At 42.9% G+C, this 57,671-nt stretch carries 54 protein-coding genes (1 of these 54 running past the window's edge); 23 read left to right on the plus strand and 31 right to left on the minus strand.

Going from position 1 to position 57,671, the window contains the following annotated elements:
* Window positions 1–178 precede the first annotated feature (178 nt).
* Window positions 179–742: a hypothetical protein gene (locus Q0993_RS16255; RefSeq protein WP_299535005.1), complete on the minus strand. Its 564-nt coding sequence runs from the start codon at window positions 740–742 to the stop codon at window positions 179–181.
* Window positions 743–1,093: 351 nt separating this feature from the next.
* On the opposite strand from Q0993_RS16255, the gene Q0993_RS16260 reads away from it, so the two are divergent.
* Window positions 1,094–1,852, plus strand: a complete 759-nt coding sequence (locus Q0993_RS16260; protein ID WP_299535008.1) for a flavodoxin family protein — start codon at window positions 1,094–1,096, stop codon at window positions 1,850–1,852.
* 74 nt (window positions 1,853–1,926) lie between these two features.
* The gene (locus tag Q0993_RS16265) at window positions 1,927–3,879 is read left to right on the plus strand and encodes a thiamine pyrophosphate-binding protein (protein ID WP_299535011.1); all 1,953 of its coding nucleotides are present in this window, start codon (window positions 1,927–1,929) and stop codon (window positions 3,877–3,879) included.
* A 24-nt stretch (window positions 3,880–3,903) separates the two neighbouring features.
* On the opposite strand, the gene Q0993_RS16270 is transcribed toward Q0993_RS16265, so the two are convergent.
* From Q0993_RS16270 to Q0993_RS16285, 4 genes are all read right to left on the minus strand, one after another.
* A complete protein-coding gene (locus Q0993_RS16270; protein ID WP_299535014.1) occupies window positions 3,904–4,659 on the minus strand; it encodes a hypothetical protein in 756 nt (251 codons plus the stop codon).
* A gap of 94 nt (window positions 4,660–4,753) precedes the next feature.
* Window positions 4,754–5,737: a YpdA family putative bacillithiol disulfide reductase gene (locus Q0993_RS16275; RefSeq protein ID WP_299535017.1), complete on the minus strand. Its 984-nt coding sequence runs from the start codon at window positions 5,735–5,737 to the stop codon at window positions 4,754–4,756.
* Entirely contained in the window at window positions 5,737–6,396 is a 660-nt protein-coding gene (gene rpe / locus Q0993_RS16280) for a ribulose-phosphate 3-epimerase (protein ID WP_299535110.1), read from the minus strand. The genes Q0993_RS16275 and rpe overlap by 1 nt, the downstream gene beginning before the upstream one ends.
* Window positions 6,397–6,452: 56 nt before the next feature.
* On the minus strand, window positions 6,453–9,098 hold the full coding sequence (locus Q0993_RS16285; protein ID WP_299535020.1) for a c-type cytochrome: 2,646 nt from the start codon (window positions 9,096–9,098) through the stop codon (window positions 6,453–6,455).
* 112 nt (window positions 9,099–9,210) lie between these two features.
* Between Q0993_RS16285 and Q0993_RS16290 the strand changes: the two genes are divergently transcribed.
* Window positions 9,211–10,161, plus strand: a complete 951-nt coding sequence (locus Q0993_RS16290; protein WP_299535023.1) for a sugar phosphate isomerase/epimerase — start codon at window positions 9,211–9,213, stop codon at window positions 10,159–10,161.
* A 105-nt stretch (window positions 10,162–10,266) separates the two neighbouring features.
* On the opposite strand, the gene Q0993_RS16295 is transcribed toward Q0993_RS16290, so the two are convergent.
* From Q0993_RS16295 to rpsO, 4 genes are all read right to left on the minus strand, one after another.
* Window positions 10,267–10,782 carry a GNAT family N-acetyltransferase gene (locus tag Q0993_RS16295; RefSeq protein WP_299535026.1) on the minus strand — a complete coding sequence of 172 codons (516 nt, stop codon included), beginning with the start codon at window positions 10,780–10,782 and terminating at the stop codon, window positions 10,267–10,269.
* Between the two features lie 229 nt (window positions 10,783–11,011).
* On the minus strand, window positions 11,012–11,875 hold the full coding sequence (locus tag Q0993_RS16300; protein WP_120713364.1) for a sigma-70 family RNA polymerase sigma factor: 864 nt from the start codon (window positions 11,873–11,875) through the stop codon (window positions 11,012–11,014).
* Window positions 11,876–12,050: 175 nt separating this feature from the next.
* Window positions 12,051–14,270, minus strand: a complete 2,220-nt coding sequence (locus Q0993_RS16305; protein WP_299535032.1) for a polyribonucleotide nucleotidyltransferase — start codon at window positions 14,268–14,270, stop codon at window positions 12,051–12,053.
* A gap of 204 nt (window positions 14,271–14,474) precedes the next feature.
* Window positions 14,475–14,744, minus strand: coding sequence for a 30S ribosomal protein S15 (rpsO, locus tag Q0993_RS16310; RefSeq protein ID WP_299535034.1), 270 nt, complete (start codon window positions 14,742–14,744; stop codon window positions 14,475–14,477).
* Window positions 14,745–14,923: 179 nt separating this feature from the next.
* On the opposite strand from rpsO, the gene Q0993_RS16315 reads away from it, so the two are divergent.
* Window positions 14,924–15,793 carry a hypothetical protein gene (locus tag Q0993_RS16315; RefSeq protein ID WP_299535036.1) on the plus strand — a complete coding sequence of 290 codons (870 nt, stop codon included), beginning with the start codon at window positions 14,924–14,926 and terminating at the stop codon, window positions 15,791–15,793.
* A 52-nt stretch (window positions 15,794–15,845) separates the two neighbouring features.
* On the opposite strand, the gene accD is transcribed toward Q0993_RS16315, so the two are convergent.
* The 5 genes from accD to Q0993_RS16340 form a co-directional block, all read right to left on the minus strand.
* Complete coding sequence (gene accD, locus Q0993_RS16320) at window positions 15,846–16,706, minus strand: acetyl-CoA carboxylase, carboxyltransferase subunit beta (RefSeq protein WP_299535111.1); 861 nt, start codon at window positions 16,704–16,706, stop codon at window positions 15,846–15,848.
* A gap of 38 nt (window positions 16,707–16,744) precedes the next feature.
* The gene (gene fbaA, locus Q0993_RS16325) at window positions 16,745–17,812 is read right to left on the minus strand and encodes a class II fructose-bisphosphate aldolase (protein WP_299535038.1); all 1,068 of its coding nucleotides are present in this window, start codon (window positions 17,810–17,812) and stop codon (window positions 16,745–16,747) included.
* An 86-nt stretch (window positions 17,813–17,898) separates the two neighbouring features.
* Window positions 17,899–20,352, minus strand: a complete 2,454-nt coding sequence (locus Q0993_RS16330) for a hypothetical protein (RefSeq protein ID WP_299535041.1) — start codon at window positions 20,350–20,352, stop codon at window positions 17,899–17,901.
* Between the two features lie 207 nt (window positions 20,353–20,559).
* Complete coding sequence (locus Q0993_RS16335; protein WP_299535044.1) at window positions 20,560–22,821, minus strand: hypothetical protein; 2,262 nt, start codon at window positions 22,819–22,821, stop codon at window positions 20,560–20,562.
* Between the two features lie 127 nt (window positions 22,822–22,948).
* Window positions 22,949–25,543, minus strand: a complete 2,595-nt coding sequence (locus Q0993_RS16340) for a BamA/TamA family outer membrane protein (RefSeq protein WP_299535046.1) — start codon at window positions 25,541–25,543, stop codon at window positions 22,949–22,951.
* A gap of 24 nt (window positions 25,544–25,567) precedes the next feature.
* Between Q0993_RS16340 and Q0993_RS16345 the strand changes: the two genes are divergently transcribed.
* Entirely contained in the window at window positions 25,568–26,293 is a 726-nt protein-coding gene (locus tag Q0993_RS16345) for an RNA methyltransferase (RefSeq protein WP_299535048.1), read from the plus strand.
* 58 nt (window positions 26,294–26,351) lie between these two features.
* Here the strand turns inward: Q0993_RS16345 and Q0993_RS16350 are convergent, their stop codons facing one another.
* Both Q0993_RS16350 and ubiE read right to left on the minus strand, forming a co-directional pair.
* Entirely contained in the window at window positions 26,352–27,053 is a 702-nt protein-coding gene (locus tag Q0993_RS16350; RefSeq protein WP_299535050.1) for a porin family protein, read from the minus strand.
* Window positions 27,054–27,057: 4 nt separating this feature from the next.
* Window positions 27,058–27,786: a bifunctional demethylmenaquinone methyltransferase/2-methoxy-6-polyprenyl-1,4-benzoquinol methylase UbiE gene (gene ubiE / locus Q0993_RS16355; protein WP_299535053.1), complete on the minus strand. Its 729-nt coding sequence runs from the start codon at window positions 27,784–27,786 to the stop codon at window positions 27,058–27,060.
* Window positions 27,787–28,039: 253 nt separating this feature from the next.
* Between ubiE and trkA the strand changes: the two genes are divergently transcribed.
* The 5 genes from trkA (at window position 28,040) to Q0993_RS16380 (ending at window position 32,027) form a co-directional block, all read left to right on the plus strand.
* Complete coding sequence (gene trkA / locus Q0993_RS16360; RefSeq protein ID WP_299535055.1) at window positions 28,040–29,389, plus strand: Trk system potassium transporter TrkA; 1,350 nt, start codon at window positions 28,040–28,042, stop codon at window positions 29,387–29,389.
* The gene (locus tag Q0993_RS16365) at window positions 29,389–30,879 is read left to right on the plus strand and encodes a TrkH family potassium uptake protein (RefSeq protein ID WP_299535057.1); all 1,491 of its coding nucleotides are present in this window, start codon (window positions 29,389–29,391) and stop codon (window positions 30,877–30,879) included. Before trkA ends, Q0993_RS16365 begins: the two co-directional genes overlap by 1 nt.
* 102 nt (window positions 30,880–30,981) lie before the next feature.
* Window positions 30,982–31,320 (plus strand): AraC family transcriptional regulator, encoded by a 339-nt coding sequence (locus tag Q0993_RS16370; RefSeq protein ID WP_299535060.1) that lies wholly within the window; start codon window positions 30,982–30,984, stop codon window positions 31,318–31,320.
* A 51-nt stretch (window positions 31,321–31,371) separates the two neighbouring features.
* The gene (locus Q0993_RS16375; RefSeq protein ID WP_299535063.1) at window positions 31,372–31,722 is read left to right on the plus strand and encodes a hypothetical protein; all 351 of its coding nucleotides are present in this window, start codon (window positions 31,372–31,374) and stop codon (window positions 31,720–31,722) included.
* Window positions 31,723–31,724: 2 nt separating this feature from the next.
* Entirely contained in the window at window positions 31,725–32,027 is a 303-nt protein-coding gene (locus Q0993_RS16380) for a hypothetical protein (protein ID WP_299535065.1), read from the plus strand.
* Here the strand turns inward: Q0993_RS16380 and Q0993_RS16385 are convergent.
* Window positions 32,024–33,208, minus strand: a complete 1,185-nt coding sequence (locus Q0993_RS16385) for a pyridoxal phosphate-dependent aminotransferase (protein ID WP_299535067.1) — start codon at window positions 33,206–33,208, stop codon at window positions 32,024–32,026. The two genes, Q0993_RS16380 and Q0993_RS16385, sit on opposite strands and share 4 nt — an antisense overlap.
* Window positions 33,209–33,221: 13 nt before the next feature.
* Window positions 33,222–34,325, minus strand: coding sequence for an acyl-CoA desaturase (locus tag Q0993_RS16390; protein WP_299535069.1), 1,104 nt, complete (start codon window positions 34,323–34,325; stop codon window positions 33,222–33,224).
* 117 nt (window positions 34,326–34,442) lie between these two features.
* Between Q0993_RS16390 and rsmG the strand changes: the two genes are divergently transcribed.
* Entirely contained in the window at window positions 34,443–35,078 is a 636-nt protein-coding gene (gene rsmG, locus Q0993_RS16395) for a 16S rRNA (guanine(527)-N(7))-methyltransferase RsmG (RefSeq protein ID WP_299535071.1), read from the plus strand.
* A gap of 388 nt (window positions 35,079–35,466) precedes the next feature.
* Here the strand turns inward: rsmG and Q0993_RS16400 are convergent, their stop codons facing one another.
* From Q0993_RS16400 to Q0993_RS16425, 6 genes are all read right to left on the minus strand, one after another.
* A complete protein-coding gene (locus Q0993_RS16400) occupies window positions 35,467–35,844 on the minus strand; it encodes a hypothetical protein (RefSeq protein WP_299535073.1) in 378 nt (125 codons plus the stop codon).
* Window positions 35,845–35,951: 107 nt separating this feature from the next.
* Window positions 35,952–36,464 (minus strand): DinB family protein, encoded by a 513-nt coding sequence (locus Q0993_RS16405; RefSeq protein WP_299535075.1) that lies wholly within the window; start codon window positions 36,462–36,464, stop codon window positions 35,952–35,954.
* Window positions 36,465–36,586: 122 nt separating this feature from the next.
* A complete protein-coding gene (gene pruA / locus Q0993_RS16410; RefSeq protein WP_299535078.1) occupies window positions 36,587–38,215 on the minus strand; it encodes an L-glutamate gamma-semialdehyde dehydrogenase in 1,629 nt (542 codons plus the stop codon).
* 86 nt (window positions 38,216–38,301) lie between these two features.
* Entirely contained in the window at window positions 38,302–38,688 is a 387-nt protein-coding gene (apaG, locus tag Q0993_RS16415) for a Co2+/Mg2+ efflux protein ApaG (protein ID WP_299535080.1), read from the minus strand.
* 6 nt (window positions 38,689–38,694) lie between these two features.
* Window positions 38,695–39,819, minus strand: coding sequence for a DUF3667 domain-containing protein (locus Q0993_RS16420; protein ID WP_299535082.1), 1,125 nt, complete (start codon window positions 39,817–39,819; stop codon window positions 38,695–38,697).
* A gap of 30 nt (window positions 39,820–39,849) precedes the next feature.
* Window positions 39,850–41,094, minus strand: a complete 1,245-nt coding sequence (locus Q0993_RS16425) for a DUF5103 domain-containing protein (RefSeq protein ID WP_299535084.1) — start codon at window positions 41,092–41,094, stop codon at window positions 39,850–39,852.
* Between the two features lie 152 nt (window positions 41,095–41,246).
* On the opposite strand from Q0993_RS16425, the gene Q0993_RS16430 reads away from it, so the two are divergent.
* From Q0993_RS16430 to Q0993_RS16475, 10 genes are all read left to right on the plus strand, one after another.
* Window positions 41,247–42,599, plus strand: coding sequence for a Na(+)-translocating NADH-quinone reductase subunit A (locus Q0993_RS16430; RefSeq protein ID WP_299535086.1), 1,353 nt, complete (start codon window positions 41,247–41,249; stop codon window positions 42,597–42,599).
* Between the two features lie 3 nt (window positions 42,600–42,602).
* On the plus strand, window positions 42,603–43,892 hold the full coding sequence (locus Q0993_RS16435; RefSeq protein WP_299535088.1) for an NADH:ubiquinone reductase (Na(+)-transporting) subunit B: 1,290 nt from the start codon (window positions 42,603–42,605) through the stop codon (window positions 43,890–43,892).
* A gap of 2 nt (window positions 43,893–43,894) precedes the next feature.
* Window positions 43,895–44,644, plus strand: a complete 750-nt coding sequence (locus tag Q0993_RS16440) for a Na(+)-translocating NADH-quinone reductase subunit C (RefSeq protein ID WP_299535089.1) — start codon at window positions 43,895–43,897, stop codon at window positions 44,642–44,644.
* Window positions 44,645–44,646: 2 nt separating this feature from the next.
* Complete coding sequence (locus tag Q0993_RS16445) at window positions 44,647–45,294, plus strand: NADH:ubiquinone reductase (Na(+)-transporting) subunit D (protein ID WP_299535090.1); 648 nt, start codon at window positions 44,647–44,649, stop codon at window positions 45,292–45,294.
* Window positions 45,295–45,317: 23 nt separating this feature from the next.
* Window positions 45,318–46,064, plus strand: a complete 747-nt coding sequence (nqrE, locus tag Q0993_RS16450; RefSeq protein WP_299535092.1) for an NADH:ubiquinone reductase (Na(+)-transporting) subunit E — start codon at window positions 45,318–45,320, stop codon at window positions 46,062–46,064.
* Window positions 46,061–47,368 carry an NADH:ubiquinone reductase (Na(+)-transporting) subunit F gene (gene nqrF, locus Q0993_RS16455; protein WP_299535093.1) on the plus strand — a complete coding sequence of 436 codons (1,308 nt, stop codon included), beginning with the start codon at window positions 46,061–46,063 and terminating at the stop codon, window positions 47,366–47,368. The genes nqrE and nqrF overlap by 4 nt, the downstream gene beginning before the upstream one ends.
* A gap of 73 nt (window positions 47,369–47,441) precedes the next feature.
* Window positions 47,442–47,810 (plus strand): Na(+)-translocating NADH-quinone reductase subunit F, encoded by a 369-nt coding sequence (locus Q0993_RS16460; protein WP_299535094.1) that lies wholly within the window; start codon window positions 47,442–47,444, stop codon window positions 47,808–47,810.
* Window positions 47,779–48,822: an FAD:protein FMN transferase gene (locus Q0993_RS16465; RefSeq protein ID WP_299535096.1), complete on the plus strand. Its 1,044-nt coding sequence runs from the start codon at window positions 47,779–47,781 to the stop codon at window positions 48,820–48,822. Before Q0993_RS16460 ends, Q0993_RS16465 begins: the two co-directional genes overlap by 32 nt.
* 528 nt (window positions 48,823–49,350) lie before the next feature.
* Window positions 49,351–49,983: an AraC family transcriptional regulator gene (locus Q0993_RS16470; protein WP_299535097.1), complete on the plus strand. Its 633-nt coding sequence runs from the start codon at window positions 49,351–49,353 to the stop codon at window positions 49,981–49,983.
* Window positions 49,984–50,083: 100 nt separating this feature from the next.
* On the plus strand, window positions 50,084–51,163 hold the full coding sequence (locus Q0993_RS16475) for a TlpA disulfide reductase family protein (RefSeq protein ID WP_299535098.1): 1,080 nt from the start codon (window positions 50,084–50,086) through the stop codon (window positions 51,161–51,163).
* Between the two features lie 35 nt (window positions 51,164–51,198).
* On the opposite strand, the gene Q0993_RS16480 is transcribed toward Q0993_RS16475, so the two are convergent.
* Genes Q0993_RS16480 through gpmI form a run of 4 tightly spaced genes read right to left on the minus strand, consistent with a single transcriptional unit; the run spans window position 51,199 to window position 54,747 of the window.
* Window positions 51,199–51,963, minus strand: coding sequence for a class I SAM-dependent methyltransferase (locus Q0993_RS16480; protein ID WP_299535099.1), 765 nt, complete (start codon window positions 51,961–51,963; stop codon window positions 51,199–51,201).
* Between the two features lie 25 nt (window positions 51,964–51,988).
* Entirely contained in the window at window positions 51,989–52,363 is a 375-nt protein-coding gene (locus Q0993_RS16485; protein WP_299535100.1) for a GxxExxY protein, read from the minus strand.
* 17 nt (window positions 52,364–52,380) lie between these two features.
* A complete protein-coding gene (gene map, locus Q0993_RS16490; RefSeq protein ID WP_299535101.1) occupies window positions 52,381–53,196 on the minus strand; it encodes a type I methionyl aminopeptidase in 816 nt (271 codons plus the stop codon).
* Between the two features lie 33 nt (window positions 53,197–53,229).
* The gene (gpmI, locus tag Q0993_RS16495; RefSeq protein ID WP_299535102.1) at window positions 53,230–54,747 is read right to left on the minus strand and encodes a 2,3-bisphosphoglycerate-independent phosphoglycerate mutase; all 1,518 of its coding nucleotides are present in this window, start codon (window positions 54,745–54,747) and stop codon (window positions 53,230–53,232) included.
* A gap of 134 nt (window positions 54,748–54,881) precedes the next feature.
* On the opposite strand from gpmI, the gene Q0993_RS16500 reads away from it, so the two are divergent.
* Both Q0993_RS16500 and Q0993_RS16505 read left to right on the plus strand, forming a co-directional pair.
* Window positions 54,882–55,727: a methylated-DNA--[protein]-cysteine S-methyltransferase gene (locus tag Q0993_RS16500; RefSeq protein WP_299535103.1), complete on the plus strand. Its 846-nt coding sequence runs from the start codon at window positions 54,882–54,884 to the stop codon at window positions 55,725–55,727.
* 205 nt (window positions 55,728–55,932) lie between these two features.
* On the plus strand, window positions 55,933–56,325 hold the full coding sequence (locus Q0993_RS16505) for an ankyrin repeat domain-containing protein (RefSeq protein ID WP_299535104.1): 393 nt from the start codon (window positions 55,933–55,935) through the stop codon (window positions 56,323–56,325).
* Window positions 56,326–56,442: 117 nt separating this feature from the next.
* Here the strand turns inward: Q0993_RS16505 and Q0993_RS16510 are convergent, their stop codons facing one another.
* From Q0993_RS16510 to Q0993_RS16520, 3 genes are all read right to left on the minus strand, one after another.
* Entirely contained in the window at window positions 56,443–56,610 is a 168-nt protein-coding gene (locus tag Q0993_RS16510; RefSeq protein WP_299535105.1) for a DUF6747 family protein, read from the minus strand.
* A 165-nt stretch (window positions 56,611–56,775) separates the two neighbouring features.
* A complete protein-coding gene (locus tag Q0993_RS16515) occupies window positions 56,776–57,540 on the minus strand; it encodes a M48 family metalloprotease (RefSeq protein ID WP_299535106.1) in 765 nt (254 codons plus the stop codon).
* Window positions 57,541–57,581: 41 nt separating this feature from the next.
* A protein-coding gene (locus tag Q0993_RS16520; RefSeq protein WP_299535107.1) for a M15 family metallopeptidase crosses the window boundary here: on the minus strand, window positions 57,582–57,671 show its final stretch. The gene runs 645 nt beyond the window's last position; the window shows 90 of its 735 coding nt (coding positions 646–735); the start codon falls outside the window, past its right edge; it ends in the stop codon at window positions 57,582–57,584.

Genomic DNA, 57,671 nt, shown 5'->3' on the forward strand with positions numbered 1-57,671 from the left:
GTCTGTTTTAGTCTGTCCATCGCAGTTTATCAGGACAAGTAATAGAATTAAATAACTGAAAATAGTTTTTCTCATTTTGTTTTTTGTATTGTTTACAACGTTTTGGCTATGAGCAGTAGTGTCCCGAAGGGCGCTATTGCTTATAGGTTTTGTTGTAGGTAGTTTTTCTTCCTTTTAATTACGCAGGTTCTGTTTTAAGAATTCCATCCCATGTAGTGTTTGACAGAGCGTGAAGTTCGTACCACCTTTTAAAAAAATGATCAATATTCTTTAAGTCGTGTTGAATGTTTTCACTAAGTGATGTAATTGCTTGATTCGATCCACTGTCTGTAATGCTTTTTCTTAGCTTATGTGCTGATTTCCAATTCTCGATATCAAACAAAGAAATTCCTTTTCTATCATCAACGTGAATTCGCATTTCCGACAAACTACAAGGTGGGAGTCTAAACTTAATCCCATCTATGTCCTTGAGGTCGTTCAGGTTTTTAACTGTCGGTGTTAATTGGAATGCGTTCAACCAGACTTTTATCCATCTGTCACCCTTCACTACGTCAATCCGAACCCTTTCAACGACCGAATTTTCACGTAGTCGACACAATTCATAGAAATACCCTAGACTAGGGTGCCAGCCAAAATCTGCTTCTGAGTAAGGCGATTTTTCGAAGCCATTTTGATAAAGAGCAGGAATTCCAGTTTCCAGAACAATCTCCTTTCGAATTCTCATTATCTCTTTGTCAGTCATCTTTGCGGTGAACTATTTTGTTTCTCTGTTCTAATTACCTACAACAATTGTATATAGATCATGATCTATATATATTTTATGTGCGGAACTAAGATAAGAGATCTTCTAGGGTATCCAGGGAAGTTTCCTGTATAGAGGCATGAATTTCCATTGCCTTTGAAAAATTACCGGCCAAGGCAACAGAACGTAAAACATACCTCTATTGCTCTTTTTTTCATACATTACCGTAATGAACCTTATGGGGGGTCGACCCAAGAATGGAGCATAAGGGGACAGCTTTTAAGAAGAAATCCATGCCGCTAAATGGCACGGGATTTCCTGTACTCCACCTAACCTAATACATATAACACAATGACAGAACAACTCAATGAAATCACTCAAAAACACTGCGTAAATCCGCCCGCCAAATATGATGATCTCAGTGTCCTATTTCTAAACTGTACGCTCAACCGGACCCCGGTGCTTTCCCATACCGAGGGATTGATCCAAGTGGCCCAACGTATCTTTGAGGCCAATGGGGTGGCTACTAAGGTAATTCGACCCGTAGACTATGTAATCCCGGCCGGATTGGGTCTGGATATGGCCCAGACCCCGGAATGGGACCGGGACGATTGGCCTCAGATTCAACAGGAAATTGATGCCTGTGATATTTTGATCATTTGTACCTCCGTATGGCTGGGCGAAAAATCCTCGGTATGCAATCGTACCCTGGAACGGATGTACGGCTATACCCATCAATTCAATGCCAAGGGACAGTATCGGGATTACGGCAAGGTGGGCGCTACCCTGATTACTGGAAATGAGGACGGCGTAAAGCACTGCGCCATGAATATCCTTTTCTCCCTGTCCCATATCGGATATACAGTCCCTCCTCAGGCGGATGCCGGCTGGATGGGCGAGGCCGGGCCCGGACCCTCGTATAGGGATGCAGGTTCCGGTGGTCCCGAGAACGATTTTACAAACCGGAATACTACCTTTTTGGTCTGGAATTGCTTGCATCTGGCCCGAATGTTAAAGGATAATGGCGGCGTACCCGCCTATGGCAATCTCCCCGATGAATGGGATGCCGGCTGTAAAGCCGGATTCGATAGTCCGGAACATAAAAGATAGTGCAAAAACGCCTCGTGATTCCTTGGCCAAATCGTTATATTGGGTAGTGGAAAAACAACTAAATTTTTAACATAGTGGGAAAAGAGAATACAGTCTGGCACAAGGTATTGGATAACAAGCGCGATTTGCCCGAGGGGCGCGTTAAAACGGTTACCGCAGCCCATAAAGGCATATGCCTTACCCATTTTGAGGGGAAGTTTTCGGCATTGGACAACAAATGTCCGCATCAAGGAGGTCCCTTGGGTGAAGGATCCATCGAAAATGGTTTGTTGCGCTGTCCCTGGCATGGGTGGGATTTTCATCCGTGTACCGGGCTGCCCCCGGGAGGTTATGATGACGGGGTGGAGACTTTTGCGGTAAAGGAAGAAGACGGTGCCATCTATGTAGGCCTGGAAGCGGAGGCACCGCATGAGACTACGGTGTCCGACCTTATGGTAGAAACCATGATCAATTGGGGAGTAACCACCGTTTTTGGAATGGTGGGTCATTCCAATTTGGGTTTTGCCGATGCCATGAAACGCCAGGAACAGAAGGGGAATCTCAATTTTTATGGTATCCGCCATGAGGGGGCCGGGGCCTTTGCAGCCTCGGCCTATGGTAAACTTACCGGACAACCGGCCGCTTGTTTTTCCATTGCGGGCCCCGGAGCTACCAATATGTATACAGGTATGTGGGACGCCAAGGTAGATCGTGCCCCCTTATTGGCCTTGACCGGCCAAGTGGCCACGCAAGTGGTGGGGACGGGAAATTTTCAGGAAGTGGATCTGGTACAGGCTTTTGGTAGCGTAGCGGAGTTCAACCATAGGGTACAAAGCGATAGCCGACATGGCGAACTGATGTCCTTGGCGGTTAAGCATGCCCTTCTAAAACGCGACGTTTCCCATTTGACCTTTCCCGATGAGGTACAGGAAAGAAGGGCAAAGCCCAATGCAAGAGCCAAAACCCCAGAGAAACGGATGACCTCCCTGGAAATAGCCCCGCCAATATCAGCAGTGGAGGAGGCTGTTGCGTTGATCAAGAAATCCAAACGTCCGGTAATCATTATGGGCCATGGGGCCCGGGCGCATAAAAAGCGTGTGGTACAATTTGCGGAACGTCTTAATGCGGCCGTGGTCACCACCTTTAAAGGGAAAGGATTAATACCCGATAACCATCCCTTGGGTGGTGGAGTATTGGGCCGCAGTGGAACGCCTATCGCCTCCTGGTTTATGAACGAGTCCGATCTGTTGATTGTCTTTGGAGCCTCATTTTCCAACCATACCGGGATTACCCCCAAAAAGCCGATCATTCAGGTGGATTTCGATCCCTTGGCCCTAAGCAAGTTCCATAAGGTAGAGGTGGCCGTTTGGGGCGAGATATCCCGGACCCTGGAAATATTTGAAGGCGAACTAAAAGGAGAAGTCAATACGGTTGACCAACGGAATGAAATTGCGGAGCGTTGGAAGATTTGGAAAGCAGAGAAGACAAAACGGCTTCAGGAGACCTCTGAGAAGGGGATTAGCTCCATTGCCATTTTTGATGCGATGAACAAATTAACCCCGGAGAATGCGGTCATGTGCGTTGACGTAGGCAATAATGCCTATTCCTTTGGCCGATATTTCGAATCCAAGAACCATGATTTCCTGATGTCCGGTTACCTGGGCTCCATAGGCTTCGCCCTGCCAGCTTCCATTGGTGCATGGACGGCCGTTGGTGATACCAGACCCGTGGTCGCAGTGGCCGGCGATGGGGGACTCTGTCAATATTTGGCTGAAATCACCACTTTGGTCAAGTATAAAATGCCCGTAAAACTCATTGTGCTGAACAACCATGAGTTGGGCAAGATTTCCAAGGAACAGCGCGCAGGCGAGTTCGATGTTTGGAAGACCTCCCTTTCCAACCCCAATTTTGCGGACTTTGCCCTGTCCTGTGGGGCATGGGGAAAACGTATCACCGATCAGGAAAAACTGGAAGGAGCGATGCAAGAACTGTTCAATGAGCCGGGCCCGGGACTCCTGGAGATTATCACGGATGTCGACTTAATATAGACTCTGGAACCAACCAGGGTTATATCATCTTTTATAGGCTCTGAGGGCTTCCTCGAAAAATTGGACGGCACTTTTGGAGTCCGCATTCGAAACCGGGAGCAGGGCTCCCTTTAAATTCTTCGGGTCCCATGTCCCATGGGTCAACGTATTAAAATCAGAAACATCCAGAGCCTCATTTCCGAGATAACCACTGATGTAAAAATAGTGTTCATCGCAAAGGGAATCGGGGATTGCCAAACCCAAACCTACGGATTTTCCCGACCCATCATTCAAAGGGGAAAAGGCACCCGTATCAAAATGATGCGGCCAAATACAAATATCCGATGTCAAGTTCTTCCGCTCCAAAAAGGATCGTAAAACCACATGCCCCAGCTTTCGTAAATTCAGCAATTCTTGTAGCTGCAAAGGGTCGGCAAGCTCAAATTTGAAATCCCCCAAAGCCGAATAGGGCAGTTCATAGTGTAATTCATAAACGTACCGTTGGGTCAAGGGACTTAAGGTGACCATGGCATTGATCCAGGCAACCACCTCATTATGCGATTTTCCGTCTAAGGGAAAGGAATGGGTCACATTGGATTCCCATTTTAAACTAAAGTCGGAATAGTCGAAAACCAATTTTTGTCCAGAGGGATGTAACGGCAGCGTTTCCAGGGTTTCGGTTTCCGGCATAAATCCAATATTGGTATGGCTGTCATCCGCCTTCGGAGGCAAAAAAGTTTTTCCGGCCATCGCTAGGTATTGGGCGGCCAAATGGACCTGTCCCAGCATGGGATTATTCATGATCAACAAGGATTAGATTATTAGAACGCAAAATCCACCTCCTGTAATTCGAAGGCGAAAGGAACGATTTCCAAATTCTTGGTCGCTTAAAGATCTAAACGTTTACGTTTTGGGCCGTTTTTTTCAGGATGGAACCAATAATGATGGGCGCATGGATCCTGGAATTTTCTATAAACCATTTATGGGTCTCCATACCCCCGCAGATAACGCCTGCGAGGTACAGTCCGTCTATATTGGTTTCCATGGTTTCGGGGTCGTAACTGGGAAGTCGTTTTTCGTCATCGGACAGCTGAATGCCGAGCTTTTCCAGAAATTCAAAATTGGGCATATAGCCCGTCAGGGCCAGTACAAAATCGTTCTCAATACGTAGAGTGCCTTCGGGGGTATCCACGATTACCGTATCCTCCAAAATTTCCTTGGCATTGGAATTGAAATAGGCTTGTATACTGCCTTCATTGATGCGATTGATAACGTCTGGCCGTACCCAATACTTTACCCTTTGCCCGATTTCGGGCTCGCGTACAATCATGGTTACATCGGCTCCCTTACGGTAGCATTCCAGGGCGGCATCCACCGCAGAATTGCTGGCACCGATGACAATCAGCTTTTGACTGGCGTAAAAATGGGGATCCTTGTAATAATGGGAGACTTTAGGCAGATCCTCTCCTGGAATACCGATGCGGTTGGGAATGTCGTAAAACCCGGTCGCCACAATGACATTTTTTGAGGTATACTGCTCTTTTTCCGTAGTAATGGTAAATAGGCCATCGCCCCTTTTTACATCGGTCACCTTTTCGAAAAGATGGATGTTCAATTGGTTCGAGGTCACGATTCTCCGGTAGTATTCCAAGGCTTCGTTCCGTTTGGGCTTGGCCTCCTTACTGATAAAAGGAATATTGTCGATTTCCAGTAAATCGGAGGAGGAAAAAAACTGCATGTTAATGGGATAGTTAAAAAGCGAATTGACGATGGGGCCTTTTTCAATGATAAGATAGGAAAGCCCATTCTTTTTGGCCTCCAGCCCACAAGCGATCCCAATGGGACCTCCGCCCACAATAATAACATCGTATATTTTCATTATCCTGCAATTTCCTTAAGTTCCCGTATAGTAGAGCCAGGATCTTCGCTTTTAAAGACAAAACTTCCTGCGACAAGTACGTCCACACCGGCTTCCGTCAATGCTTTTGCATTTTCGGTAGAGACGCCGCCGTCAACTTCGATCAAGGTATGGGCCCTACGGTCTTGGATCAACGCCTTTAGGTCCCGTATCTTGGCGTAGCTACGTTCAATAAAGGATTGTCCTCCAAATCCTGGATTTACGCTCATAATCAGTACCAGGTCAATATCGTTGATGGTATCTTCCAGCACATTGATATTGGTATGGGGGTTCAAGGCTACCCCGGCCTGCATACCTGCCGCTTTGATTTCCTGCAATGTTCTGTGCAAATGGGTACAGGCCTCATAATGGACGGTCAGTACCGAAGCGCCCAAATCCGCAAAGGTCTTGATATACCTGTCGGGATCTACGATCATTAAATGAACGTCCAAGGGTTTGGTGGCATATTCCGCTATGGCCTTTACCACCGGCATTCCATAGGAAATATTGGGTACAAAGACACCGTCCATGATGTCAATATGGTGCCAGTCCGCCACACTTTGGTTTACCAATTCCACATCGTGTTGTAGGTTGCCGAAATCGGCTGCCAGGAGGGAAGGGGCTATTTTGGTTTTATGTATGCCCATAAACTAAAACAATATCCATGCAAAGGTAGAGAAATGTAAACGTTCTTGTATTACTCCATTGCCTTTCCATCAAAAATCTCGTGGTTCTCGTCTCCTCCTGATTTCAAATAGGCGAACAGATCTAGCACCTCTTGTTCGTTCAACCGGTTCAAAAGCCCGGGAGGCATCGGGGAGATGGGGGAGAGTTCCCGCTTTTCTACCTCATTTGCGGCCAGTTCCACGGTATAGCTCTCATTGAACGGGTTGGGCATTAGGGTAATGGTCGTATCGTCCTCCGCCTTAATGCGTCCCGCGATTTTCTTCCCATCCTGCATATGGAAAAGGGTGTTGGCATATTGGTCCGAGATTTCGTCATGAGGACTGTAAATGGCGAAAAGCAAATCGTAGTCGCTAAACTTGGTGTGGGCCTGGGTCAGGTCCGGTCCGGCAGCACCACCTTCGCCACGCATACGATGGCACAATACACACATGGCTGCTTGGTAGGCACGCTCACCGTCCGCAAAAGTGCCGCTATAATTTTGCATGCCACCTCCCCACAGGATATGGCTCATGTCACGTCCGGAATACTCCCGTCCCGGACCGATGGGTTGTGGTAGGTCGGCCACTGCGGTCGAAGGTGAATATACTCCGGATATTTCCTGAAAATGTTCCCTTTTGTCCTCGGGGACATTGGCCATGGCCTGTAGCCGTACATTTTCCATATAGGCTTTAAAGCTCATCCCGCCTTTGGCGCCCAATACATCATAGAACCAAAGAAAGTATCTTTCGCGCAAATCATTGGTCCAACCCTCTGTGGCATGACTCAAAAGAAGACCGTAATAGATGGACTCGCTAGGAGGCATTTTGGCGATAACTTCCCGGATTAGCGGACCATATTGCTCACTACGCTGTGTAGCCTCCTCTGAAAGCAGTTCCACGCCTTCCGTTACCGTCTTTTCCTTGGTATGCCTTTCCAACAACTTTACGATATTTTCCGTGGCCCCGTCCGCTTTTAGATAGAGCACTAGTTGCGCCAGCTCCCTATTTACGACATTGTTGGCATGTGGAAAATAAGAGTTCAATTTTTTGGCCGTGGCTCTTCTATGTCGCTCATCAGGTTCGCCCATTCGGATAAATACGAGCGCATAGCTGCGAAGTAATGCAATCTGCTGCTGTTCCGTAAGTTGCTCCAATCGTAATTGATTTAATTTATCCAGTATTCGCCCCTGGAGGCTTTTGTCCCCTTGCCGAGCCAATGCAATACCAGCTTCTAGAATTTTGGTCACGTCCTTTTCGTTAAAAAAGCGGTTTTGCCATTGGTCCACCGCAAGATGTTCCAAAACCATTCTGGAGGCGTAGCGTATAAATCGGTCTTCATGCCCTAAATTGTCCCAAGCTAGGGGGATGGCCTCTTCGGATTCTTCGGTATGGTATTTCTCAATATTTTGGCGTAGCTCCCGAAGCGCTTTTGCCTCTAGATTCGTTTCCGCTTCTTTGGTGCCTAAATCTTCCCCGGTATAGCGCAAACGGTACAAATGGGAATTCAATCCCCGGCCTCCGGTGGCAAAATACAGATGGCCATCGGAACCGGCTATCATATCCGTAAGGGGTAGGGGCGTACCGGAAAGGAATTCCTCCCGGACTCCGGTATAGCTGCTACCTTTTGGTTTTAGGTCAATAAAATAGACCGTGCCAAAACTCCAATCCATTATAAGAAGTCCATTCTTGTATCTGGCCGGAAAGTTGAGTTTGGCCCCGGAAAGGACAGCCGTCGGGGAGCCTTGCTCCAAATTGTGTACGGCCGGTAGGTTATCCGGATAGTATTCCGGCCACTTGCCGGAACCGGTCCGCCAACCGTATTCACTACCACTGGTCACGTGGTTGATTCTAGTGGGCCGGTACCAAGGCATCCCTATGTCCCATTCCATATCGGCATCGTAGGTAAACAGCTCACCATCTTCGTTAAAGGCAATATCGAACGGGTTTCGATATCCCGCCGAAATGACTTCCCAGTCCGTACCTTCGGGATTTAATTTAGCGATCCAACCGCCGGGGGCCTTGATATCATTGGCATGGCCCCGAGCATCGAGATAGGGAGGGAAAAGATTGTCCTCATCCCAATTTGCGGGAAGCCGGCTCTTCTCCAAAAGGGATTCTGGAATTAAGGTATGGTTTCCTGCAATAAAATAGATGTCCTTTCCGTCGGGACTGGGCACAAAACTGTGGGGCCCATGTTCTCCCTGTCCATCCAGCTTCAACAGCATCTCCAGTCTATCCAATTCACCGTCGTTATCGGTATCCGTTAAACGATACACTCCGCTACCGTTTTCCTCCTCGTCCGGAACCTCATCATCCCATTTCTTGTTTACCGATACGTACAGGCTGTTATGGGCCCACAATAGTCCATGGGCCTCCCCAATTTTGAGATTTACACTATCCACTTGCGAAGCAGAAATAACATTACCCTCCTTGGGAGCCTGAAAGAAATAGATTTTTCCTCTTTGGTCACAGGCGTACACCCGTTCGTTGGGGCCTTGGGCCAACGCCACCCATGACCCTTGGCCATGGATACTGGGTCTATAGAGATCTTCAAGGACAAAGTTATCCGGTAGGTTGAATTCAATTTCTTTTTCGGGGGTCACTGATGTTTCTTGGGTACAGGAAAGCATAAGGCAGCCTGTAAGGAATATATAGGCTACCGTGATGTTTTTGGTCATTTTATAGAGCTTTTATCGGGTTCCGTATAAAAATAGTGAATTGCCATGGGATTCCAAGCTGTATGGAAATGGTTATATTTGGGATTAACCACTTCAAACAACTTTTAGAGATATGGATCGACGTAAATTTATCAACGGAGCTGCAATGTTGGGTGCGGGTTCCGTAATTACCGGTTTTTCCCCCTCGGATTTGACCGCTACTTCAAAACCCAAAAAAATTAGGCATAATCCTATAGGGGTGTCCACCTATTCCTTTTGGCAATTCAATGGTCCCAAGGAAAATGTGCCTATGGAGCTTTGTATCGAAAAAGCGGCGGCCATGGGTTTTGATGGCATTGAATTGTTGTTGGTGCAAATGAACTCCGAGGATAATGGATATCTTCAAAAACTGAAGAAACAAGCTTTTCATGCCGGTTTGGATCTTATGGGATTTTCTACACACCAGGGCTATCTAAGTCCGGAAAAAAGATATCGCGAGCAAAACATTTCAAAGACCCTGCATCAAATAGAACTGGCCTACAAATTAGGTATCCCTACCATGCGTTTGAACACGGGGCGTTGGGGAACCTCAAAGTCATTCGATGATTTAATGGCCAATAAGGGAATAGAGCCAACATTGGAGGGATATACGGATGAAGATGGCTTTAAATGGGTCATTGATGCCATTGAGAAATGCGTACCCACGGCCGAACGTTGCGGGGTGGTTCTGGGATTGGAGAACCACTGGGGCCTTGGACGTACTGCTGAAGGTGTAAAACGCATTGTTGATGCCATCAATAGTCCTTGGCTTCAGGTAACGCTAGACACCGGGAATTTTTTGGAGAATAGGGAAGCGCAGATGGAACTATTGGCGCCCCAGACCTATTTGGTACAGGCCAAAACCTATTACGGGGGCGGGAAATGGTACTCCTTGGACATCGATTACCCAAAAATTGGGGAGATGATGCGCAGGCATAACTATAAAGGATATATCTCGCTCGAATTTGAGGGCAATGAATCCCCGGAAACCGCTGTTCCCAAAGGCTTGGAGCTGTTGCGTGAGTCCTTTTGGTACGAGTTATAATGAGGGATAACGGCTACCATTAACGGATGAACTTAGTTTTCTTTTTAAGGACGATATAGTTTAGCTGTCAGGATTCCTAGTCACAGGTTCCGTGCTATGCTTATTCTAATGGGTAGGTGGTACTTTATACAAACGATATTCGCTTACATCCAATTTTTTCTGGTTACCCATTTCATAGTGATCGGAAAGTTTTAATTTAAGCTTGGATATAAGGTGAATACTCTTTTGATTTCTCTTATCAACGGGGTACTTTATAAATTCGACATCTAAATTGGATATTCCCCATGGAAGCATATGGCTAACTACTTTTTTCCCGATACCTTTTCCTTGCTGCTGACGTTTGATCCAAAGGCCAAAATGAGGTTGTTTAGTCGGAATTCCGTGTATCCCGCAGCAACCGGCAAACACACCCTCGTTTAAGATTACCCAGACCAAGTCCGTTTTATTTTCCACTTGTTCTATGGAATATTCTATAAATGCCATGGTTTCCGCTATTTTTTTGGGGGGTTCATCAATGGGCAGGAACTGGATTACCTCCTTGTCAAAACCTTCATAGATATCTTTGGCATAGTCCATATGGATAGGGACCAACTCTGTTTTCGTATCTATCTTAACGATCATTTTAAACGTTTTAAGTGTGATTATTTACGTAACAAAGGATAGACAGGGCATAATATTTTGGTTAAACGTTACAATTTACCATAAATGAAAAAACTCCGGTAATCAGCCGGAGTTTATTCATCAATCAAAAAACGAACAGTCATGATAAACTGTTGTTAACCTTAAAATTACAATATATATGCCACAAATCCAATTTGTGGAATATTTAACATGCTATTTTATAAAATAATTAACCTAGATAGGTCTTTAGAATTTTGCTTCTAGAGGTGTGCTTTAACCTTCGTATCGCCTTTTCCTTAATCTGACGAACCCGCTCCCTGGTAAGATCAAAGGTTTCCCCAATTTCTTCCAAGGTCATAGAATGCTGTCCAGCCAAGCCAAAATAGAGACGGATAACGTCAGCCTCCCTTGGGGTCAATGTTTCCAAGGCACGCTCAATTTCGGTGCGCAAGGATTCATGCAACAAATCCTTGTCCGGATTGGGTGACTCCCCACTACGAAGTACATCATAAAGATTGGAATCCTCGCCATCGATCAAAGGGGCATCCATGGACACGTGCCGCCCTGAATTTTTAAGGGATTGCTTTACGTCTTCAACGGTCATATCCAATTCCTTGGCAATTTCTTCTGCGGAAGGAACACGTTCATGTGCCTGCTCCAAAAAAGCGAAGGTCTTGTTGATCTTGTTGATGGAACCAATTTTGTTCAAGGGCAACCGAACAATACGGGACTGCTCCGCCAGTGCCTGTAGAATGGATTGTCTGATCCACCATACGGCATATGATATAAATTTGAATCCCCGTGTTTCGTCAAAACGTTGGGCCGCTTTGATCAATCCTAAATTACCCTCATTGATAAGGTCGGGTAGGGTAAGACCCTGATTTTGATATTGCTTGGCAACGGAAACTACGAATCGAAGGTTGGCCTTTGTGAGTTTTTCAAGAGCGATCTGGTCGCCTGCCTTGATGCGTTGGGCCAATTCCACTTCCTCATCCGCGGTGATAAGGTCTACCTTGCCAATTTCCTGTAAATACTTGTCCAAAGACGCGGTTTCCCTATTGGTAACCTGTTTTGTAATCTTTAGTTGTCTCATCTACAATTTTCCTTTCTAATTAAGTTCATTGCGCCTAAGCTGCATATACTTATACGTAAAAAAGATAGAAATGTTACAATTGGGTCAAAAAAACTTAATTTTTTGGTTAATCGAGCCTTGGACAAAAAAAGCCCTAACCAAGTGGCTAGGGCTTTGGGCAAGACTTATGAATTAACTAATTCCGCCGTGGTTTCCGATCCCGATTATCCCGGCGTCGGTCATCCCTTCCGCGATTACGGTCATTGTTCCGTGGAGGTCTTTCTACAAATCCTTCCGGTTTTGGAAGCAACACTTTACGGGAGACCTTTTCTTTTTTGGTCCTAGGGTCGATACCCATGTATTTTACATCGAACACATCGCCCATATTCACTACATCGGAAACATTTTCGGTACGTTTCCAATCCAGTTCCGAAACATGAAGCAATACTTCATTGCCCGGGGCGTCGTTATATTCCACTACAGCACCAAAATCGAGCATTTTAATGACTTTAACTTCATAAACGCTGCCGACTTCCGGCTTGAACATCAAGGCATCTATTTTCGCCATAACGGCGTCGATACCTTCTTGATCGGTACCCAAAATTTCTACTATACCTTCTCCAGTCACCGGATCTTCATTGATGACAATGGTAGTTTTGGTCTCTTTTTGCAACTCTTGGATGACCTTTCCACCAGGACCGATCAAGGCACCAATGAATTCGTTGGGTATAACAGTAGTAACCATTTTTGGGGCATGTGGCTTAACGTCCGGTCTTGGATCGGCAATGGTATCCACCAACTTCTCTAAAATGTGCAAACGGCCATCCCTGGCTTGTTTTAAGGCCTTTACCAAGATTTCATAGGAGAGGCCTTTTACCTTAATGTCCATTTGACAGGCGGTAATACCATCCGCGGTTCCCGTCACCTTAAAATCCATATCGCCCAAATGGTCTTCATCTCCCAAAATATCGGAAAGTACCGCGTATTTTCCGCTATCGGCATCGGAAATCAATCCCATGGCAATTCCGGAGACTGGTTTTGTTAGTTGTACCCCGGCATCCATTAAGGCCATAGTTCCCGAACAAACGGTAGCCATGGAGGAGGAACCATTACTTTCCAACACCTCGGAAACCACACGAACGGTATAAGGACAATCTTCCGGCACCATACCCTTTAGCGCACGTTGGGCCAGGTTACCATGGCCTACTTCCCTACGGGAAGTACCACGTATGGGTCTGGCTTCCCCAGTTGAAAATGGTGGAAAGTTGTAGTGCAGATAAAAGGTTTCCTCCCCCTCGTAAGACGGCATATCTATTTGATTGGCTTCCCTGGAGGTTCCCAAAGTTACCGTTGCCAAGGCTTGGGTTTCGCCACGGGTAAAGATGGCCGAGCCATGGGTAGAGGGCAAATAATCGACCTCGCACCAAATCGGCCGGATTTCATCGGTTTTTCTACCGTCCAATCGCAAGCCCTCATTGAGGGTAAGGTCTCGGACGGCTTCCTTCTCGGCCTTGTAAAAGTATTTGGAAATAAGATCACCGTTTTCTTCCAATTCCTCTTCGGTGAAATTCGCCAATACTTCCTCTTTTATGGCGTCAAAGGCAGCACTGCGTTCCTGTTTGGCAGAGCCGGCTTTGGCTATAGCATATACCTTATCATAGGTTAGGCCGTGTATTTTTTGGTCTAGTTCCTCGTCTTCCTGTGCACCCTCGTACTCCCGAACTTCCTTTTTGCCGAAGGCTTCGGCCAATCGCAATTGGGCATCACATTGTACCTTAATCGCTTCATGGGCAAATTTGATGGCCTCGGTCATGTCCTCCTCGGAGATTTCCTTCATTTCACCTTCCACCATCATTACGGAATCGGCGGAGGCCCCAATGACCATATCAATATCGCTTTCTTCCAATTGCGCCCGGGTAGGATTAATGATAAACTCTCCGTTAATACGACCTACACGACATTCGGAAATAGCACATTCAAATGGGAAATCGGAGAGTTGAATGGCCGCAGATGCTGCCAATCCGGCCATGGCATCGGGCATAACGTTCTCGTCATGGGACATGAGCTGAATCATGACCTGGGTCTCTGAATGGTAATCCTTTGGGAAAAGTGGGCGAAGTACCCTATCTACCAATCGCATGGTCAAAACCTCCCCATCACTGGGCCTGGCCTCTCTTTTAAAAAACCCTCCAGGATAACGGCCAGAAGCCGCAAATTTTTCCCGATAATCAACCGTTAAGGGTAAAAAATCGACATCACTTGGTTTGTAATTGGAAACTACAGTACACAATAGCATACATTTTCCGGATTGGACAACAACGGACCCATGGGCCTGCTTTGCCAATTTTCCGGTTTCGATAGAGATTTCCCTACCGTCGCCGAGGTCAATGACCTCTCTAAAAGTCTTTGGAATCATACATTTGATTTAATCCACCTGTGGCGGACTTGTTAAACAATGGTCTACCGTCTTACCGGACGGCCAGGGTTGTGTTGTTGTTGTGTTGACCAATGAAAAACTGTGTGCAGCTTTTTTAACCCCGAGATTGCCAGGGTCCTTTTAATACAAAATAGTGCCAGGCTCGCCTGACCATAGAAAAGGGGAGCGTTGCTCCCCGTATTTTTATTTCCTAATTTTCAAATCTTTAATCAGCTCACGATATTTTACGATATCCTTTTTCTTAAGATAGTCCAAAAGGCTCCTTCGTTTCCCTACCAAACGCACCAAAGATCTTTCGGTATTAAAGTCTTTGTGATTCTTTTTGAGATGTTGTGTAAGGTGGTTGATGCGATGCGTAAACAAAGCTATCTGCCCTTCTGTAGAGCCCGTATTCGTGTCTTTTCCACCGTATTTTTTGAAAATATCGGCTTTAATTTCCTTGGTTAAATACATTCCAATATTATATTAAATGATTTTTATGTATTTGATTGATTTTCAATCAGTGCGCAAAGATAGAAATATTTTTAGATTACGGGACCGTTTTGAACGATCTCTGTGAATTTTTTTGAGCTTGATTAAACCTTTTGGGATGTTCCCCAGTCCTAGGAGGGTAATGTTAAAAAAATGTTAGTATGAAAAGTCTCAAAAAAATGAACTTTACAGGGCTACTTCCGATGACCTTTGGGATGGCAATTATGTTATTTTTTTCCTGTAACAAAGAAGAATCGCCAAATAGGGATGGCGAGCAAAGCTTGGATGTTGTGGCATTGACCGCCAGTGACGAAGCCGAACTTATTTCGGAGGAAGTCATTACAGTGGCCGAAGATGTATATGCCACGGATGAAATCAGTACCATCTCCAAAGCGTCTTATCGCTCGGATTACCTTCCGGATTGTGTGACCATTACTACCGTGGTCACGGATACCACTAGGGAAAAGACCATAGATTTTGGTTTGGGATGCGAATTGCCCAATGGAAATGTCCTTAGCGGAATTATTTTTATCTCCTATGAAAAGGACATGGAAGTGACCACAAAGACCATTACGCTCTCTTTAGTGGATTTTACGTTCAATGAGGTTACCGTGGAAGGTGGTGCAACAATAGAAAGGACTCGTTCCAACGAAAATGGCAACCCACAGGCAGATGCTACAGGAGCGTTCAGTGGCACATGGCCGGATGGAAGCACCTCCAATTTTACCGGTAACCGTACCCGGGAATGGATAGAAGGCTATGGGAGTGGATTCTGGGGCGATAATGTGTTTTTGATTACGGGGAAAAGGACTTATACGGGACCGTTGGGCAATGTTTTCATCAAGGAGACCATTACACCCCTGCGAAGGGAATGGTCCTGCCGTTTTATTGTCAGTGGTATTTTGGAAATTTCCAGGAACGATCTTACCGCCAGTTTGGATTTTGGAGATGGGGAATGTGATGCCAAAGGCGTCTTGACATACCCCGATGGTAGTACCGAAGAGATTTTCCTTCGACGCTTTAGAAATTGATGGACTTCTGATTGATTTGGTTGAAAGGTCCCGGCTATTTGGTCGGGGCTTTTTATTTTCTGACCGGGTTGTTCTGGATTAGGTCCAGGTAAAGATTTATTTTCTTTTTCAAATCCCTCCTATGTGCAATGAAATCCAAAAAACCGTGCTCTTGAACAAACTCTGCTGTCTGGAATCCCGGTGGAAGCTCCTTGCCGGTGGCCTCCTTTACTACCCTGGGCCCCGCGAAGCCGATCAAGGCCCCAGGTTCGGAGATGTTGATATCCCCAAGCATTGCATAGGAAGCTGTGGTACCGCCGGTGGTGGGATCGGTACATAGGGAAATGTATGGTATGCCCGCTTCTGCCAATTGGGCCAATTTGGCCGATGTCTTCGCCAATTGCATTAAGGACAGCGCAGCTTCCATCATTCTGGCACCTCCCGATTTGGATATCATAAGAAAGGGAACGTTCTTTTTAATGGCATGGTCAATGGCCCTGGCTATCTTTTCCCCAACTACACTTCCCATGGAGCCGCCTATAAAACTGAAATCCATACAGGCCACGACCAAGTCTTTACCCATGGATTTGCCTTCCGCGGTCCTAACGGCATCCTTTAGGCCGGTTTTCTTTTGTGCCGCTTTCAGTCGGTCGGAATATTTTTTGGTATCCTCAAACTTCAAAGGGTCTTTTGAGGAAAGTTTTGGATCTAATTCGCTGAACTCGTTATCATCAAAAAGAATTTCAAAATATTCCTTGCTTCCTATCCTTACATGATAATCGTCTTCCGGGCTTACATAAAAATTCTTGGCCAACTCCTCGGATTCCACAATTTTCCCTGTGGGCGATTTGTACCACAATCCCCTTGGGGTATCCTTCTTCTGCTCCGTAGCGGTCTGTATTCCCTTTTCCTTTCTTTTGAACCAAGCCGTCATATTTTCCATATTAGATAGCGGTGATTTGCGGAATTACACTATAAAGTGTTAACGTTATTTAGATCTTCAAAGGCTTTCTTTAGGCGTTCCACAAAAGTTTTTTCACCTTCCCTGAGCCATACACGGGGATCATAAAACTTTTTATTGGGTTCATCCGGACCATCCGGATTGCCAATTTGGGATTGAAGATAGTCTTTTTTGCCTTGTACGTAATCCCGTACCCCGGTTAGGAAAGCATATTGCAAATCGGTGTCGATATTCATTTTTATGACACCGTATCCAATGGCTTCCCGAATCTCGGCTACGGTAGAGCCCGAGCCACCGTGAAAAACAAAATCAATATGGTTGTGTTCCACCCCGTACTTTTCCGTAACGTATTCTTGGGAATTCTTCAAGATCTTTGGTGTAAGCTTTACATTTCCAGGCTTATATACTCCGTGGACATTGCCAAAAGCAGCGGCTATGGTAAACCTATGACTTATTTTGGAGAGTTCCTCATAGGCATAGGCCACTTCCTCGGGTTGGGTATAAAGTTTGGAATCATCTACATCCGAATTATCCACGCCATCTTCCTCACCTCCGGTAATGCCCAACTCTATTTCCAAGGTCATGTTCATCTTACTCATTCGGGCCAGATATTCCTTGCAGATTGCAATGTTCTCTTCGATAGGTTCCTCGGAGAGATCGATCATATGTGAACTAAAAAGGGATTTTCCGGTTTCTGCAAAATGTTTTTCGCTGGCATCGAGAAGGCCATCGATCCAAGGCAACAATTTTTTTGCACAGTGGTCCGTATGTAGAATAACCGTTGCCCCATAGGCTTCTGCCAATTGATGAATATGTTTTGCCCCGGCAACTCCCCCCAAGATGGCGGACTGTTGCCCATCGTTGGATAAGCCCTTTCCGGCATTGAATTGGGCACCTCCGTTCGAAAATTGAATGATTACGGGGGAATTTAAGCTGGCAGCCGTTTCCAGTACACTATTTATGGTATTTGAGCCGATGACATTTACCGCAGGCAGGGCAAATCCCTTCTCTTTGGCATAATTGAATATTTCCTGGACTTCGTCTCCGGTGGCAACCCCGGGCTTAATGTTGTGGGCCATAATTTTTTGGTCTGTTAGTTTAGTTATGAATGGGACAAAAGTAATAAAATAAACAAGGCCTAAAAAAGCAGTTTTGCAAAAATGAGCTAATCTTCTAGCATAGTTTTGGAAATCAAATGACCTTCGCTCGAAAAACCCTGTATTTCAAAAAGTAGACCATTGTCCGAATCCTTTCTTGCGATTTTAAAGCTGACCTCCCCATTCTTATTTGTTTTTAAACAAGGTTTCCAGTCGATTTCCAATAAATCCAGAGGTCTCGATTCCTCAAAGGTATACAGTGGGGTAAAGTACTTTTTAGCTCGGTCAAAACCATTTTTAACAACAAATTTGTCGTAAAGTGTATTTTTGTTTTGACCAAAGGCATCCGAAGTAAATACTTGAAAGATCATAGTGCTCACGCCGGTTGCAGGATTAAAGCCAAGATTATTGACCATTGTGTTTTCAACGTTTTCCATAGGCAATTGCCAGGTTGGTAACTCTTCTGGACGGATTGGCATACCATTAATGAATAGGTGAGCAACCTTGCGATATCCCCCGAGATAAGATTCTCCGTTTTCTTTTATTTTAATAGAAAAACCTTGATGTACCAGAAAATCCATTAAGTTGCTATTGGGATTATTCAATACTTTGGAAAGCGGTATATCATAGTACTTTCCAATATCACTGACCAAGGGTTCATACTTTTCAATGATTTTTCTTCTTTGCAGGTATTGTTCGCTGCGTCTCCTTTCGGTCACTATTACTTCATCCAAATCGATAGTTCCATCGACATTTTCAAAAGGAGCGTCATTGGTCCGACCGGCTAATCCATTTTGTGCTTTTTTGTCAGAGTCGTTGGCCTTGTAGCTTTCCCGGGCGGTAATTGAAAGGCTATGCTTTTTCTTACTAGAAGTTGTATCATATTCAATTTTTGAGGGTTTGATGATTTTGCCTGCCCCATCTTGGTACGCTACCCTTACGGTATCACCCTTGAATACGTTCAAGTTTTGAAAAACAAATTTAGATTGGCCTTTTAATGCCACTTTATCGGTAATAAGAAGGTCGTTGGGTATTAATACAAGATTGTTATACTCTGCTTCTTTTTGAAGCGTCCCCTTTAATTCAAAACCCTTTTCAAATGTATACTTTTCGTCCGGGTTGATTTCTTCAACTAGTTCATCAAGAGTATACCCGGTCCAACCTTGGGTAAGCAAAAGAAGGTCCAAATGTTCTTTTCTTTTTTCATTTGCCGGGTCGAAGTAGTATGCAGGGTTTTCAATATAGCCCCTGACATAAGGACTTAGGAGAAAGGCACTCTTGATGGTATTTTTTATGTCTACGGCCTTCGATTTTTTCGAGAGTACAGAAACGCTTAAATCCATGTTTAGGTTTTTCTTCTTCCCTTTTGGAACGATACCATAGGTAACGGAGTCCGTATCGATTTTTGATTTTTCCAGATAAATAGAGGCTTTCTTTCGATCGGTCTCTATATAGAATTTACGTTCGGCGACGGGCTTGTCATCCGCAAAAAGCGTTGCGGTAATGACCCCATCCAAAAATATGTTCTTGTTGGTTTTTAGCAGTCCGGTGATTGAATCGAGCCTTGCCACCGAGACAAGCTGGAACAGTTGACGGTCTTGATGGTATAAAAGGGTATAGCTGGAATGCTGTTGATTGTAAAAAGTGGCCTCATTGGTTTTTAATCTTATTCTGAGGTATTCTTCGTCCGAATTGTCCACACTTAAAGACACGCCTTTCGCCAATGCAGTAGGCGCATCTTGTACCAGGAGAGTATCCCGAAGCTGTATTTGGGCCCTATAGCTTTCTCCTTTTGTATAGAAGAATTTACAGCTACTTAAGCCTTCATGTTGACTTTGAAAAGTGGTAATGGTATCTCCTTTATTATTGAAAATGGTTCCTTGAAATTCAACGCCTCTACCGTCTAACATTGCTTTAATGCCAAGAATATTTTCAACATCTTCAATGAGATTTCCACCTTCCGGAAGTAATTGCACATCATATTTTAGCTGCCTTTCTTGTACCAGTGCAGGAAGTTCTTGCCCTAGGATAGTAATTTTTTGGAGATAATGATGGTCTTCCCCAAAATTACGCATGTAATTGGTTCGGGCTTGAAGATAGTAAGTACCGGGAGCGATTGCGTCGTTTAATGCAATTTGTCCGTGACCCGTACCCGATAATATGGCAACAGTTCTATCGAATACTTGAGCGCCTTCGCCATCGAATAACTTAACCTCTAAAACCTGGGTTTGCAAGGAGGGTTGATTGAGACTATCACCGACATAAGCCTTAAACCAAATGATATCATCGGGAAAATAGGAAGTCTTATTGGTATGCACATACACCTTTTCCTTCAAACGAGGATTTACTTGCATGGTATGTAGTTGCTCTATCAAATAAGTCTGAGCGTTTATAAAAAGGCTGACAAATAGAAAACCAACGTGAATCAGAAACTTTGCACTGCTGGGCATTTTAGACATTTGCTGAACGATTCTTTCTATTAATATAATAACAAGGATAATATACACTAAATAGAATTTCATATTTATCGAAAATTCCTTCAAATTTGTATTTAATCATGAACAGCCTCGATTTTCCTTTTTGATTACATCTAATAGATCAACTTGAAATAACGAAGTACTATTTCCGTGTAAGAAAATATTACATTTGGTGTGAAGTAGAATCACGATTTTCAAACCAGATGTAGAAGACCCATAAAACCAAAAATTGTTAAGTATAATAGTTGAGACTTAATCTGTGAGTATCGTTTTAGAGATCAAATGACCTTCCTCTGAAAAGCCTTGTATTACAAAATGTAAACCATTCTCCGAATCTCTTCTTGCGATTTTAAAGCTAGCCTCACCTTTACTATTCGTTATTACATTGGGTTTCCAATCGATTTCCAATAAATCCAGAGGTCTTGATTCCTCAAAGGTATACATCGGAGTATAATACTTTTTGGCTCGGTCAAAACCATTTTTAACAACGAATTTATCAAAAAGTTCATTTTTTCGCTCTTTGGTAAACACTTGAAAAATACTAACTCCAAAACCGATATTTGAGACCATGACATTTGCAATGTCCTTCATTTGCAAAGGTATGCTGGGCAATTCTTCCGGTTCAACGGGCCTACCGTTTATAGATAAATAAGAGACCATCTCTCCTGGGCCTATCAAAAAAAATTGAACATTATTCACTGTAGAGGGTCGATATCCTTGACTAGATAAAAAATCTAATAAGCGCATATTATCAACATCCGTTGTATTAGAAATGGGTATATCGTAGTATTTGCCAATGTCACTGACCAATGGTTCATACTTTTCAATGGTTTTTCTTCTCTGTAGGTATTGTTCGCTACGTTTTCTTTCGGTCACTATTACCTCGTCCAAGTCGATGGTTCCATCCTCATTTTCAAAAGGGGTGTCATTAGTCCAATGGGTTACTCCATTTGGTGCTGTTTTACCCGAGTGGTGGGCTTTGTAGTTTTCATTGGCTGTAATTGAAAGTCGATATCTATTTTTACTGTAGGTCGTGGTATCATATTCGATTTTTAAGGGCCTACTGATTTTGCCCAGCCAATTTTGGTAGGCTACCCTTACCGTGTCACCTTTGAATACATCCAGGTCTTGAAAAACAAATGTGGATTTATCCTGTAATTTGGCCTTGTTCATAATGCGGAAGTCATCGGGAATTAGTACCAGTTTTTTCCTTTTGATATCTTCCCTAATTTTTCCTTTAAGCTCAAAGCCAGTTTCAAACGCGTATTTTTCGATGGGGTTGATCTCCTTGATTATTTCATCCAGAGTGTAACCCGTCCAGCCTTGCGTGAGTAACAAAAGGTCCAGGTGTTCCTTTCTTTTTTCATTTTCAATATCGAAATAATAGGCGGGATTTTCAATATAGCCCCTGACATAAGGACTTAGGAGAAAGGCACTTTTTATGGTGTTTTTTAGACTTACGGTCTTCGATTTTTTATGGAGTATTGAAATACTTAGATCGGCGCTTAAATCATTCTTCTTTCCCCTTGATAAAAGGCGATAGGTAACGGAGTCGGCATCGATTTTCGATTTTTCCAGAAAAATAGAGGCTTTTTTTCGATCGGTTTCAACATAAAATTTTCGCTGGGCTATGGGCCGGTCATCCGCAAAAAGGGTCAAGGTATGCACACCATCCAAAAAAATGTTCTTTTTGGTCTTGATCGATGAGGTGACCGAATCCAGTCGGGCAACGGAATAGAGCTGGAAGAGCTGTCGATTTTGATGATACAACAAGGTATAATTGGAATAGATTTGATTATAGAAAGTCGCTTCATTAACTTTCAAATAAACCTGCAGGAAATCTTCATCTGAATTATCTACACTTAACACCACACCTCTTTCGGATGCGGCAGGTACCGCTTGCTCCAGAACCGTATCCTTAACCTTTATTCTTGCCCTGTATGTCCCACCTTTTTTATAGACAAAGCTAAATCGTCCCATTCCTTCATGTTCACTTTGGAAGGTAGTTATCGTTTCTCCCTCACCATTGATAATACTCCCTTTAAAATCAATACTTTTACCGTTCAATAGGGCTTTTATACCCAGTGTGTTTTCAATGTCCTCGACAAGATTGCCGCTTTCGGGAAGTAATTGTATATCGTATTTGGGACCTTCATCCCTGGCCTTGTTCAATGGTTTTTCCCCAAGAACTGTAATTTCTTGCAAGTACTGGTATTCTTCCCCGAAATTGCGCATGTATTTTGTTCGGGCCTGAAGGTAATAGGTGCCGGGAGCAATGGCATCATTCAGTTCAAATTCACCCAAACCCGTCCCATCCGTTATTGAAACATTTCTAGCAAACATTTGGTCACCATTTTCATCAAATAGCCTTACTTCCAAAATTCTGGTTCTAACTGAAGGATAATTAATGGAATCACCAACATATGCTTTGAACCAAATGACATCATCAGGAAAATAGGAAGTCTTATTGGTATGTACATACACCTTTTCCTTCAACCGGGGATTTGTTTGCATGGCATGTAATTGCTCTATCAACGAAGATTGAGCAACTGAAAAGGTACACCAGAAAACTACTAGAAGACTAAGGGGGAATTTCACATCACGGGCGTTTTTGACTTAGGTCCAATACCCATATAAAATACTAAAAAGGATAGTTAATACCAATTTGAAGTACTGAATTGGCAAAGTTATAGTCCCTAAACCATCTTTTGGATGGCTCTTCGGCCGGATTATACGTTTTAAAGCCCAAGTCTACACGGAAAAGAAAATAGGTGAAATCATATCGGAGTCCAAATCCGGTTCCTAAGGCAATATCTCCCAGATCCTCCAAACCATCAAAAACGGCATCCGGGTCTTCCTGGTCATCAAAAACATTCCAAATATTGCCAGCGTCGGCGAATAGGGCCCCCTTGATATCGCCTACAATGGGAAACCGATACTCCAAATTGAACGCCAACTTAAAATTGGCCTCGTTAAAGTCGTTTATGGCATTCGTCTTTCCAGGCCCCAAGGAATAGGGGAACCAAGCGCGATTATCATTGGATCCCCCAGCAAAATAACTACGTACGAAGGGAATGTTCGTAGAGTTACCGTAAGGAACGGCAATGCCTATAAATGTATGGAATGCCAACACTTTGGAGCGGGATAAATCCCAATACTTTACATAATCGATATCAGACTTGATGTATTGGGAATAGGGAACGCTAAAGACCAAAAGGTCGCCATCGTCATTTTTGTTAAAAGGAATGAAACTGGCGAAGCCGGAAAGCAGATTGCCCGCACTTTCCAAAGTCCACCGAAATTGAAAAAAGTTATTATCGGTGAGTCCATTCCTGTTATTCTTATGGAAAGTGTAGTTACTGGCAAAGATGAGGTTGTTCTCCGTTAACCGTATTCTGCGTTCCTCAATACTGTTCACCTCTTGCAATTGTTCGTCGGTGGAGGGCACCTCATTGGACAATATCGCCTCGGTGAAACCTGTAGTCCCTTCGGGGATGATCAGTTGGGGATCGGTAGAGCCATCCGGTGTTTCGTAAAATTCAGCCAAGGCAGGGTCGTCTTCGAAATCATCAGCTACTTCATCCAGCCTATCATAGGAATTCCGATATACATTAAAAAAGCGATCAGTGTTTACATTACGGACAAATTGGATGTTTAAAAGTTCCACTGTATTTCTTCTAAAATCGGTCGGACTCCAATTGTAGCTCAAGATTGAGTTAAAGGTCTGTTTATCCAGGCCAATGTTCTGTTGAAAACTGGTACCCAGGGAAATTCGAGTCCTTGGTAAGGTATAACTGGGGATAATCTTTTTGGTATTCACAAAGGGAAACCAGATTCTGGGAAAATCCAGATTAAGATCTGCACCAAATTCCAGAATGTTAAAGAAACGGCTGTCCAATATGGTCGGATCACTTGAAGAGCCAATGTTGAGCCTTCCCGTAAGGCTTAAGTTCTCCGCGCCCTTAAAAAGGTTTCTGGCCTGTAAGGAAGGACTAAAGGCAAGGCCCACACGTTGAATATTGGAATGGGTCACATCAAAACCCATGCCCAGGGAATACTTGGGTCTTGCCGCCAAATACACATTGGTTGTGAGTTTTGTCCTTGTGCTGTCTTCCTCAAATGTAATGGTTGGATACTTAAATACGTTAAGATTGTTTATTTGCCGATAGGTTCGGGTTCTGTCCAAATCCCTATAAATACTATCTTTTTCAAAAAAAATGGCATCTGCCAAGGTCTCGGGCTTAAAGCGTAGTTTGTCATGATAAAAGATGGTATAATCGCCATACCGGGTAAATCGTTGCTCACTATCGCGTGCGCTGTAGAGATAGTCTGTATAGATATTGATCTTATCGAACCTATGGATCTTGTACTCGGAAGTGGTTAATGTGGTATCACTTCTTCTTTTCAGATTGTCAATATTGAGTTCCACGTCCATTCCCCGGTCTTCTCCCATCTTTGTAGTGTCACGAATAATGTTATAGCTTATGGAGCTTTCCTGAAAATCGTAAACACCGGAATTTCTAAAAATATTCGCCAGGCGCTCACGCTCGGCATTGAAATCCACAAGATCAAATTGTTTTCCCTGTTCAACGAAAGATTCCTCCGCATGTAGCGTATAGAGGGAGTCTATGGTATTGGAAGCGATGGAATGGGATAGGGAATCGACCCTATAGGGTTCTCCCAAGGAAATCCTATAGTTGATTTCCGCCCTTTTTTTTCTGGAAGTACTATCAATTTCAAATGTCGTATTGTTATTGAAATAACCCTTGCTTCCGTAATAAATGCTAAGCCGCTCCAAACTTTTTCTTGTGTTGGAAGTATCAATGGTTACAGGTGCCTCCCCGATTCTTTTTAACCAAACACTTAGTCCTTTTACCAAAAAGGACTCCCCCAATCTTTCTACCTGTTTTTCGGACAAAAAACTGTCCAATCTATCTTTTCGCCTGGGTTTTCGATAAAGCCAATCTTGATAGGAGGAATCCGGATTTTTTTTGGCAATATTGTACAGGTTCAATCGAAGGGGATATCCCAATATGCTGCTATTGGGTTTCTGGATAATGAGGCTCTCAATATCCTCATCGGTTACTTTTAGGCTGTCTGCGTAAATGGTATTTTTTACAAGAAGAAGCTCATCTTCACCGACTCTTTTAAGGGTATTGCAGGAAGTAATCGCGAAACCTATCAATAATAGGCTTATTTTAGCCCGGGTTCCGGTAGTGCCCAAATACATCCTCATAGAAGCCAAAAATACATTATTTGCATGGTTGTTAAAAACCAAATAAAACTTATCAAAAGTCTGCATCAAAAAAAGTACCGAAACTTACATGGACTTTTTTTTGTCGAAGGAATAAAGACGGTGAAGGAACTCATGGAGTCCGATTTTGAGGTTCATGGCATATATACTACGGACGGTTCCCTATTGGAAGGGGGGCGGGACTTCCAAATCCTGATTTCGGAGACAGAGCTGAAACAAATGAGTTCCTTAAAGAATCCCAATACCATACTCGGGGTCTTTTATAAACCAAAAGCCCAAGATATAGATTTTACGGATTGGGTCCTTGCCCTGGACCACGTATCCGACCCAGGAAATTTGGGTACTATTATTCGGCTTTGCGATTGGTTCGGAATCCGTCATTTGGTATGCTCCCTGGACACCGTGGATTGCTACAATCCTAAAGTGCTTCAGGCTAGTATGGGCTCCATTGCAAGGGTACATGTGGTGTATACGGAACTGGCGCAATTTTTAGAGGGATCCGAACGGCAAATCTTTGGTGCTTTCATGGATGGGCAAAGTGCCTATAGTACGGATTTACGTAGTTCGGGAATTTTGGTCATGGGCAATGAGGCCCGTGGGATTTCGGAAGAAATCAAAGCCATATGCCATAAAAAAATAGGTATTCCACAGTTTGGGGACCCTTCCACAGAAAGCCTAAATGTAGCGACCGCTACGGCTATTTTGTTAAACGAGCTGAGAAGGGGAAATTAAAGGCTTGATTTTAGGGTGGTGGTGATGTTACTTTTTGCCCTTGCCAATTCCCACCAAGCTACTCAAAGGTAAAGTTGATAAAAAATCCCCTTGTACGGAGTCCTTCTATGTTGCCTGTCCATGGACTATTGGGGTCGTTATCGGGAACCAATTCATCGCTTATGGCAAAAACCCCTCGAATGGAAGGGGTAAATTTAAAGTATTCCAAATAAAAATCTATTCCGAAGCCCAATTCATAATTATAAACCCATTTTTTCATCCGAAAGGTACCCGAACTATTGTCGTCCAATGCGGTTTCATTACTGCCAAGATTTAAGGAGGAAGAGACCCCCCCGATCAAAAAAGGCTTCCAATTGCCGAAACGTCGTGCACTTGCCTTTATCAAAAGGGGAAAATTGATATAAGTGGATTTTACTTCCCTTATGGCATCCCGTTCTTCCGTAAATCCCGGAAAACCTAAAGTTCTCGCATTGTACAGAAGACCTGGCTCAAACCGAAGGTCCAAAAACTCATTGATGCGCATTTCACCAATCAACCCTACGTTAAAACCTATGGACTTGCTGACCAGGATATCCGTATCCCCTGGATCATTCCTGTAGTTGAATTTAAAGTCGTACTGGTTAAACCCCAAAAAATACCCCCAGTTAAGCAAGGCCTTGTCCTCATTTTCCAGATTTAGGATGGGCTTTTCGTTAAATTGGGCGCTGGCATCGGTACCTACAAAAAGTAAACCAACGCATAGCAAAAAGATGTACTTCATACTTTTATTTTGTGGCAACATAAATAGAGGCGACACCAAATGTTTGAGGCTTGTTCGCTACATCTATAAACCCCGTTTTGCGCAAAATATTGTTGAAGTCGGTACCGTGGGGAAAAACCGATGCGGATTTGGATAAATAAGAGTAGGCGGATTTATCTTTTGAGAAGAGTTTGCCTATGGCGGGAAGCATGTATTTACAATAGAAATGGTACCCCTGTTTAAAGGGTGTTTTACTGGGAACAGAGGTCTCCAGAACCACAAAAGTGCCCGAAGGTCTTAGAACACGGTGTATCTCTGCCAAACCCTTCTCCAAAGTCTCAAAATTGCGCACGCCAAAGGCCACCGTTACCGCATCGAAGGAATTATCGGAAAAAGGAAGATCTTCACTGTCCCCAACCATCATTTCAACAGTGTTCCCTAGGTTTTTTGTGGTTACCTTTTTTTTGCCTATCTCCAACATGCCTTGGGAAATATCAAGACCTACAATTTTAGTGGCTCCCGTTTTGACCAGACTAATGGCCAAATCACCTGTCCCCGTGGCAATATCCAGAATTTGGACGGGATTTTTTTTCTGTAGGATCCTTACGACCCGTTTTCTCCATTTGATATCCAACCCAAAGGAGATTACTCTATTAAGGCCATCGTAGTTTTTGGAGATGGTATCGAACATTTGGGTTACCTGCTCCTTTTTTCCGGAACCCGAATCGGAATATGGCGTAATTTTTTTCTGCATTCCAGACAATTTTCGGCAAATATAGCGCATACGGTTCAGGTGGCGTTAGTTATGGCCGGCAATACAGGCAAATGGAGTTATTTTGAGTACTTGAAGCTTTATTTTGATCGGCGACATAATTAATTTGTGTAGTTTTGCACATCAGAATTGGCAAGCAAGTTGTACAGATATGTATTGGCACTCAAAGTGTTATTTCTTTCAATCAATTGGTTTTATGTTTTATTCTTGCCACTACAACAATGTATCCGATTAAATGAAAATCATAATTGCAGGAGCCGGTGAAGTAGGCTTTCATTTGGCAAAACTTCTTTCGTACGAATCCCAGGACATTACGCTCATAGATACCCACAAGGAAAGCCTGGTCTATGCGGATAACCACTTGGATATACGTGTTCTAAAGGGGGATGCTACCTCCATAACCGTTTTGCGCGATGCAAAAGTTGAAAATTCGGATTTGGTCATTGGGGTTACCTCCTCGGAGACTACCAATTTAACCCTTTGCATGTTGGCAAAGCAGTTGGGGAGTAAACGGACCATTGCCCGGATTTCCAATACCGAATTTATGGATAATAGGGAGGTCATTAGGTTTGCCGACTTGGGAATTGATGAGCTGATTTCTCCCGAAGAACTTGCAGCCGCGGAAATACAACTTTTGCTGAATAAATCGGCATTTAATGATACCTACGAATTTGAGGATGGCAAATTGATTATGATTGGGGTATCCCTTATCAAAACGGCACCTTTTGTTGGCAAAATGGTAAAGGAGGCCGCCAAGATTTTCCCCGAACTTCATTTCATGCCTATAGCCCTACAGCGTTTGGGCACGCAGTTTACCGTTATACCAAGGGGAGATACCGTATTTAAGGAAGGGGATCAAGTCTATTTCATAACCGTCAAGGAGGGGGTGGACGAGTTGTATAAGCTTACCGGAAAGAAAAAGGCGGACATTAAAAATGTGATGATTTTGGGTGGAAGTAAGGTAGGCTTCAAAGCGGCCCGCGACCTTTGTGCCAAAAAGTTCAATGTAAAGTTGATTGAAAAAAGTAAGGAGAAGGCTTTTGATTTGGCAGATGACTTGCCCAATGCGCTGGTCATCAATGGGGATGGTCGCAATGTGGAGCTATTGGAAGAGGAGAGCCTGGATTCCATGGATGCCTTTATCGCGGTAACCGGAAATTCTGAGACCAACATCATGTCTTGCCTGGTCGCCAAATCCAAACGTATTAAAAAGACCATCGCCTTAGTGGAGAATATGGACTATTTTCAACTTTCCCATTCCATTGGTATCGATACATTGATCAATAAAAAACTCTTGGCCGCAAATAATATCTTCCGGTATATTCGCAAGGGAGAGGTTGTGGCCTTGATGCGCCTTAACAACCTAAATGCGGAACTATTGGAATTTGTCGTAAAAGCGGACTCCAGGGTGACCGGCAGTGTTATCCGTGAACTGGATTTTCCAAAATCGGCCACAATAGGGGGTGTTGTTCGAAATGGAGAAGGTATTATTGCCTTAGGGGGATTTAAAATCCAAGAAGGCGACCGTGTTGTTGTATGTTGCTTACCTGATGTAATTCCTAGAATAGAAAGATTGTTCCTGTAATGACCCTTAATTCCAGAATTATTTTCCACTTGATGGGGCTGTTGTTGGTCTGCAACGGAGGATTTATGCTTTTGGCCGCTTTGGTAAGCGGTATTTACAATGATGGGATTACCTTGGAAATTACTACAGCGGCCATTTCCACAATGTTCGGTGGGGTATTTGCCATGTTCTACACCAGGGGGCATAAAAAGGAGGTAAAACGTAAGGAAGGTTATATCATTGTTACTTTTGGATGGATAGTGATGTCCATTTCCGGAATGTTGCCTTATATATTCTCTGGAGCCATCCCGGGAATAACAAATGCCTTCTTTGAGACCATATCCGGCTATACCACCACAGGGGCATCTATTTTGGAAGATATAGAGTCCTTGCCCAAGGGTATCCTTTTTTGGCGCAGTCTTACCCATTGGATCGGAGGAATGGGGATTATTGTCCTGGCGATAGCCATATTACCGCTTTTGGGAATCGGAGGGATGCAATTGTTCGCTGCAGAGGCTCCCGGGCCAAATGCCGATAAGTTGCACCCTAGAATTACGGATACGGCTAAACGACTATGGTTGATTTATTTTGGATATACCGCTGCGGAAACACTTTTGTTAAAGTTGGCCGGGATGTCCTTTTTCGATGCCATAAACCATGCCCTGGCGACCCTGTCCACGGGTGGTTTTTCAACCAAGAATGCAAGTCTTGCCCATTGGAACGATCAGCCTTTGATACAATATATCGTAATATTCTTTATGTTCCTGGCAGGTTCCAACTTTGTACTGAGCTATTTTGCCTTTAAGGGGAAAGTGCAACGGGTAATTAAGGATGAGGAGTTTAAGTTCTATACCGGGTTCATTTTCTGCTTCATGGTCGTAGCCGCTTTGGTGGTCTATTTTAAGGCGAATGTTCCTGTATCCGAGTATCACCCCATGGTTTTGGGTGAAGGCGAAAGTGCGTTTCGGCATGCTTTGTTCCAGGTTATAGCGGTAGTTACCACTACAGGTTTCGTTTCGGCCGATTTTACGGCTTGGACACCCTTCCTGACGATTTTCTTTTTTGGTTTGATGTTTTTGGGTGGATCGGCCGGTTCCACCGCAGGAGGAATTAAGGTAATGCGGCATCTGCTCATTATTAAAAATGGGTTGTTGGAATTTAAGCGGACCTTGCATATGAATGCCATAATCCCGGTGCGCTACAATAACAAGACCGTTAGTGAGCATATTGTGTACAACATCATAGCCTTTTTTGTGCTTTATATGTTATTGTTCGTTATTGGTGCTTTGGTATTGGGAGCGGTAGGACTGGATTTTGTCTCTGCTATTGGAGGGGCGGCTTCCTCTTTGGGAAATGTAGGACCGGCCCTAGGCAGCCTTAATCCGGTGAGTAATTTTAATAGCCTGCCCGATGCGGGCAAATGGTGGTGTGGCTTTTTAATGCTTGCGGGTCGACTGGAACTTTTTACCGTACTGATTTTATTGACCCCTTATTTTTGGAAAAGGATTTAACAGGGGCTTCTGTAATCATTCTTCTTTTCGCGATATGGTCATTCATTGAAATTCAGTATATTCTTTGCAGGCGAGGGTTGATTATTTTTGTCCGTGAAAAGTATGTATCCGAAAATTTATCTATATAAACGCATAAAGGACGCCAAAATCCTCATTGACCGCCACTTTTCCAACCCTATTAAACTTGACGATGTTTCTGAGAGTGTATACTTGTCAAAGTACCATTTTTTAAGGCTTTTTAAGGAAGCCTATGGCACTACGCCCCACCAATATTTGAAACGTAAACGTATTGAGAAGGCCAAGAAACTCCTTGGAAAAGGCTTACCGGTCAAAGAGGTATGCACTCAGGTAGGCTTCGAAAGTACACCCTCCTTTTCCAATCTTTTTAAACGGGAAACCTCGTTTACTCCCTCGGAATTTAAAAGACGCTATAGTAAATAGCAATTTTCGATATGTTTTTTCAATCAATAGCCCGCATTTTTGTACAAAAACATGAAGTTACTCTACAAAATCAACTTGATTCTACTTATCGCCTTAAGCCTTGCTACAGGGGTGTTCAAGATACTTCGGCAAGAAGCGGATATTGAGCTTTTTAAGGTATTGGGCATGACCGCCGCCCTCACGGCCGGATTGGGTATAGCGCAAGTAATGGGGGGAATATTGTTGGTTTTTTCAAAAACCAGGAAATATGGTGCCTTACTTATGATAGTTACCTTTTTACTGGCTACCATTGCGGTGTTCATGAACGGGATGATGGTCTTCGGAACCGTATCTTTACTCTTCATTCTTATGGCCCGTTGGGTATATTTCAGGGAAACCAGTGTAAATAAGCAAAAACAATAATTATGGCCTATTACGTAATCACAAGAACAATCTTTGAAGATCACGCATCCAAGGATGATGTTCTTAACATGTCCAAGGAATCCGCCAAGATTTTCAGAAAACAACCTGGATTGATTGAAATGAAATCATTCATAGCGGAGAACGAAACCCATTTGTCCACCTATCTGGTATGGGAAGACCAACAATCCCATTTGGCCTGTATGGAAAGCAAGGACTTTGATGAGGTAACCGTACAATGGACCGCCTTTATGAAGGAAGGTAAAATCAAATTTGAGCTGGAGACCTACCAGCTTGTTGAGCACTAAACTACCGACTTGATTCGTCTTACTGCTTCCCGAATCTCATCCTCGGATGCGGCGTAAGAAATACGGATACAATTGGGGTTGCCAAAAGCTTGGCCTGTGACGGTAGCAACATTGGCATGTTCCAATAGATATAGGGCAAAGTCCGAAGCATTGTTGATTTCGGTCCCGTTAAGGGTCTTTCCGAAAAAGCTGGAAATGTCCGGGAATACGTAAAAGGCGCCTTCAGGTACGTTGAGGTTAAAACCGTTGATTTCCCCTAAAAGTCCCAGAATAAGGTCGCGTCGTTCATGAAACTTATCGATCATAAACTGGATTTTGCTTATCGGTGCTTCCAATGCCGTAATTGTAGCGCGTTGTGCAATGGCATTGGCCCCACTGGTATTCTGCCCTTGAAACTTGGTACAGGCCTTGGCAATCCAATCCGCTGCACCAATGTAACCAATACGCCATCCCGTCATGGCAAAGGCCTTGGACACCCCGTTTACGGTAATGGTGCGATCGTACATCCCTTCAATTCCTGCTATGCTAACATGTCCTCCACGAAAATTGATGTGTTCATATATTTCATCGGAGACTACGTAAATATTGGGGTGGTTTCGCAATACCGCGGCTAATCCTTCCAATTCTTCCAGACTGTAGACGGAACCACTGGGGTTGCATGGTGAACTAAACCATAACATTTTGGTCTTAGGGGTAATGGCCGCTTCCAATTGTGCAGCGGTCATTTTAAAGTCCGTTTCAATACTTGTAGGCACTTCAACGGGAACTCCCTCGGCCAGTTTCACGATATCACTGTAGCTTACCCAATACGGTGCCGGAAGTATTACCTCATCGCCCTTGTTCAGCATACACATGGCCACATTGGCCAAGGATTGCTTGGCCCCGGTGGAAACCACAATTTGGTTCAACCCATATTCCAGGTTGTTATCCCGTTTAAACTTATTGGAGATGGCCTGTTTTAAATCGGCATACCCATCCACCGGAGAATAACTGCTGTAGTTTTCGTCTATGGCTTTTTTGGCGGCTTCCTTAATGAAATCAGGGATGTTAAAATCCGGCTCTCCCAGACTTAGACCTATAATATCTTTTCCTTCATTTCGTAGTTCCCGAGCCTTTGCCGCCATAGCCAACGTGGCCGAAGTAGACATGCTGTTAATTCTTTCGGATAAATGGTTGCTCATTTGCGATGTGGATTTACTGGTACTGTAAAGCGGGCCTTTTGCCCAATTCCTTTAAATGTTTGAAGTGCGAAATTATAGCTTTTCTGGTAGTTTTGTACTCGTTGTAGGGCAAATTAAATTCCTTTGCCGTTTGTTTCACAATTTTGGAAATTTTTGTGTAATGTATATGGCTGATATTCGGAAAAATGTGATGTTCTACCTGATGGTTCAACCCTCCTGTGAACCAGTTCACGATTTTGTTTTTCGTACCAAAATTCACCGTTGTGAAGAGTTGATGAATGGCCCAGGTGTTTTTCATATTTCCACCTTCATCGGGTAGGGGAGTCTCTGCCTCATCAACGATATGTGCCAATTGGAAAACCACACTTAAGATTACCCCTGCTACATAATGCATGATAAAGAAGCCCAAAAGTACTTTCCACCAGGCAATATCAATAAAAATAAGGGGCAGGACGATCCATATCGTAATATAGATGATTTTTGTTACCACCAAAGTGCTCCAGTTGATGACCGGATTCGGTAATTTACCATAACTGAGCTTGCGCTTCATGTAGCGGTACATTTGTTGAAAATCCGTAGTGATTGCCCAATTAAAAGTCAACAAACCATATAAAAAGATAGAGTAGAAATGCTGAAATTTATGATGCTTTCGCCATGCGGAATGTCTCGAAAACCGTAAAATACGTCCGGCATCCATATCCTCGTCATGGTCCTGGATATTGGTATAGGTATGATGGAGCACATTATGCTGTACCTGCCAGTTGTATACGTTCCCGGCAAGGATGTAGATACTGCTTCCCATTAATTTATTGACCCACTTTTTTCGGGAATAGGAGCCATGGTTACCATCGTGCATAACATTCATCCCAACTCCGGCCATCCCAACTCCCATTACAATGGTCAATAGCAGATTGGCCCAATTGGGCAATCCTAAGGTTAGGATCAAAAAGTAAGGGGTAAGGAATAAGGCGAACATAATGACCGTTTTTAGGTGTAATTGCCAATTACCGGTCTTCTTTATTTTGTTTTCCACGAAGTAATCATTGACGCGCTTATTTAATGTTCGAAAAAATTGGGCAGGGTCTTTTCTTGAAAATCGAATGGTTTTTTGGTCCATGTATTGCAATCTTTTGATAAATATAACGTAATTCCAAGTTTAAATAGGCTATCCACCAAATAAAAGGAATTCTAACAGTGTCTAATATACTATTTTTGACAAAATGCAAAGGTAAGTATGACCGCTGAAATAGTATTCAAATATTTTCCCAATTTATCCGAGACCCAACAACAACGGTTTTTGTTGTTGGAAGAGCTTTATAAGGATTGGAACATGAAAATAAATGTAGTCTCAAGAAAGGACATTGATGAATTGTATTTGAGGCATGTATTACATTCTTTGGGCATTGCCAAGGTTCAGGAATTTAACAATGCCAGCTCTGTTTTGGATGTGGGCACGGGCGGCGGTTTTCCAGGAATTCCCCTGGCCATTCTTTTTCCCGAGGTTCATTTTACTTTAGTGGATTCAATCGGTAAAAAAATAAAGGTGGTTCGGGAGGTCGCGGAAGGTTTGGAGTTGAAAAATGTTGTGGCGGTAAACGAGCGTGTCGAGAATTTGGAGGAACGGTTTGATTTTATTGTGAGCCGTGCAGTTGCGGCCATGCCTACCTTTGTGCATTGGGTAAAGGGAAAAATTAAAAAAGAATCCGTACACGAAAGGCGAAACGGAATATTATACCTTAAGGGGGGTGAACTTGATGAAGAACTAAAGGGATATAACACAGCCCGAATTTTTGAGTTGACCGATTATTTTGACGAGGTATTTTTTGAGACTAAAAAGGTGGTGTATTTGCCTCAAAAGTTTAAAGGTTGATTATAGGCTCAATATCCTATAGAAGGAATTTCTGTACTTTTTCGCGTAACTCTTTATGTAATCCCAAATACCTTGAAACATTGGGGAAGATGTTTGGTTTTTGGTTGTATGTTGGTGTTTTCTTGGCAAATTATTCGTTGATTAAGAGGTACTAAATTAGTTAAGATACATTTAATTTACAATTAATTAACGTTAAATTTACATATAAATTGTGCACAATTAAGACCTAAGCGGTTATCCTGGACAATTCCATGGAGTAAAGTTTGTTAGGATTTGTTTTAGGAGGTGTCCGTACAGTCCTTACATCCGATGCCAGTTAAGGTCTCCTTGCTTCGAGGGCCATTTATCAAAAAAAATGCTTAAAAGCCTCATGTGTATGGGCTTGTGATTAGAATCCTGGCTCACAGACGAAAAGGGCAGGTCTCCAAATTATAATCTGGTTTTCCAAATCGTCAAGGGAAATCGGACGCCCTGAAGTGCCATTTATCATTTCACCATTACAGTTAAAGATGGGAATGGCCTTATCGATCAATGGGTTGCAGTCCCAGTATACGAATATAGGCTGCCCTTCATATTCGCCTTGGGTAATGTAGCAGTATTTGGTGTCCTCGGTAACATTGGCTTCTCGTTCATCTATTTCCATCCTGAGCCAGGACAATTCTTTGGCGGGATTATCCACTCCACAAGCTGGTCTTATCACATCATCGTCATTTGAACAAGATAGGAGTACAAATAGTACAAAAAATATAGGTGAAGCTATTTTCATGGAATATCATTCTCTCGAATATAGATGCCCTCTAAAAAAATGGTTGCGCAAAAAACCTCCAGAAGTAGCACCTCTGGAGGTTAAATAAGGAATTGCTCCGTTTTATGTTATTTGCTCCAAGGCGGCGTTACGTCATTGGATCGGGCATAGGCGATCAATTGCCCTTTGTGCTCCCCATTGTGCTCCAGGATAATCAAAAGGCCGGATAGTCGACTGAATTTGCCGAAGCCAAAATCTACTTCCTCGCCGAGTTTGTCGCTCTCCACCATGGTCATTTTTTCAAGAATAAACTCGTTCGATTTTTTCAGGGCGGCCAAAACATTTTCCTTTCCCTTGATTTTTTCAATATTCATCATATCGACATCTTCAGGAGGAGGAAAGCCAAGTTTGGAGGCCAAAAAATAGTTGGCCCCGGCAATATGCAAAAGGGATTCTCCTACGGAGCGAATGCCTTCAGAGGGCCGCCAATCGTATTGTTCCTCGGAAAAGGCTTCGGCAAGTGATATCACCTGCCCTTGGTTGTAAGTAAGCATTCCCTTAATAGTGCTTTGTACCATAGTATCCTGGGCATAGGTTACAACCGCCGTCAGGAACATGGCAAATACGGTGAATTTTTTCATTTTCTCGGTGTTTACGTTATTAAAAATTATTCGCTAGATACAGTAGATAACTATATAGCTTACAAGGTATTAAAAACGAATCACTATTTTCCGGAAAATTTGGAAATTCTATACTACACCATCTAGCCCAAGAAGGGGTATCTATAATCCTCCGGACTCACAAAGGTCTCCTTGATCAATCGCGGTGATACCCAACGCAATAGATTCTGGGCGGAACCTGCCTTATCATTGGTTCCGGATGCACGTGCCCCACCAAAAGGTTGTTGGCCCACTACTGCGCCTGTTGGCTTGTCATTGATGTAAAAGTTTCCGGCACAATTTTGAAGGGCTTTGGTGGCCTCATCTATGGCGTACCGATCAGTGGCCAAAACGGCCCCGGTCAATGCGTACTCTGAGGTGGAATCAACGAGTTCCAGCGTTTTGTCCCAATCATCGTCCTCATAGATATATACGGTAACCACTGGTCCGAACAATTCGGTTTCCATAGTCGTATAATGGGGGTCTGTGGTTAAGATTACCGTAGGTTCCACAAAGTAACCTTTGGATTTGTCGTATCCGCCGCCTGCAATAATTTCGGCTTCCGTGTCCTTTTTGGCTTCATCAATGTATTTGGCCAGCTTATCAAAGGAGCCTTCATGGATGACTGCAGTAATGAAGTTTGACATATCTTCCGGTGAACCAGGGGGATTAAAGGATTCGATATCTTTTTTTACCAGGTCCAATACCGCTTTTGAGGTAGATTTTGGTAAATATACCCGTGAGGCCGCACTACACTTTTGCCCTTGGAACTCGAATGCCCCCCTTGAGATAGCGGTGGCTACCTGCTCCGGTTTAGCAGTGGAGTGGGCGATAATAAAGTCTTTTCCTCCCGTTTCGCCAACAATTCTTGGATAGGTTTTATAGGTATGGATATTGTTTCCAATTTTTTTCCAAAGTTCCTTGAAGACGTGGGTGGAGCCCGTAAAATGGATACCCGCAAAATCGGCGCTTTCCAAAATGGTATCGGTAATCATTACAGGATCTCCGTAGACCATATTGATGACCCCATCCGGAAGTCCGGCCTCTTTAAAGACATCCATAATCACCTTTGCCGAAAATATTTGATGATCGCTAGGTTTCCAGACCACTACATTGCCCATCATGGCGGCACTGGCAGGCAGATTTCCGGCAATTGCCGTAAAGTTGAAAGGGGTAATGGCATACACGAAACCTTCCAAAGGGCGATATTCGACCCGGTTCCAAATACCTTCTGCCGAATCGGGTTGCTCTTCATATATCTGGGACATGTATTCCACATTAAATCGAAGGAAATCTATCAGCTCACAAGCCGAATCTATTTCAGCCTGATGAATGGTCTTGGATTGGGCAATCATTGTGGCGGCATTTATCTTTGCCCTATAAGGTCCTGCAATAAGCTCGGCAGCCTTTAAAAAAATAGCGGCACGTTGTTCCCAAACCAGATCGGCCCAAGCTGTTCTGGCCTCCAGACAATTTTTGATGGCCTTTTCCACATGCTGTTTTTCAGCCAGATGATAGTTGCCGACAATATGCCCATGGTCATGGGGCGGGGACATAGGCCTGGTGTTTCCGGTCTTTACCTCTTCACTTCCTATATAAAGTGGGACCTCCGTTGTTCCCTTAAAATAAGCCCGGTACTGTTGTAGCACTTTTTCCCTTTCCGGAGTGCCCGGAGCGTAACTTTTTATCGGCTCGTTGAGAGCGGTCGGTACTTGAAAAAACCCCTTGCCCATAATGCTATTTTTTAGGTGTTAAAAATCGCAGCAAAGGTACTAAATGGGAATTCGATTAAAAACTAATATTGACTTAAAAATACCGTTCAATTTAGCGCAAAGGGCGCATGGAACTTAAAGGTGGGAATGTATACCCTAAACTTCTCCGTAGAAGTAAAATTTATCATGTTATAATGGCCTTTCATGGCCCCAATGGGAGAGGCCAAAAGACAACCGGAATTATAGGTGTGGGATTCGCCGGGTCTTATTACGGGTTTCTTGCCGATAACCCCTTCGCCATCCAGGATTTCCAGATCGTTCAGGGCATCATATATCTGCCAATGGCGGGAAGTCAGTTGAACGGAATCCTTGCTTTGGTTCTCTATGGTGATGGTATAGCCAAAAGCAAAATGCATTTTGTAGTTTTTGAAGAAAGTACCTTCAAAACTGGTGTGTACCGAAATCTTTATTCCCTTGGTTACTTGAGTAATCATAATTGTCTAGTATGTAAAAATGTTTCCCGCAAGGAGAAACACTACACCGAACAGTGCTAAAATAAAAAAAATCGCGTTCAGAAAAAGATATTTAACAATAGTTTTAAAGGTGCCTTGTTGATAGAATTTCCGCATGGCCTGCAGCAGATATATGGAAAATACGGTGATAAAAATCCAATTACTGCTAACGTTGAATATAGAATCTATCAAATAGCTAATAATGAGCAATATAAACAACAGTGAAGTATTGTGAAAGCTAAAGATCAGATGATCGGTATAAGTGTATTTTTTCCTGATGTAAACCAACCCAATGAACAATGTGAACACGGGAAGAAAGAAAAAAACCGCAAAGGGTAATTTGGAAATCAAGGAACTGATAAAGCTTCCCGGTCGTCTTGAGGCCCTTACAAAACCTGCGGCTGCACCAAAGGAAATCTTGTTTTCGAAGGACTCGGGAATTTGATATTTCCCCATGGCATCTTTAAGGGTAAACACCGTATCTTTTCGGATTAATGCATTGAAAAATTCTGCCTTGGTATAAAAACGATCGCTAAAATCTAGACTATCTAGGGATGCAAAATGGGAACGGGGATTTTCCATTATCAATGAATCCCTATAATTAACTACGCGATCCAACTGTTCTGAAATTCCTATGGAATCCAAAACCTGCATTGCCTCTTCCCTATTCTCGTCCCCAACATCTAGCTCTATGTCAAACGGACCTTGAAAATCAACCGGACTAGCTGGTTTGTCTACCCCGTATTTATCCAATTCCGAAAAATTTCCACTAAAATTTTGAATCAAAAAATAGATAATGGCAAGGCTCAATAAAAATCGGAAAGGATTGGTATAGGACATCCTTTTTCCATCCACATAATCCCTGGTAATTTTGCCAGGCCTAATTAATAGAGCGGATAGTGTTTTTAGAAGTTTGGAATCATAGGACAGCATATTGGAAAAAAACTCCTCAAAAAAATCCTTGATCGTTAATTTTTTAGTGCTGTTGGCCTGCGAACAGTTTGGGCAATACTTATCACTGAGGTCCAATGGATGCCCACAGTTTAGGCATTGGGTACCTCGATATTTAAGTCGGTACCTACCTCTGGAAGTGATGGCCGGCTTGTTCTTCATAATAAGCTTGGAATGAAGAATAAATATACGCTAATTACTGATAGTGCGAGAGTTTGTGGAACCCACACCAATAATACTATCGTAGAGATCACCAAAATTTCGATAGTAGACCAAAATTAGATAAGTATTTTCGGTAAAGTGAAAGTTGCCACAAACGGTGTTTAGGTCGATAATTTCGTCCTGCCGTTTAAGAACATATTTGTAGTTGTAAAATCCCTGCTTAAACTTAATCTCCGCCTCCATCATTCCATTATCCTCATTATACGTCATTTTGTTCTCCTCCAATAGGGCATAATTGTTGTATTTGCCGAAAATATATACTTCATCCAATTCCAAAACGGCATCGTAGGGAAGGCTAAAATGTACATTGGTATACTCCGCCTCACGAGAATTCTCGGTACCCTGAAGTGTACGAACGACAAAATCCCCATTAATGTCCGGAAAATAGGTATAGGGTTCGGCAAAGCGATAATCATCACTGAACAAGTAATGCTGATAAATATCTCCAATTTCTATTCTCGATATTTGAGCGCTGGGCGCCCTTAGATCGCTAGTATCAAAATTGAGAAACTCGTTTCCACCAAAAAAACTGGTTTCCTGATCATACTTGTAAACAAGTTCGTTTCCTATCGTAAATTGTGGCCGGATATTGTACAATGCTGTCGGCCAGTAGTAATTTTGAACAATGGCTATTTTTACTTCTTTTTTTGGATTTATCAATTGAAAACTACCAGAATTGATATTGAATTGGACCACTTGTTTCTCGTTAAGGAAATTGAAGTCACGAGAGCGTTTAACGGTCCCTCCAACTTTTACCAAATCTTTATAGACTACAAACCTTCTGGAAAATTGAAGCTCGTAACTGCTGTTATAGATTTCTATAAGATAATTGCCGCTCACTTTTAAGCGTACATTTTCATTGGGTATGGTAAGCCGATAATTGGAGTAGGGCTGTAGGGTAGTGTAGCTATTTTCGTAATCTATTATACGTTGATTGTCCACCCCATTGAGGTATTGCGATTTCAAGAGATCGGATGGGGTCCAATCGTAATCACAGTGAATGATCTTATAATAATAATCCTGTTCTATCGCGAGAATATCATCAAATTCCAAATAGATGGGTTCGCCAATTTTGACCACGGGAAATTGATCTTCCGTAGGTCCTTTAAAAATGATGGACTTAATGTTTGATGGCGGTTCCACTTCTTCCTGGACCTGGGCAAACAGGGAAGACACAAAAAAAAACAAGAAAATCTGTTTAAGATTTACGTGCATTTAGAGGCTATTTTTTGGGCAAAGGTAAACAAAAAGCGTGCCCTTGAAATTAACATCGTTGTAATGCCCAAATTTATAGGCAATTATTATGAAAACTTTCTTTTAAATACTATTTTTGACCCTAATTTTGCAAACCTAAGCTTTACTATAACATGTCTAAAGACATTCGGATCAAGAAAGGCTTGAACATTAATCTTGTCGGTGCCGCAGAGCAAACTATTTCCAAAGCCGTTTTAAGCAATGTTTACGCACTAAACCTCGACGATTTTCACGGTATTACGCCCAAAATGTTGGTAAAGGAGAAGGCCGAAATTAAGGCCGGTGAGGCGCTCTTCTACAATAAAAACAGGGAGGACATGTTGTTCGTTTCCCCTGTTAGCGGGGAACTCATAGAGATAGAACGGGGTGCCCGTAGGCGTATTTTAACCTTGAAGATACTTGCGGATAAGGCACAACAAAACCTGAAGCAGGAGATTTTGGATATTTCCAGTGCCTCTTCCCAAGAGCTAAAAACTTATCTTCTAAGAGGAGGTTGTTGGCCTTTTATAAAGCAGCGGCCCTATGATATTATTGCCGATCCGGATACCGTTCCCAAGGCAATCTTTGTTTCAGGGTATACCACGGCGCCATTGGCGGCAGATTATGATTTCATATTACAGGGAAAGGAAAAGGAACTACAAGCGGCCATAACGGCCCTGGGCAAGATGACCCCTGGAAAGATTCATGTTTCGGTGGGCAAATCCTCCCACTCATCTTTGGCAGGACTGGACGGGATAGAATTGCATAGGGTTTCCGGGCCACACCCGGCTGGACTGGTCGGGACACAGATCAATAAGGTGGATCCAATAAACAAAGGCGAAGTCGTTTGGACAGTTACACCGCAGGACCTTGTAATTATTGGTGAATTGTTGTTGACAGGTATTTTTAACCCGGAACGTACAGCTGCCTTGGCGGGCTCATGTGTTAAGGCTCCCAAATATTATAAAACCAAAATAGGTGCCGAGATATCCACTTTTTTATATGCCAGCGGCGTAAATTCCGATGATTTCAGGCTCATTAATGGAGATGTACTTACCGGTACCAAAACGCAGCCCGATGGGTACCTTGGTTTTTACAATACAACAGTAACGGCCATCCCCGAAGGTGATGATTATGAGTTTTTTGGTTGGAACAAACCTATCTTCAATAAAATATCGGCTACTAGGGCCTTGACATTTTCGTGGATGCAGCCCAATAAGAAATACGACCTTACCACCAATACCAATGGGGAGCACAGGGCTTTTGTGGTAACGGGCATGTATGAAAAGGTGTTTCCCCTTGATATCTATCCGCTTCAGCTGTTAAAGGCCTGTATGGTCAAAGATCTGGACGAAATGGAACAATTGGGATTGTATGAGGTAGCACCGGAAGATTTTTCCTTGACTGAATTTGTTTGCATTTCAAAACAGCCGCATCAACAGATTATACGTGAAGGTTTGGATTTGTTACATAAAGAAATAGGATAAAATATGAGTGATAAAAGATTGACTCTTAAGAAAAGACTACATATTTTAAAGCATAGGTTCAGGGGCAAGAAAATGGCCCCGGCCTTCAATGCATTTCATACATTTTTGTTCGCACCTGATGAAACAACGCATTCCGGATCTCATATCCGAGCGGCGGACGACCTAAAGCGTACCATGAATACGGTCATCATGGCTTTGGTTCCCATATTGGTTTTCTCCATGTTCAATGCGGGCTATCAACACTTTGCTGCCATTGACGCAGCCAACGGGGTAGCTAGGGAGTTGTCCCTATTGGACAATTTTTTTACCTGGGAAAACTTGTGGATAGGAATAACCCAAGTGTTGCCTTTGGTTATTGTTTCTTATGGCGTAGGGCTGATTATTGAGTTTATTTTTGCCGTTATAAAAGGACATGAAGTAGAGGAAGGGTACTTGGTTACCGGAATGCTGGTTCCCCTCATAGTTCCAGTGGATACACCATTATGGATGTTGGCCGTTGCCGTTGCCTTCGGGGTGGTAATCGGTAAAGAAGTTTTTGGTGGAACAGGCATGAATATCCTCAATCCCGCTCTTACTATAAGGGCGTTTTTATTTTTTGCATATCCCACTTGGATGAGTGGTGACAAGGTTTGGGTACATGGAGCCGTGGAACGTGCCGGAGGACCCGATGCCATTTCAGGCGAGACTATTTTGGGCTATCTGGCTCAGAACAAGGGAGCGGAAATGTCCGCTACATATGATATTTGGGACATGTTTTGGGGATTTATCCCGGGTTCCGTTGGGGAAACCTCTACCTTTTTGATATTGTTGGGAGGCTTGTTCCTTATTTTCAGTAAAATAGCTAGCTGGCGTATCATGGTCAGTGCCGTGGTAGGTTCCTTGGTCATGGGATTGATATTTAATGGAGTTGTGGATGCGGGATGGATTACAGAGACCAGCAATTTTTATGGACTTATGAGCTTCGAATTCTGGAAACATCTTATAGTAGGGGGATTGGCTTTCGGTATTGTTTATATGGCTACGGATCCCGTCACGGGATCGCAGACCAACCGTGGTAAATGGATTTATGGATTCCTTATTGGATTCCTCTCCGTAATGATACGAGTGTTCAATCCTGCATATCCTGAAGGTGTCTTCTTGGCCATATTGCTGATGAACGTCTTTGCGCCTACCATAGATCACTATGTAATACGCGGCAACGTAGCACGGCGATTGAAACGGTTGAAGAATGCTACCATTTTTCCAAAGGATTCGGATAGTAAAGAAGAGGAACTAAAAGTTGAAACCGTATAATTATGGCCATTAATACCGAGAAAAATACATATACCGTAATTTTTGCCTGCATCATGGTAGTGGTAGTTGGTTCTATCCTGGCCTTTTTGGCATCTTCCCTTAGTGATAAAATAAAGGAAAACGAACGTTTTGAAAAACAACAGAATATCCTTTATGCCATGGGGGTAAATGAAAATCAGGACGAAGGAAGTGTAAATTTTATACCGACCGACAAGGTAGAGGGCGAGTTTTCCAATTACATAAAGGAACAATTGGTGATTGAGGGAGACCAAATTACCGAGGATGATGAGGCCTATCTTATTGATATGAAAAAGCAGCTTGCCGAAATGAAGAATGGCACAACCCCAAGATTGCCCATGTTGATAGGTGAAAAGGAAGGAAAAAGGTATTATATCATTCCGTTGTATGGCAAGGGGCTTTGGGGACCTATCTGGGGCTTTGCCGCTTTGGATGATCAAATGGTGGTGCAAGGGGTGTACTTTGATCATCAGTCGGAAACCCCTGGACTGGGAGCCAATATTAAGCAACGCTATTTCATGGACGACTTCACCGGAGAATCCATTCTAAAGGGCACCCAATATGCCGGGATTGCCGTTGCCAAGGGAAACAATGATCCGTTGAATACTACAAAGGACGATAATGAAGTGGATGCACTGGCCGGAGCCACGATTACCGGTAATGGGGTTTCCGCTATGATAAGCCAAAGTGTAAACCTTTACAAGGGTTATTTAGAAACGATAAGAGCAAAATAATTATGGCCTTACTTACAAAAAAAGACGCTAGTCTCATATTAGACCCCCTCGCGGACAATAATCCAATTACCATTCAGGTTTTGGGTATTTGTTCGGCATTGGCGATTACTGCAGAATTGAAGGCATCCGTGGTTATGGCCATATCGGTAATTTTCGTATTAGGGGTGGGTAATGTGGTCATTTCACTAATGCGGAATGTCATCCCCTCAAAAATTCGGATCATTGTCCAGTTAATCGTTGTGGCTACTTTGGTGATTATTGTCGATCAAGTCCTCAAGGCCTTTGCCTACGAGCTGAGCAAGACCCTTTCCGTATTCGTCGGATTGATAATTACCAACTGTATTATTATGGGGCGTTTTGAAGCATTTGCACTTGGAAACGGTCCATGGAAGTCATTTTTGGATGGTATCGGCAATGCCTTGGGATATGGTGTAATCCTTATTATTGTAGGGTTTTTTAGGGAGTTGTTGGGTTCTGGTACATTATTCGGATATAAAGTTTTGGGTGATCCTGTTAATATGACCGGACTGTATTCAACGGGATATGAGAACAATGGTTTTATGATTATCCCACCAGCGGCATTAATTGTCGTGGGCATCATCATTTGGGTTCAGCGATCACGTAATACCGCATTGATCGAAGATAATTAGGAAAATAGTTAAAAAAGGAAATTATGTTGGAGCATATTGAGCTGTTTTTTAAATCCATTTTCATAGATAATATGGTTTTTGCCGTGTTCTTGGGAATGTGTTCGTATTTGGCGGTTTCCAAAAAGGTTGCCACAGCCGTGGGCTTGGGAGCTGCAGTTATTTTTGTCTTGGCTGTTACGGTTCCCTTGAATTGGCTTTTGGACCAGTATTTGTTAAGGGATGGGGCCTTGGTTTGGTTGGGTCCGGAGTATGCGGATTATAACTTAAGCTTTTTATCCTTTATCCTTTTTATTGCCACTATAGCGACTATGGTTCAATTAGTGGAAATCGTGGTCGAAAAATTCTCACCCGCACTGTATAATTCATTGGGCATATTTTTACCCTTGATTGCTGTTAATTGTGCCATTTTGGGAGGGTCCCTTTTTATGCAATCCAGAGAAATTGCGACATTGGGATTGGCTGTAAATTATGGTATAAGTTCTGGCATTGGTTGGTTCTTGGCTATTTTGGCCATTGCGGCCATACGGGAGAAAATTCGATACTCCAACGTTCCTCCTCCACTACGTGGACTGGGCATTACGTTTATAATCACGGGACTCATGGGTATCGGTTTCCAAAGTTTTGGAGGCATGTTGACAGGAGGTGATGATGCCGCCGCTCCGGAAGAGGAAACCACAGTACAAAAAATTGAGAAAGAAGAAAAAGAGATTAAAAAGGAAATCGATGAAAAAGAGATTTCCTATAACGACGCCGTAAAAGAATACAAATGATTTTAGCTACAAGTGTTGGAGGAACCATATTAATTACCGTAGTAGCATTTTTGGTCCTATTACTTTTGTTAGTGGCCCTGCTATTGTTCACCAAGGAAAAATTATCTCCCTCCGGTCCGGTTACCATTACGATAAATGGTGAAAAGCAGATAGAAGTGGCTTCTGGCAGTTCTTTGTTGTCCACATTGGGAAATCAAAAAGTATTTTTACCCTCTGCCTGTGGAGGAGGGGGAACTTGTATCCAATGCGAGTGCCACGTGCTTTCCGGGGGAGGTGAAGCCCTACCCACGGAGACGCCCCATTTTTCCAAACGTGAATTGAACGAGGGAGCTCGCTTGGCCTGTCAGGTGAAGGTAAAACAGGATATGGAAATCAAGATTCCGGAAGAGGTCTTCGGTATCAAAAAATGGGATGCTACGGTAGTTCGAAACTACAACGTAGCCTCCTTTATCAAGGAATTTGTGGTGGAAATCCCGGAAGATATGAATTATAAGGCGGGAGGGTACATACAAATAGAAATTCCACCATGTGAAATAAAGTATTCCGATATAGATATCACTGCCCATCCCGAAGAACACGAAACACCGGATAAATTCCAGACAGAATGGGATAAATTCAACCTTTGGCCCCTTGTTATGAAAAACACCGAAACGGTGGAAAGGGCCTACTCCATGGCCTCTTACCCTGCGGAAGGTAGGGAAATCATGTTGAACGTTCGTATTGCGACCCCGCCATGGGATCGCTCCAAGAATGGATGGATGGATGTAAATCCAGGTATCGCCTCATCCTATATCTTTGCCCAAAAGCCGGGTGATAAAGTAGTTATTTCAGGACCCTATGGCGAATTTTTTATCAATGAATCGGAATCAGAAATGCTATATGTAGGGGGCGGGGCTGGAATGGCACCGATGCGCTCCCATTTGTATCATCTATTCAAGACCATGAAAACAGGAAGAAAGGTTACCTTCTGGTATGGTGGGCGATCCAAAAGGGAATTGTTCTATTTAGAGCATTTTAGGGAATTGGAAAGGGAATTCCCAAATTTCAAGTTTTATATGGCACTCTCCGAGCCTTTGGAAGAGGATAATTGGAAGGTTAAGGAAAGTCTGGATGGCCCGGGAGATGGTTTTGTTGGTTTTATCCACAATTGCGTGATAGACAATTATTTGAATGACCATGAGGCTCCAGAAGATATAGAACTTTACTTTTGTGGCCCTCCTTTGATGAACAAGGCCGTTCAGAAAATGGGCGAGGATTTCGGTATTCCCGACGAGCATATCCGTTTTGACGACTTCGGTGGGTAACGGCGAATATGAAAGAATTTTTTGGCCTGATCTGTTTCTACCGGTCAGGCTTTTTTTGATGTAAGTTTTAGCTATGGGCAAACCATTGACCGAACAAGAACTGCATAATCTGGCCATGAACATCGTGGGCAGGCAATTGGAATCGGATGGTTATGAGTTTATGGGGGTAAATAGCAAGCCTAAAAAAAACCCCCAATTTGTTTGTCTTAAGGAGAAGCAATTACACTTTATCGTTGTCCGAAATGTGGATTACCCCAACAACCCCAAGGACTATGACACAAAACTGATGCACAAGGTAAAGACGCATGCCGAGAAGTTTGAGGCACGTACCTATTACGCCGGAGTAGGGCTTTCCAATGCGAGCGATCAAAAATTACCGGTGTTTTTAAATGAAGCCTATATAGTGGACTATGACGGACTTATTGAAATTCATGATGAATAGGCTCGGTTTTTTCTTGATATCCGCCATTTTTGTGTTTTCCTGTTCCCCGGAGGGCTCCAAATTAGTACGTAACGGAAGTGCTGGAGGTGCTTTGGGGACCTCGTATAGCATTATTTATCTGTCCAAGGAAGAACAGGATTTCCAAAAAGAGATCGACTCCGTATTCGATGCAGTCAATAAATCCTTGTCCACCTATCTCCCGGATTCGGATATATCCAAAATCAATGGGGGGGATACCACTGTTGTGGTGGACAAAATGTTTAAGGAAGTATTTGAGCTTTCTAAAAAGGTATACCGTAATACGGATGGCTACTTTGATCCTACCGTGGGAGTTCTGGTCAACGCCTGGGGATTTGGTCCGAGCCCCTCCATGAAGATGGATAGTACTGCGGTGGATAGTCTTCTGACCTTAGTAGGATTTGAAAAGGTAAATTTGACCAAATCCAATCGAATCAAAAAGACGGATTCCAATATCTATTTGGATTTTAATGCGATTGCCAAAGGATATGCTATTGATCGATTGGCGGTATTTTTGGACGAAAAGGAAATATCCGACTACCTCATTGAAGTAGGTGGAGAACTTGTTGGAAAAGGAGAAAACCGAATAAAGGGAAAACCATGGGTAGTAGGAATCGATGATCCCCAAATTGAAGAAGGAAGGCGCCTTAAAATTCTGATGCAATTAAAGGACAGGGCTCTGGCTTCCTCAGGAAACTACAGAAAGTTTCGAATAGATTCCGTTACGGGAAAAAAATACGTCCATACAATAGACCCCAAGTCCGGATTCACAAAGAACGGAAATACCTTGGGAACCACGGTGTTGGCAAATACCTGTGGGGAAGCGGATGCCTACGCTACCGCCTTTATGGCTATGGACCTTCAGGATGTGCTTCATTTCCTAGATACAACGCATGAACTTGATGCTTACATCGTTTACTTGAATGAAACGGGGGAAGCCCAGGAATTTATGACTCCCGGTTTCAAGGACTTAGTATTGGACCCCAATGGGTAAAGTGTGAAAACACTTGGTGTTTTCAATTATATGGAAGCCCCTTTGTATATTTAGCCTGCATCAATCTTTTTACTTCGGCTATTCGGCATGTTTTCCTTTACCAATGTAATTCATATCATCATCATTTTCCAAGGTACTTTGCTTGCTATTTACATTTTGCTTTCAAACAATAAAAAAAGCAAGGGAGATCTTCTTTTGGCAACAATAATAGGGACCCTTACCCTGCAGGTTTTGGGCCTTTTCCTTGCAAATAGGGGCATCGCCAGTGATTTCTTTCAAAGTGTTAATTGTGCGTATGGCTTTTTGTACGGACCGTTACTGTTTTTTTACATCAGGTGTATTACCCAAAAACGATTTGTTTTTTCTAAGATATATTTCCTTCATTTTTTTCCTTTTCTACTCATTTGTCTTGGTATTTGGCTTACCAATGGGAATATATGCATTCCGGATATCTATATAGGTTATGTGGTGCATGTTCTTTTTTACATCTTTTTGTGCTTTATTCAGGTAAGGAGATATAAGCAGGTCATGAAGGCCAACTATTCGCAATTGGAATGGTTGAACGTAGGATGGCTACATGGGGTGTTTGTTATATTTTGTTTGATAGTTCTTACGGATATAGCACAATTTATCGCGTTCTTTCTGGGCTACAACACCTATTTATTGGAGAATGCCGTTTTTCTTTTGATGCTCGTAACCATTAATTTGCTTTATTTCTATGGATTTACTTCATCTCGAAAACCCTTTGGCTATAGCAAGGAAGATTTGTTGTTTACTACAGCCTTAACGTCACGCAAAAGAATCAATACCACGCTGGAAGAAAACAAACAGCTTATAGCCAAATTGGAAAATCATATGCTTACCCATGAGTCCTTCAAAAACTATGACTTGACGATTGCCGCCTTGGCCCAAGAGATCGACATACCCAAAAGAAGACTTTCCGAATTGATCAATGACCATTATGATCAGAATTTTGTGGACTTTATCAATACTTACCGAATCAATAGTGCCAAGGAAAGGTTTATGAGTCCCAAAAGCCGTACCGAAACTATCTTGGAAGTATTGTATGAAGTGGGATTCAATTCAAAATCATCATTCAATACAGCTTTTAAAAAAAAGACCGGAATTACACCTTCGGAATTTAAATCCAAATTCAAATAACATTTCTACCACCTTTTAAAAAGGGTTCGGATTCGCGTTTTCAGACGACTGGCGTTTGCCATCGACCTAATTTTGGCGGCAAACTTTAAATACATCAATTATGAAAACGATCAAGATTTTAGTGCTGATATGCATTTTTAGTAGTAGCTGTAGATCCCAACAAGGCCCGGAAATTACATTTTCCCTTGAGGTGGAATCAGATGAAATCAATTCCGTAACCATTTCCAAGTACGACTATGATTTGGAGAAAATGGTTGAATGGAAATCCTTGGATAACCTGGTTCCCGAAAAGACCTACCAAACAACGGATGAGTTTTTAGAACCATCTATCTATGCCCTAAAACCGAATGCGGGAAAAGGGATAAAAATAGCAGTTGAGCAAGGTGGAATGGTACATATCAAGATGGAGGATGGGATAGAACTGGAATCAAAGGTCGCCTCTAATCTGGATTTCAACAAGAGCATTGAAAATCTTAATAATCAGTTTTTTGCAGGGATGATTCAGGATTTTGACAAGGCCATGAAAGAAAACGATAAGCAAAAAATAGAAGAGCTTAAAAAAGAGAAGGATAAAGTTCTGGTGCAGTTTATAAAGTCCATGGAGAACCTGGTACGGAATATGGGGCCATCGGCCAAAGCCTACGATGCCCTGGGCTATTTTGATCTTACAAAGAACAACGATTTCTTCAAGGAGATGATGACAAGATTTGAAACGGAATATCCGTCCAGTGGAATGACCAAATCATTAAAAATGCGAATAGATAAGGCGGCTCAACTTGCTATCGGGAGCGAAATGGCAAATTTTAAGGCGTTAAATAAAGAAGGGGTCCCGGTAAATCTTTCGGACTATAAAGGAGGCTATGTGCTGGTGGATTTTTGGGCATCGTGGTGTAGGCCCTGCAGGGTGGAAAACCCAAAACTTGTAGAACTTTATATGAATCATAAGGGTGTAAAGTTTGAAATTATTGGGGTCAGTATAGATTCAAACCGTGACTTATGGGAGAAGGCCATTCAGAAAGATGGAATTGTTTGGAATCAAATCTTGGACAAAGAACAGGCCATTTTTAAACAGTATTTGTTATCATCGCTTCCAGCGAATTTTTTGCTGGATAAAGAGGGTAAGATCATCGCAAGAAATATGACCGCTGAAGAATTGAGAACCAAGCTTGAGACCCTCTAATAAGTTAGGACCAAGAAAGATTTTGGCCATGGGGGTCACTTCCTTACCAAGGGAATGATTTCCCCTTTGGCCAAACGATATCGTTCTATTTCCATATCGGTCAGGGATGCCGTAAAATCTATCTCGTCTACCATAAATCCCACGTTGCGCAATTTATCAAAGTAATCCCTCCCATAAATACGGACATGATCGTACTGTCCGAAAATTTCCGCGCGCTTCCTCCTATCGGTTATGGAATCATCCTCAAAAGTTTTTTCCCTTTTCAGGTCTTGGGGAATTTGGAAGATACCCCATCCTTTAGGCTTAAGAACCCGATAGAGTTCTTGCATAGCTCTGGTATCGTCCGGGATGTGTTCCAAGACATGGTTGCAGAGAATAACATCGAACGAATTGCTCTCAAAAGGTAAATTACAAATATCGGCCTTAACATCCGCCAAGGGTGAGTTGAGGTCCGTAGTAACATAATCCAGGTTTTTTAATTTTTGGAAACGTTTGTGAAACGCCTGCTCCGGGGCAAAATGCAATACGCTATATTCCTTGGAAAAGAAATCGGTTTTATTTTTCAGGAACAACCATAGCAGTCTATGACGCTCCAAGGACAAGGTGGATGGCGATAAAACATTTTCCCTAGGGTTTTCATAGCCATAGGGAAGAAAAGTCCTAAAGGACTTTTGATCTATGGGGTCAATATAAGAGCTGCCTTTCATAAAAAAGGCCAGTATAGGCCTAACCCAATAACTTAGTTGTATTAAAAGGGGCCTGGGCAAGGCGTTGAGAACGTATTTGAAAAGTTTTGACACGAATTACACGAATTGTCATTATTCTTTATAATACTACTCTTTTATAACTTAAACTATCTTCTCCAAAATTTATGAGCAATCCAAGTTTTAGTTTTGATGCAGCCAAATAGTTCGATGTTTGTTTTACGTGACTACTGGTTAGCTTCTCTATGGCTTTGAGTTCCAATATAATTTTGTTTTCAACTACATAATCGGCAAAATAATGACTCGACAAGATTTGTCCTTTGTAATCAATTTTGAATTTTACCTTCTTCTTATAGGGAACACCATTGGATTTTAGCTCAATTTCAAGAGTGGCACTGTATACAGCCTCGCTGAAGCCCTTGCCCAATTCGTTATGGACATCCATACAAAGGCCAATTATATAATAGGATTCATCTTTGTAAATGATGTTTGACATAACAGAAATTCGAGGGATTAGTGAAATTCATGTCTCCGAAATTCTGCCTCTTCATCACTTTGTATCCCCAAAGCCTCGTAGATATATTGATACGTAGACAACAATTCCGGCTTGCCGTTTATGAGGGCAACGTCATGCTCAAAATGGGCACTGGGTTTTCCATCTGCGGTCAAAATGGTCCATCCGTCGTTCAATTGTTTTATTCGGCGTGTACCCATATTGATCATGGGCTCTATGGCAACCACCATTCCCTCGACAAATTTTTTACCGCGTCCCCGTTTTCCGTAATTGGGCATTTCCGGGCTCTCGTGAAGTTTTCTTCCCAACCCGTGACCTACCAATTCCCGGACTACGCCGTATCCATGGCTTTCACAATAATTTTGAATGGCAAAACCCACATCACCAACTCGATTACCTAATCTAAACTCGCGAATGCCGATGTACAAGGACTCCTTGGTAACACGTAATAATTTTTGCGTTTCTATCGCGACCTCCCCAACTTCAAAGGTATAGGCATGGTCCCCGTAAAACCCGTTTTTAAGTGCCCCGCAGTCTACTGAAATAATATCGCCATCCTTCAAGGGGTCATTATTTGGGATGCCGTGCACCACTTGTGCGTTGGGACTCATGTTTAAGGTGTTGGGAAAGTCGTACATGCCTAGGAAACCCGGTTCTGCGTCATGGTCCCGGATAAATTCCTCGGCAAGCTTGTCCAAGTACAAAGAGGTGATACCTGGTTTTATTTCCCCGGCCAACATGCCCAGAGTTCTGGAGACAATCAACGCGCTTTCCCGCATTAATTCTATTTCTTCCGGTGTTTTTAGTATTACCATAGGCCGTAAAGGTAAACAAATGCAACTAGATCTTTATACCAACGGCTTTTGGGTCATCAATGAAGGTTGGGGAATCCCTATAAGTTTGAGTATGGTAGGGGCGATATCACCTAGTACACCATCCTTTACTTCCTTGATGTCTTCATCCACTACGATTAAGGGTACGGGATTTGTGGTATGGGCCGTATTGGGACTACCATCCGGGTTGATCATGGTGTCACAATTTCCATGATCCGCAATGACTATGGTAGAATAGCCATTTTCCAGTCCGGCCGTAATCACGGAGTTTGCGCACTGATCCACGGTTTCACAGGCTTTTATGGCTGCATCCATATCTCCTGTATGTCCTACCATATCTGGATTAGCGAAGTTAAGACATACAAAATCCGCTTCCTTCTTTTCCAATTCAGGTATTATGGCATCCCTAATTTCATAGGCACTCATTTCGGGTTTTAGGTCATATGTAGCCACCTTGGGCGAGGGGCATAGTATCCGTTGCTCTCCTTCAAACGGAACTTCTTGGCCGCCATTAAAGAAAAAAGTCACATGTGGGTATTTTTCGGTCTCTGCAATACGAATCTGTTTTTTGTTTGCTAAAGCCAACGTCTCCCCAAGGGTTTCTTTGATGTTATCCTTATCGTAAACCACCTTTATGTCTTTAAAGGAATCATCGTAATTGGTCAAGGTTACATAGTATAGATTCAAGGTATGCATCTGGTGTTCGGGCATATCCTGTTGACTCAATACTTGTGTAAGCTCCCTTCCACGGTCTGTCCGGAAGTTGAAAAAGATTACCACGTCGTCTTCCTTGATTTTGGTTAGGGGTGCGTTTTCCTCATCAACCATAACTATCGGCTTCAAAAACTCATCGGTAATACCTTCATCATAACTGTTTTGTACGGTATCCGAAATTTGGGATGACTTTGTTCCCTTTGCATGGACCAATAGGTCATAGGCCTGTTTGACCCTATCCCATCTTTTATCACGGTCCATTGCAAAATATCTTCCAATTACGGAAGCTAATGCGGCATTTTTATCCGAACAAAAATCCACAAGATCTTGCAAAAACTTCTTCCCACTTTTTGGATCAACATCCCTTCCATCCGTAAAGGCGTGAACATACATATGTTGTACATTGTAACTTTCCCCGGCCTGTATCAGACCTTTTAGGTGGGTTATATGGCTATGTACGCCACCATCACTCACAAGTCCCAAAAAATGCACGGCCTTATTATTTGCTTTGGCGTAGGTAAAGGCTTCCTGTAACACCTTTTCTTTCTTGAGGCTATCCTGCTTCACGGCCAAATTAATCTTGGCAAGATCCTGGTATACGATTCTTCCCGCGCCCAAATTCATATGGCCTACCTCGCTATTGCCCATTTGACCTTCTGGAAGCCCTACGTTCATGCCATCCGTCAACAGATTGGCATTGGGGTATTTTTGATAAAGACTGTCAATAAATGGTGTATTTGCGTTAGCTATGGCAGAGACTTTGGGGTCCGGGGATTTTCCCCAACCGTCCAAAATCATCAATATCACTTTTTTGTTCATCGTTCGGTTTTTATAGAGCTTCAAAAGTAGTATGATCTGGTACGAATTGCCAATAATACGACCTTCTTTTTTGGGTACACCGAAGTAGCAAGAAACGGATTGTGGGACATAGGCAATTCGGCTATTTTTGAACTATGGAAAAAACATATCACGGACATATTATTGAAAGGGCGATCCATTATATCGTGGACAACTACAAGTCACAGCCCAGTTTGGAAGCGGTTTCCAATCACGTTCATTTAAGCAAGTATCATTTTCAACGGTTATTTCATGAATGGGCAGGTGTTACACCCAAGCAGTTTTTGCAATATATTACAGTGGAACATGCAAAGAAATGTCTCAAGGAGGGACAATCTACGCTCACTACGGCCTATGAGGTAGGACTTTCCGGGAATGGCCGCTTACATGATATGTTCATAAAAATAGAATCCTGCACTCCCGGCGAATTTCAGAAAAGGGGCCAAGGGCTTGTGTTGAAATATCAAGTAATTGATTCTCCCTTTGGTGAATTGGTCATCGCAGAATCGGATTTGGGGATAACCCAAATGGAGTTTTTACAGGAAAGCGAATCTCCCATACAGTTATTGGAATCTATTTTTCCCGAAGCTGGTTTTTATAGGGAATTGGGGACCTACGGCCATATGGTACAACACTATTTTTCAACCTGGAAAATTCCGAAAAAACAAATAGTATTGGATCTTAGGGGTACGCCCTTTCAAGTAAGCGTATGGAAAGCCTTACTTTCAGTTCCCTCTGCTCAATTTGTGGCCTATGGGGATATAGCGAGGTCCATAAACAAACCCAACGCGGTACGAGCGGTAGGAACAGCCATTGGCAAGAATCCCATTGCCTATTTGATTCCATGCCATAGGATAATCCGGGAAACCGGAGAAATAGGAGGATACGGTTGGGGTAGAGACAAAAAATACTTGATCAACGGTTTTGAAAATGTACAATTGAGCAATAAACGGATTGCCTAAATCACACCCGAAATGGAACTTTGTCAAAAGAACGAGTCATATGAACAAAATACAACCGGAATTTTTGAATGTGAAAAAATACATAAGGGATTTTCCGAATCTGTTAAAGTTTATTTAATTAAGTGTTAATTACGTAACAAAAGACCATAAGAGCAGTCTATCTTTATATAATCAAAATTTATTTCATCAATTAAATGTATTCATCATGAAAAAAACGATTCTAACCTTTGCCTCGGCATTATTGCTAGTAGGTGCAACCGCGAATGCCAAATCAGAAAATCATCAAGTAAATCAAGCGATGACCAATGTCGTTGCCAAAGTTGAAGTCAGTGCCTTCTGTAAAGCTATTATGCAGGGAGATATTGACACCGTTAAGCGCTTAATAGAGCTTGGCGAGGACGTAAACAAGAAATCCTTGGGTATGACCCCGGCCATATTTGCCGCTCGGTACAATAAGGCAGAGATTCTTGAATTACTTATTGCAAATGGGGCCAACCTTAGATTAAAAAGTGATAAAGGGTATACGGCCAAAAAATACGCGCAACTTTCCAAAGCTACGGAAGCATTGGCTGTTATTGAAGCAGCCATGGGAAGCTAAGGTAATTCATCAATCAAAAGAAGAAAAAAACCTTCGACCGACAGGCCGAAGGTTTTTTTAATTACTATTTATTCACTTCAAATAGTGTTCACGTAAAAGAGCGAATAAATTCAGGTTTTAAAATTCAAATCCATTTAAGGCTCTGTGCATAAAAGCATATACTGCCATTAGGAGCATAAGGGCACAGAAAACGGAATATACTTTGAGAAGTATCACCACTATTTCAGGTTTGCAATTCTCAAAAGCCTCCGTGTAAAGGTTCTTGAAATGTGTAAGTGTTCCCATATAGTTTCATTTAAATGCTGAATCAAATCCAGCATGAGTTATTAAATTAAAGCTATAAGGGGTTAAATCTGAGGCAGGAAAGATTTGTGAAACAAATATAACAAAACGGGTGAAAAATCCTAGGCATGTAGGTTGAATTAACTTTTTTAGGGTTGAACTGACAGATTACCGTCCCTCGTATCTTTGAATGGCCTCCTTTATTTTTTGAATCCTGTTCTCTGGGTTGGGATGAGTGCTTTGAAATTCCGGTGTTCGATTAGGTCCGGCGGCGTCTTTAAGAATTTCCATTACTTTGATCATCTCCCTAGGTTCGTACCCAGACCGAATCATGAGAAGCACCCCTAACTGGTCACTTTCCAATTCATCGCCCCTTCCATTTTTCAATAAGGTATTTTGGCCGATACTGCCTACGATTCCTCCGGCATCGGCGCCAACCGATGCCCCCATGGAAACGGTTCGCCAGAAACTGCTTTCGGCGATTCGTTCAGCAGAATGTCGGCCCATCACATGACCTATCTCGTGTCCAAGGACACCGGCCAATTGGGCCTCGTTCAATTTGGAGAAAAGGGCATAGGTAATGAATATCTGTCCCCCGGGCAGGGCAAAGGCATTTATGGTACGGTCATCGGCCAAAAGATGAAAATCGTAACTATAGGGTGTTTCCCGTGCCACACTATTGTTTACCAGCTTAGCGCCAACGGCATCCACATAGGATTGGAGACGTTCATCGGGATAAAGGCCTCCATGTTGTCTAGCCATTTCAGGGGCACTTTGCAGACCAATTGCAATTTCCTGTTCCGCGGACATATCAATAGTCTGTATCCTTCCGGTATAAGGATTCTCCTCTTTGTTGTTACAGCGTTGGATAAAGGCAAAGGCCACAATGGCCAAACCGATGAAAATACGAATTTTCCAACTGCCTCTTCTCATGATGATTAGTGTCCTAAGGTACTTTCAAGATACCAAAAAACTCATAAAAGAACTGGGTTAATATCTAAAATATTATCCTGAATATACGTTTTGATAAACCCATTGGTGAAATGTTCGCTTCCCAAAAACTC

Source organism: Ulvibacterium sp., from assembly GCF_028285715.1.
Classification (GTDB): Bacteria; Bacteroidota; Bacteroidia; order Flavobacteriales; family Flavobacteriaceae; genus Ulvibacterium.

What these genes read in the sequence shown, in the direction of transcription:
- Q0993_RS16255 (WP_299535005.1), bottom strand. Translation starts at nt 742, where the DNA reads ATGACTGACAAAGAGATAATGAGAATTCGAAAGGAGATTGTTCTGGAA.
- Q0993_RS16260 (WP_299535008.1), top strand. Translation starts at nt 1,094, where the DNA reads ATGACAGAACAACTCAATGAAATCACTCAAAAACACTGCGTAAATCCG.
- Q0993_RS16270 (WP_299535014.1), bottom strand. Translation starts at nt 4,659, where the DNA reads ATGAATAATCCCATGCTGGGACAGGTCCATTTGGCCGCCCAATACCTA.
- Q0993_RS16275 (WP_299535017.1), bottom strand. Translation starts at nt 5,737, where the DNA reads ATGAAAATATACGATGTTATTATTGTGGGCGGAGGTCCCATTGGGATC.
- Q0993_RS16285 (WP_299535020.1), bottom strand. Translation starts at nt 9,098, where the DNA reads ATGACCAAAAACATCACGGTAGCCTATATATTCCTTACAGGCTGCCTT.
- Q0993_RS16290 (WP_299535023.1), top strand. Translation starts at nt 9,211, where the DNA reads ATGGATCGACGTAAATTTATCAACGGAGCTGCAATGTTGGGTGCGGGT.
- Q0993_RS16295 (WP_299535026.1), bottom strand. Translation starts at nt 10,782, where the DNA reads ATGATCGTTAAGATAGATACGAAAACAGAGTTGGTCCCTATCCATATG.
- Q0993_RS16300 (WP_120713364.1), bottom strand. Translation starts at nt 11,875, where the DNA reads ATGAGACAACTAAAGATTACAAAACAGGTTACCAATAGGGAAACCGCG.
- Q0993_RS16305 (WP_299535032.1), bottom strand. Translation starts at nt 14,270, where the DNA reads ATGATTCCAAAGACTTTTAGAGAGGTCATTGACCTCGGCGACGGTAGG.
- rpsO (WP_299535034.1), bottom strand. Translation starts at nt 14,744, where the DNA reads ATGTATTTAACCAAGGAAATTAAAGCCGATATTTTCAAAAAATACGGT.
- Q0993_RS16315 (WP_299535036.1), top strand. Translation starts at nt 14,924, where the DNA reads ATGAAAAGTCTCAAAAAAATGAACTTTACAGGGCTACTTCCGATGACC.
- accD (WP_299535111.1), bottom strand. Translation starts at nt 16,706, where the DNA reads ATGACGGCTTGGTTCAAAAGAAAGGAAAAGGGAATACAGACCGCTACG.
- fbaA (WP_299535038.1), bottom strand. Translation starts at nt 17,812, where the DNA reads ATGGCCCACAACATTAAGCCCGGGGTTGCCACCGGAGACGAAGTCCAG.
- Q0993_RS16330 (WP_299535041.1), bottom strand. Translation starts at nt 20,352, where the DNA reads ATGAAATTCTATTTAGTGTATATTATCCTTGTTATTATATTAATAGAA.
- Q0993_RS16335 (WP_299535044.1), bottom strand. Translation starts at nt 22,821, where the DNA reads ATGCAAACAAATCCCCGGTTGAAGGAAAAGGTGTATGTACATACCAAT.
- Q0993_RS16340 (WP_299535046.1), bottom strand. Translation starts at nt 25,543, where the DNA reads ATGAGGATGTATTTGGGCACTACCGGAACCCGGGCTAAAATAAGCCTA.
- Q0993_RS16345 (WP_299535048.1), top strand. Translation starts at nt 25,568, where the DNA reads ATGGTTGTTAAAAACCAAATAAAACTTATCAAAAGTCTGCATCAAAAA.
- Q0993_RS16350 (WP_299535050.1), bottom strand. Translation starts at nt 27,053, where the DNA reads ATGAAGTACATCTTTTTGCTATGCGTTGGTTTACTTTTTGTAGGTACC.
- ubiE (WP_299535053.1), bottom strand. Translation starts at nt 27,786, where the DNA reads ATGCAGAAAAAAATTACGCCATATTCCGATTCGGGTTCCGGAAAAAAG.
- trkA (WP_299535055.1), top strand. Translation starts at nt 28,040, where the DNA reads ATGAAAATCATAATTGCAGGAGCCGGTGAAGTAGGCTTTCATTTGGCA.
- Q0993_RS16365 (WP_299535057.1), top strand. Translation starts at nt 29,389, where the DNA reads ATGACCCTTAATTCCAGAATTATTTTCCACTTGATGGGGCTGTTGTTG.
- Q0993_RS16370 (WP_299535060.1), top strand. Translation starts at nt 30,982, where the DNA reads ATGTATCCGAAAATTTATCTATATAAACGCATAAAGGACGCCAAAATC.
- Q0993_RS16375 (WP_299535063.1), top strand. Translation starts at nt 31,372, where the DNA reads ATGAAGTTACTCTACAAAATCAACTTGATTCTACTTATCGCCTTAAGC.
- Q0993_RS16380 (WP_299535065.1), top strand. Translation starts at nt 31,725, where the DNA reads ATGGCCTATTACGTAATCACAAGAACAATCTTTGAAGATCACGCATCC.
- Q0993_RS16385 (WP_299535067.1), bottom strand. Translation starts at nt 33,208, where the DNA reads ATGAGCAACCATTTATCCGAAAGAATTAACAGCATGTCTACTTCGGCC.
- Q0993_RS16390 (WP_299535069.1), bottom strand. Translation starts at nt 34,325, where the DNA reads ATGGACCAAAAAACCATTCGATTTTCAAGAAAAGACCCTGCCCAATTT.
- rsmG (WP_299535071.1), top strand. Translation starts at nt 34,443, where the DNA reads ATGACCGCTGAAATAGTATTCAAATATTTTCCCAATTTATCCGAGACC.
- Q0993_RS16400 (WP_299535073.1), bottom strand. Translation starts at nt 35,844, where the DNA reads ATGAAAATAGCTTCACCTATATTTTTTGTACTATTTGTACTCCTATCT.
- Q0993_RS16405 (WP_299535075.1), bottom strand. Translation starts at nt 36,464, where the DNA reads ATGAAAAAATTCACCGTATTTGCCATGTTCCTGACGGCGGTTGTAACC.
- pruA (WP_299535078.1), bottom strand. Translation starts at nt 38,215, where the DNA reads ATGGGCAAGGGGTTTTTTCAAGTACCGACCGCTCTCAACGAGCCGATA.
- apaG (WP_299535080.1), bottom strand. Translation starts at nt 38,688, where the DNA reads ATGATTACTCAAGTAACCAAGGGAATAAAGATTTCGGTACACACCAGT.
- Q0993_RS16420 (WP_299535082.1), bottom strand. Translation starts at nt 39,819, where the DNA reads ATGAAGAACAAGCCGGCCATCACTTCCAGAGGTAGGTACCGACTTAAA.
- Q0993_RS16425 (WP_299535084.1), bottom strand. Translation starts at nt 41,094, where the DNA reads ATGCACGTAAATCTTAAACAGATTTTCTTGTTTTTTTTTGTGTCTTCC.
- Q0993_RS16430 (WP_299535086.1), top strand. Translation starts at nt 41,247, where the DNA reads ATGTCTAAAGACATTCGGATCAAGAAAGGCTTGAACATTAATCTTGTC.
- Q0993_RS16435 (WP_299535088.1), top strand. Translation starts at nt 42,603, where the DNA reads ATGAGTGATAAAAGATTGACTCTTAAGAAAAGACTACATATTTTAAAG.
- Q0993_RS16440 (WP_299535089.1), top strand. Translation starts at nt 43,895, where the DNA reads ATGGCCATTAATACCGAGAAAAATACATATACCGTAATTTTTGCCTGC.
- Q0993_RS16445 (WP_299535090.1), top strand. Translation starts at nt 44,647, where the DNA reads ATGGCCTTACTTACAAAAAAAGACGCTAGTCTCATATTAGACCCCCTC.
- nqrE (WP_299535092.1), top strand. Translation starts at nt 45,318, where the DNA reads ATGTTGGAGCATATTGAGCTGTTTTTTAAATCCATTTTCATAGATAAT.
- nqrF (WP_299535093.1), top strand. Translation starts at nt 46,061, where the DNA reads ATGATTTTAGCTACAAGTGTTGGAGGAACCATATTAATTACCGTAGTA.
- Q0993_RS16460 (WP_299535094.1), top strand. Translation starts at nt 47,442, where the DNA reads ATGGGCAAACCATTGACCGAACAAGAACTGCATAATCTGGCCATGAAC.
- Q0993_RS16465 (WP_299535096.1), top strand. Translation starts at nt 47,779, where the DNA reads ATGACGGACTTATTGAAATTCATGATGAATAGGCTCGGTTTTTTCTTG.
- Q0993_RS16470 (WP_299535097.1), top strand. Translation starts at nt 49,351, where the DNA reads ATGAAGGCCAACTATTCGCAATTGGAATGGTTGAACGTAGGATGGCTA.
- Q0993_RS16475 (WP_299535098.1), top strand. Translation starts at nt 50,084, where the DNA reads ATGAAAACGATCAAGATTTTAGTGCTGATATGCATTTTTAGTAGTAGC.
- Q0993_RS16485 (WP_299535100.1), bottom strand. Translation starts at nt 52,363, where the DNA reads ATGTCAAACATCATTTACAAAGATGAATCCTATTATATAATTGGCCTT.
- map (WP_299535101.1), bottom strand. Translation starts at nt 53,196, where the DNA reads ATGGTAATACTAAAAACACCGGAAGAAATAGAATTAATGCGGGAAAGC.
- gpmI (WP_299535102.1), bottom strand. Translation starts at nt 54,747, where the DNA reads ATGAACAAAAAAGTGATATTGATGATTTTGGACGGTTGGGGAAAATCC.
- Q0993_RS16500 (WP_299535103.1), top strand. Translation starts at nt 54,882, where the DNA reads ATGGAAAAAACATATCACGGACATATTATTGAAAGGGCGATCCATTAT.
- Q0993_RS16505 (WP_299535104.1), top strand. Translation starts at nt 55,933, where the DNA reads ATGAAAAAAACGATTCTAACCTTTGCCTCGGCATTATTGCTAGTAGGT.
- Q0993_RS16510 (WP_299535105.1), bottom strand. Translation starts at nt 56,610, where the DNA reads ATGGGAACACTTACACATTTCAAGAACCTTTACACGGAGGCTTTTGAG.
- Q0993_RS16515 (WP_299535106.1), bottom strand. Translation starts at nt 57,540, where the DNA reads ATGAGAAGAGGCAGTTGGAAAATTCGTATTTTCATCGGTTTGGCCATT.